Origin of the sequence: Variovorax atrisoli (assembly GCF_014195185.1) — a bacterium.
In the GTDB taxonomy this organism is placed as follows: domain Bacteria; phylum Pseudomonadota; class Gammaproteobacteria; order Burkholderiales; family Burkholderiaceae_C; genus Variovorax; species Variovorax atrisoli.
The window spans coordinates 1006466-1048127 of sequence record NZ_JACIBG010000001.1; the positions used below are offsets into that span (position 1 = coordinate 1006466).

The 41662-nt window shown below is 69.3% G+C and carries 43 protein-coding genes and 1 riboswitch (1 of these 44 only partly in view); of the genes, 11 read left to right on the forward strand and 32 right to left on the reverse strand.

What is annotated here, in order from left to right:
- Positions 1-597 carry the 5' portion of an alpha/beta hydrolase gene (locus FHY06_RS04790; RefSeq protein ID WP_126181997.1) on the reverse strand. 288 nt of this gene lie to the left of the window's left edge, so 597 of the gene's 885 nt are visible here — the first part of the coding sequence; its start codon is at positions 595-597; its stop codon lies beyond the left edge, outside the window.
- Between the two features lie 203 nt (positions 598-800).
- On the opposite strand from FHY06_RS04790, the gene FHY06_RS04795 reads away from it, so the two are divergent.
- Both FHY06_RS04795 and FHY06_RS04800 read left to right on the forward strand, forming a co-directional pair.
- Positions 801-1715, forward strand: a complete 915-nt coding sequence (locus tag FHY06_RS04795; protein WP_019652385.1) for a LysR family transcriptional regulator — start codon at positions 801-803, stop codon at positions 1713-1715.
- A gap of 206 nt (positions 1716-1921) precedes the next feature.
- Positions 1922-2659 (forward strand): flagellar brake protein, encoded by a 738-nt coding sequence (locus FHY06_RS04800; RefSeq protein ID WP_260310019.1) that lies wholly within the window; start codon positions 1922-1924, stop codon positions 2657-2659.
- A gap of 15 nt (positions 2660-2674) precedes the next feature.
- Here the strand turns inward: FHY06_RS04800 and FHY06_RS04805 are convergent, their stop codons facing one another.
- From FHY06_RS04805 to FHY06_RS04885, 17 genes are all read right to left on the reverse strand, one after another.
- On the reverse strand, positions 2675-3139 hold the full coding sequence (locus tag FHY06_RS04805; protein ID WP_184603630.1) for an OsmC family protein: 465 nt from the start codon (positions 3137-3139) through the stop codon (positions 2675-2677).
- A 53-nt stretch (positions 3140-3192) separates the two neighbouring features.
- Positions 3193-3777: a GNAT family N-acetyltransferase gene (locus tag FHY06_RS04810; RefSeq protein WP_260310020.1), complete on the reverse strand. Its 585-nt coding sequence runs from the start codon at positions 3775-3777 to the stop codon at positions 3193-3195.
- 7 nt (positions 3778-3784) lie between these two features.
- Entirely contained in the window at positions 3785-4513 is a 729-nt protein-coding gene (locus tag FHY06_RS04815) for an LrgB family protein (RefSeq protein WP_184603633.1), read from the reverse strand.
- Positions 4514-4867, reverse strand: a complete 354-nt coding sequence (locus FHY06_RS04820; protein WP_126182000.1) for a CidA/LrgA family protein — start codon at positions 4865-4867, stop codon at positions 4514-4516.
- A gap of 48 nt (positions 4868-4915) precedes the next feature.
- Positions 4916-5932: an aminotransferase class I/II-fold pyridoxal phosphate-dependent enzyme gene (locus FHY06_RS04825; RefSeq protein WP_132751153.1), complete on the reverse strand. Its 1017-nt coding sequence runs from the start codon at positions 5930-5932 to the stop codon at positions 4916-4918.
- A complete protein-coding gene (gene cbiB, locus FHY06_RS04830; RefSeq protein WP_184603635.1) occupies positions 5929-6897 on the reverse strand; it encodes an adenosylcobinamide-phosphate synthase CbiB in 969 nt (322 codons plus the stop codon). The genes FHY06_RS04825 and cbiB overlap by 4 nt, the downstream gene beginning before the upstream one ends.
- 21 nt (positions 6898-6918) lie before the next feature.
- The gene (gene cobN / locus FHY06_RS04835) at positions 6919-10932 is read right to left on the reverse strand and encodes a cobaltochelatase subunit CobN (protein WP_184603637.1); all 4014 of its coding nucleotides are present in this window, start codon (positions 10930-10932) and stop codon (positions 6919-6921) included.
- Positions 10929-11285 (reverse strand): DUF2149 domain-containing protein, encoded by a 357-nt coding sequence (locus tag FHY06_RS04840; RefSeq protein ID WP_019652376.1) that lies wholly within the window; start codon positions 11283-11285, stop codon positions 10929-10931. Before FHY06_RS04840 ends, cobN begins: the two co-directional genes overlap by 4 nt.
- The gene (locus FHY06_RS04845) at positions 11282-11755 is read right to left on the reverse strand and encodes a MotA/TolQ/ExbB proton channel family protein (protein WP_019652375.1); all 474 of its coding nucleotides are present in this window, start codon (positions 11753-11755) and stop codon (positions 11282-11284) included. Before FHY06_RS04845 ends, FHY06_RS04840 begins: the two co-directional genes overlap by 4 nt.
- Entirely contained in the window at positions 11755-12444 is a 690-nt protein-coding gene (bluB, locus tag FHY06_RS04850; RefSeq protein ID WP_184603639.1) for a 5,6-dimethylbenzimidazole synthase, read from the reverse strand. The genes FHY06_RS04845 and bluB overlap by 1 nt, the downstream gene beginning before the upstream one ends.
- Positions 12445-12525: 81 nt before the next feature.
- Positions 12526-13095: a cob(I)yrinic acid a,c-diamide adenosyltransferase gene (gene cobO / locus FHY06_RS04855; RefSeq protein ID WP_019652373.1), complete on the reverse strand. Its 570-nt coding sequence runs from the start codon at positions 13093-13095 to the stop codon at positions 12526-12528.
- Between the two features lie 66 nt (positions 13096-13161).
- A complete protein-coding gene (locus tag FHY06_RS04860; RefSeq protein ID WP_019652372.1) occupies positions 13162-13950 on the reverse strand; it encodes an ABC transporter ATP-binding protein in 789 nt (262 codons plus the stop codon).
- Complete coding sequence (locus tag FHY06_RS04865) at positions 13947-14975, reverse strand: FecCD family ABC transporter permease (protein ID WP_145758586.1); 1029 nt, start codon at positions 14973-14975, stop codon at positions 13947-13949. The genes FHY06_RS04860 and FHY06_RS04865 overlap by 4 nt, the downstream gene beginning before the upstream one ends.
- Positions 14972-15847 carry an ABC transporter substrate-binding protein gene (locus FHY06_RS04870; RefSeq protein ID WP_184603641.1) on the reverse strand — a complete coding sequence of 292 codons (876 nt, stop codon included), beginning with the start codon at positions 15845-15847 and terminating at the stop codon, positions 14972-14974. Before FHY06_RS04870 ends, FHY06_RS04865 begins: the two co-directional genes overlap by 4 nt.
- Complete coding sequence (locus FHY06_RS04875) at positions 15844-16443, reverse strand: bifunctional adenosylcobinamide kinase/adenosylcobinamide-phosphate guanylyltransferase (protein WP_019652369.1); 600 nt, start codon at positions 16441-16443, stop codon at positions 15844-15846. Before FHY06_RS04875 ends, FHY06_RS04870 begins: the two co-directional genes overlap by 4 nt.
- Positions 16421-17848 carry a cobyrinic acid a,c-diamide synthase CobB gene (locus FHY06_RS04880; protein WP_184603643.1) on the reverse strand — a complete coding sequence of 476 codons (1428 nt, stop codon included), beginning with the start codon at positions 17846-17848 and terminating at the stop codon, positions 16421-16423. Before FHY06_RS04880 ends, FHY06_RS04875 begins: the two co-directional genes overlap by 23 nt.
- The gene (locus FHY06_RS04885) at positions 17833-19749 is read right to left on the reverse strand and encodes a TonB-dependent receptor domain-containing protein (RefSeq protein ID WP_145758589.1); all 1917 of its coding nucleotides are present in this window, start codon (positions 19747-19749) and stop codon (positions 17833-17835) included. Before FHY06_RS04885 ends, FHY06_RS04880 begins: the two co-directional genes overlap by 16 nt.
- Before the next feature lie 98 nt (positions 19750-19847).
- A riboswitch (cobalamin riboswitch) is annotated at positions 19848-20101 on the reverse strand.
- Positions 20102-20156: 55 nt separating this feature from the next.
- Here FHY06_RS04885 and FHY06_RS04890 point away from each other — a divergent pair.
- The 4 genes from FHY06_RS04890 (at position 20157) to FHY06_RS04905 (ending at position 23646) form a co-directional block, all read left to right on the forward strand.
- Entirely contained in the window at positions 20157-21878 is a 1722-nt protein-coding gene (locus FHY06_RS04890; RefSeq protein WP_184603645.1) for a ClcB-like voltage-gated chloride channel protein, read from the forward strand.
- A gap of 114 nt (positions 21879-21992) precedes the next feature.
- A complete protein-coding gene (locus tag FHY06_RS04895; protein ID WP_019652365.1) occupies positions 21993-22217 on the forward strand; it encodes a hypothetical protein in 225 nt (74 codons plus the stop codon).
- Entirely contained in the window at positions 22214-22537 is a 324-nt protein-coding gene (locus FHY06_RS04900; protein ID WP_184603647.1) for a cell division protein ZapA, read from the forward strand. The genes FHY06_RS04895 and FHY06_RS04900 overlap by 4 nt, the downstream gene beginning before the upstream one ends.
- 281 nt (positions 22538-22818) lie before the next feature.
- A complete protein-coding gene (locus FHY06_RS04905) occupies positions 22819-23646 on the forward strand; it encodes a sulfite exporter TauE/SafE family protein (RefSeq protein WP_126182011.1) in 828 nt (275 codons plus the stop codon).
- A 28-nt stretch (positions 23647-23674) separates the two neighbouring features.
- Here FHY06_RS04905 and FHY06_RS04910 read toward each other — a convergent pair whose 3' ends face one another.
- Positions 23675-24637: an AraC-like ligand-binding domain-containing protein gene (locus tag FHY06_RS04910; protein WP_184603650.1), complete on the reverse strand. Its 963-nt coding sequence runs from the start codon at positions 24635-24637 to the stop codon at positions 23675-23677.
- 183 nt (positions 24638-24820) lie between these two features.
- Here FHY06_RS04910 and FHY06_RS04915 point away from each other — a divergent pair, with 183 nt between their 5' ends.
- A complete protein-coding gene (locus FHY06_RS04915; RefSeq protein WP_184603652.1) occupies positions 24821-25831 on the forward strand; it encodes a carbon-nitrogen hydrolase family protein in 1011 nt (336 codons plus the stop codon).
- Positions 25832-25848: 17 nt separating this feature from the next.
- Positions 25849-26922 (forward strand): phenylacetaldoxime dehydratase family protein, encoded by a 1074-nt coding sequence (locus FHY06_RS04920; protein ID WP_184603654.1) that lies wholly within the window; start codon positions 25849-25851, stop codon positions 26920-26922.
- Between the two features lie 22 nt (positions 26923-26944).
- On the opposite strand, the gene FHY06_RS04925 is transcribed toward FHY06_RS04920, so the two are convergent.
- From FHY06_RS04925 to FHY06_RS04960, 8 genes are all read right to left on the reverse strand, one after another.
- Complete coding sequence (locus tag FHY06_RS04925) at positions 26945-28483, reverse strand: malonate--CoA ligase (protein ID WP_019652359.1); 1539 nt, start codon at positions 28481-28483, stop codon at positions 26945-26947.
- A 23-nt stretch (positions 28484-28506) separates the two neighbouring features.
- Positions 28507-29289, reverse strand: a complete 783-nt coding sequence (locus FHY06_RS04930; protein WP_019652358.1) for an enoyl-CoA hydratase/isomerase family protein — start codon at positions 29287-29289, stop codon at positions 28507-28509.
- A complete protein-coding gene (locus FHY06_RS04935; protein ID WP_184603657.1) occupies positions 29286-30272 on the reverse strand; it encodes a Bug family tripartite tricarboxylate transporter substrate binding protein in 987 nt (328 codons plus the stop codon). The genes FHY06_RS04930 and FHY06_RS04935 overlap by 4 nt, the downstream gene beginning before the upstream one ends.
- Before the next feature lie 133 nt (positions 30273-30405).
- Positions 30406-31872 (reverse strand): malonyl-CoA decarboxylase, encoded by a 1467-nt coding sequence (locus tag FHY06_RS04940; RefSeq protein ID WP_184603660.1) that lies wholly within the window; start codon positions 31870-31872, stop codon positions 30406-30408.
- Between the two features lie 28 nt (positions 31873-31900).
- A complete protein-coding gene (locus FHY06_RS04945; RefSeq protein ID WP_019652355.1) occupies positions 31901-32569 on the reverse strand; it encodes a GntR family transcriptional regulator in 669 nt (222 codons plus the stop codon).
- A 139-nt stretch (positions 32570-32708) separates the two neighbouring features.
- Positions 32709-33542: a prolipoprotein diacylglyceryl transferase gene (gene lgt, locus FHY06_RS04950; RefSeq protein WP_019652354.1), complete on the reverse strand. Its 834-nt coding sequence runs from the start codon at positions 33540-33542 to the stop codon at positions 32709-32711.
- A 57-nt stretch (positions 33543-33599) separates the two neighbouring features.
- Positions 33600-33869, reverse strand: coding sequence for a hypothetical protein (locus FHY06_RS04955; RefSeq protein WP_126468437.1), 270 nt, complete (start codon positions 33867-33869; stop codon positions 33600-33602).
- A gap of 32 nt (positions 33870-33901) precedes the next feature.
- Positions 33902-34675 (reverse strand): SDR family oxidoreductase, encoded by a 774-nt coding sequence (locus tag FHY06_RS04960; RefSeq protein ID WP_132798032.1) that lies wholly within the window; start codon positions 34673-34675, stop codon positions 33902-33904.
- A gap of 144 nt (positions 34676-34819) precedes the next feature.
- Here FHY06_RS04960 and FHY06_RS04965 point away from each other — a divergent pair, with 144 nt between their 5' ends.
- The gene (locus tag FHY06_RS04965; RefSeq protein ID WP_184603663.1) at positions 34820-35761 is read left to right on the forward strand and encodes a LysR family transcriptional regulator; all 942 of its coding nucleotides are present in this window, start codon (positions 34820-34822) and stop codon (positions 35759-35761) included.
- An 18-nt stretch (positions 35762-35779) separates the two neighbouring features.
- On the opposite strand, the gene FHY06_RS04970 is transcribed toward FHY06_RS04965, so the two are convergent.
- Positions 35780-36340, reverse strand: a complete 561-nt coding sequence (locus FHY06_RS04970) for a hypothetical protein (RefSeq protein WP_184603664.1) — start codon at positions 36338-36340, stop codon at positions 35780-35782.
- The gene (locus tag FHY06_RS04975; RefSeq protein ID WP_184603666.1) at positions 36337-37305 is read right to left on the reverse strand and encodes a LysR family transcriptional regulator; all 969 of its coding nucleotides are present in this window, start codon (positions 37303-37305) and stop codon (positions 36337-36339) included. The genes FHY06_RS04970 and FHY06_RS04975 overlap by 4 nt, the downstream gene beginning before the upstream one ends.
- A gap of 100 nt (positions 37306-37405) precedes the next feature.
- Between FHY06_RS04975 and ilvD the strand changes: the two genes are divergently transcribed.
- Positions 37406-39100 carry a dihydroxy-acid dehydratase gene (gene ilvD / locus FHY06_RS04980; RefSeq protein WP_019652348.1) on the forward strand — a complete coding sequence of 565 codons (1695 nt, stop codon included), beginning with the start codon at positions 37406-37408 and terminating at the stop codon, positions 39098-39100.
- 107 nt (positions 39101-39207) lie between these two features.
- Here the strand turns inward: ilvD and FHY06_RS04985 are convergent, their stop codons facing one another.
- Together FHY06_RS04985 and FHY06_RS04990 are read right to left on the reverse strand one after the other, a co-directional pair.
- Positions 39208-40038 carry a DUF3592 domain-containing protein gene (locus FHY06_RS04985; RefSeq protein WP_184603668.1) on the reverse strand — a complete coding sequence of 277 codons (831 nt, stop codon included), beginning with the start codon at positions 40036-40038 and terminating at the stop codon, positions 39208-39210.
- 57 nt (positions 40039-40095) lie between these two features.
- Positions 40096-40350, reverse strand: coding sequence for a TIGR04438 family Trp-rich protein (locus tag FHY06_RS04990; protein ID WP_184603671.1), 255 nt, complete (start codon positions 40348-40350; stop codon positions 40096-40098).
- A 104-nt stretch (positions 40351-40454) separates the two neighbouring features.
- Between FHY06_RS04990 and FHY06_RS04995 the strand changes: the two genes are divergently transcribed.
- Entirely contained in the window at positions 40455-40769 is a 315-nt protein-coding gene (locus FHY06_RS04995) for a c-type cytochrome (protein WP_019652345.1), read from the forward strand.
- A gap of 24 nt (positions 40770-40793) precedes the next feature.
- Here FHY06_RS04995 and FHY06_RS05000 read toward each other — a convergent pair whose 3' ends face one another.
- Positions 40794-41294: a DUF485 domain-containing protein gene (locus FHY06_RS05000; protein ID WP_126182024.1), complete on the reverse strand. Its 501-nt coding sequence runs from the start codon at positions 41292-41294 to the stop codon at positions 40794-40796.
- Between the last annotated feature and the right edge of the window lie 368 nt (positions 41295-41662).

The window sequence follows — 41662 nt, forward strand, 5'->3', positions numbered from 1 at the left end:
GTAGGGGTGCATGGCGTTCGAGGGGCAGCTCAGGTATTTCTCCCAGCCGCTGGCCCAGCGGCACTCGGTCGCATCGCTGGTGGCATTGCGCAGCGACGCGGTGCCGGCGCAGGGGTCGAGCATGGGCGACAGCAGGATCTGGCCTGCGATCGGCGGATGGGCCCGGTCACGGGCGATCAGCGCCACGGCTGCCGCCAGGTTGCCGCCGGCCTCCTCGCCGGCCAGGTAGACCTGGGAGCCCTTGCCGCCGAGCTTGGTGCGCTGCTTGTAGAGCCATTCGAGGGCCGCATAGCCCACTTCGATGGGTTCCGGGAACGGCGACTGGGGCGCCAGCGGATAGGCCAGCGAGACCACCACCGCGCCCGCGCCGGCCAGTAGCCTTGCCACGTTGCGGCCGTTGTCCAGGCCGCCGCAGACGAAGGTGCCACCGTGGAAATGCAGCACCAGCGGTGCCACCTCGCCCTTGGCGCGCTGGCCGTACACGCGGGCACCGACCGGTTCGCGGCCGGGCAGCTCGATCGACAGATCGGCTTCCACGCCTTGCGCCGCAGCGCGGGCGGCGGCTTCGGCAGAACGGGACGATGGAACGGGTGACATGGGCGACCTCGGGGATTTGGGCGATGGTTGAAATATAAGTCGGCCGATCTGTACATAAACAGGCCGGCCGACCCCACTCTGTTTCCAAACGGACAACAATCAGCACAGCTCAAGGCAACAGGCGGTGCCACCGGAGGGAATTGTCTCCTTGTGTGAGAATCCGCCTCCCCCGGTGTGGGCCGGGTACCCAGAACAGGCATTCGATGGATCAAATCCAGGCCATGCGGATCTTCGTCCGCGTCGTGGAAGCCGGCACCTTCACCCGGGCAGCGGACTCGCTGGCCCTCCCCAAGGGCACGGTCACCAAGCAGATTCAGGCGCTCGAATCGCGCCTGCGCGTGAAGCTGCTCAACCGCACCACGCGCCGCGTCACGGTCACGCCCGACGGCGCGGCCTACTTCGAGCGGGCGGCACGCCTGCTCAACGACTTCGACGACATGGAAGCCAGCATGACGAACGCGCAGGCCAACCCCACGGGGCGGCTGCGCATCGACGTCGGCACATCGGTGGCCAGGCTGCTCATCCTGCCCGCGCTGGCCACCTTCTGCGACCGCTACCCCGACATCCAGGTCGACCTGGGCGTGAGCGACCGCACGGTCGACCTCATCAGCGACAACGTCGACTGCGTGATCCGCGCGGGCGAGCTCAGCGACCAGTCGCTGGTGGCGCGGCGCATCGGCACGCTCGACTTCGTCACCGTGGCCTCGCCGGCCTACGTGAAGCGCTACGGCATTCCGCAGCACCCGAACGACATCGAGAAGCGCCACCACGTGGTCAGCTACTTCTCGGGCACCACGCGGCGCGTGTACCCGCACGAGTTCAAGAAGGGCGACGAGGTGATCGAGCTCAACGGCCCCTATCGGGTGTCCGTGAACGAGAGCAACGCGCACATCACCGCGGTGCTGGGCGGCTTCGGCATCTCGCAGTGCATCACCTTCATGGCCGAGCCGCTGCTCGAGAGCGGCGAGCTGGTGCAGATCCTGCCCGACTGGCACCGCGACCCGCTGCCGATCCACGTGGTGTACCCGCCCAACCGCCACCTGAGCGCCAAGGTGCGCGCCTTCGTGGACTGGGCCGCCGAGCTTTTCGCGAAGAACCCGAGGCTGCAGCGCCGCTGACCACGGGGCCGCAGCAGCTGCGGCCGACAATTCGCCGTGCCGCCCTAAATTCCCGGCGGCAAATGCCGTTAACCAGTTCGGCCGGATGCCGAAAAGCCGTCCCGATTCCGCCCGCATGCGTACCGCGGCCCGATCAGCGGCGTCCGCAGGCAGGCCCCCGGAGCGGCGGTGCAATGCGCGCGCCGGACAACACACACCACAAGCTCATGGATACAGAACAGTCGAATGCAGCCGAGCACACCAGCGGATTCGCCCGCCGCACGCCGGTAGAGATCGGCGTGCACCTGCGCAACCTCGCCAGCCGCCGCGACAACCTCACGGTGCAGTACGCGGGCGGCCACCTGGTGACGCAGCTGCTCGACGTGGACACCCGCTCCCGCGTCTTCACCTTCGACTGGGGCGCCTCGCCCGAGCAGAACCAGAGCCTGCTGGCGGCGCCGCGCTGCCACTTCGAAGCCCAGCAGGACGGCGTGCGCATAGAGTTCTCCATCGCCTCGCCGCGCGAGACCCGCTACGAGGGCCTGCCGGCGTTCGAGGCCGACTTTCCGGAGATGCTGGTCTACCTGCAGCGGCGCGAGTACTTCCGCGTGGATGCGCCGATCGCCGATTCGTACACCTGCTCCGGCACCCTGCCCCAGGGCGAGGCGTTCTCCTTCGAGGTACAGGACCTGTCGCTGGGCGGCGTCGGCCTTCGCACCCGCGACGAACGCGCAGCCGCGCTGCCGGTAGGCACCTTCCTGAGGGACTGCGAACTGTCGCTGGGCGCGCTGGGGCGCCTCACGCTCGACCTGGAGCTGGTGTCGCTGCGCCCCGGCCTGCAACCCAACGGCACGCCGCGCTACCAGCTGGGCTTCCGCTTCCTGGCGCTGCCACCGGGCGCGGAAAGCGCGCTGCAGCGCCTCGTCACCCGGCTCGAGATGAAAAGCCGCTCGCTGGTCGGCTGACCCCGTGCGGCCGGGTCAGAACACCGGCTCGCAGCGCACCTCGGTCTTCACCGAGTTGGCGATGAAGCATTCCTCGTGCGCCCGGTGGTGCATCTGCTCGACCTGCTCGCGCGTGGGCAGGTTCTCGCCGGAGAAGCTCACCTGCGGGCGCAGCGTGACCACCGTCATCGCCATCTTTCCTTCGGTGTTCTTCTCCATCACGCCGACGGCCGCGTCGAAGTAGCGGTCGACCACGAAGCGGCGCTTCACCGCCATCGTGAGGAACCACAGCATGTGGCAGTTCGACAGCGAGGCCACGAACATCTCCTCGGGGTCGACGGCCGATACGTCGGACATCGGCAGCGGCACCACGTGCGGCGAGGAAGACGCAGCCACTTCGGCGCCGCCGTCGAAGCGCAGCGAATGCCGCCGGCTGTAGGTGTTCGACAGGAAGTCCTGCTCGCCGCGCAGCCAGAGGACTTCCGCTGTGTACTGGGCCATGTGATTCTTCTCCGGCTCGGTTTGCGGGAGTGCGATTCTGCGCCAGGGGCGGCTCAGGCAAGCGCGATGCGGTAGCGCAGCTTCGCCACGCTTCCCTGGCTCGGCTGGGTGACGAAGGTCTCGACCAGCTCGCCGCCATTGGCCACGATCACCTTCTGCGAGGCGAAGTTGTCGGGGCTGGTCGTGATCTCCACGCGCCGGAGGCCTTCCCGCGCCGCGAGCCTGAGCATCTCGCCGAGCGCGCGTGTGGCGTAGCCCCTGCGCTGCTTCCAGGGCACCACGCTGTAGCCGATGTGACCCAGGCAGTAGAGCGGCAATGCGTCGGTGCCCGGCTGCCAGCGCAGGTCGATGCTGCCGCAGAACTCGCCGTCCCACATCCAGCACTTGTAGCCCGGCAGCCGCCGCACCTTGGAGCCGTCGGGCAAGACGATGCGTCCGCCCTTCGCCTCGCGGTCCACCAGGCTCGCGAGGAAGCGGTCGGCATCGGCCTCGATGGCGGCGCGCTCCTCGGCGCCCGACTCCGGCCGCGTCTCGTCGCGCGACCAGCCGCGGTTGAGCGCCGCGACGTAGCCTGGCAGGCGGGCCCGGGAGGGCCACACCAGCTCCATCGGACGCGGCTCGACGGCTGTCTTGCCCATGGGTTCGCTAGGCCCCCATCAGCTTGACGATCAGCGGCACCAGCAGCGCGGTCGCGATGCCGTTGAGCCCCATCGCCAGCGCCGAGAACGCGCCGGCCGTCTCGTTCACCTGGATGGCGCGCGCCGTGCCGATGCCGTGCGCCGCCATGCCGACCGCGAAGCCACGCACCGCCGGCTCCCTGATGCGGAGCAGGTTCAGCAGGCCGGTGGCCATGATCGCGCCCGAGATGCCCGCCACGGCCGCGGCCACCGCCGCCAGCGAAGGCAGCCCGCCGATTTTCTCGGCCACGCCCATCGCGATGGGCATGGTGGCCGACTTGGGCGCGAGCGACATCATCAGCTCTTGCGAGCCGCCCAGCACCCAGGCGATGCCCACGGCCGAGACGATGGCCGCGACCGAACCCACGATGAGCGCCACGCCGATCGGCAGCCACAGCCGGCGCAGCCTCTCGAGCTGCCCGTACAGCGGCACGGCCAGCGCCACCGTGGCCGGGCCGATCAGGAAGTGCACGAACTTCGCGCCCTCGAAATAGGTGTCGTAGGGCGTGCGCGTGAGCAGCAGCACCGTGACGATGACGATCACCGAGATCAGCACCGGGTTGACCATCGGGTTGCGTCCGCTGCGCGTGTGCAGCCACAGCGCGCCCAGGTACGCCAGCAGCGTGAGCGACAGCCACAGCAGCGGCGACTGGGCGAGGAACACCCAGATCTCGAAGAGCTTCGCGGGCGCCGTCATTTACCGGGCGTCCTTGCCGGTGATGCGGATCATCCAGCGGAAGGTGAGCGCGGTGACCGTCATGGTGAAGGCCGCTCCCACGATGCCGGCCGCGAGGAACGGCAGCCACTCGCGCCCCACCCGCTCGAAATGCAGCATCACGCCAGTGACGGCCGGAATGAACAGCAGCATCAGGTTGCGCAGCAGATGGCCCGAGGTGTCGCTCAGCACCTGCGGCACGCTGCCGCGCACCAGCAGGCCGATGAACAGGAAGACCATGCCGATCAGCGGACCGGGAACGGGCAGCCCCAGCCACTGCACGAGCAGTTCGCCGGCAAGCTGGCAGAGGAAAAGCGTGGTGATGGCGTAGAGCATCTGTTTCTTCCGTACTTGGGTTTCTGGCTGGTCCGGGCGTTCAGGCGTTCAGGCGGCGCCTGTCCAGGCCTGCTTCAGCGCCTGCTGGCTGGCCGGCGGCAGCACGCCCATGCGCACATGGCCCGGCAGGCCGAAGGAGGCGCAGTCGCGCAGCTTGATGCCAGACGCGCGCAGGCGCTCGAGCATGCCGGCGAAATCGTCTGCACCCGGCCTGGCGACGTGGAAGTTCGCCTCGCTCGGCCAGACCTGCCAGCCGATCTCCCGGCACAGGGCCGTCTGCGAATTCTTCCATTCGCGCAGGGTGGCGAGGCTGTCGCGCAGCCACTGCTGCACACCGGGCTGCGTCCAGGCCGAGAGCATCGCCACGCCCTCCGCGCCCACCGGCCACGAGGCCGCGAGGCGAACCAGCGCTTGCACCGCGTCCTGCGCATCCACCGGGGCGATCGCATAGGCCGCGCGCACGCCGGTCATGCCGAGCGCCTTGTTGGGCGACCACATCTGCCAGACGCGATCCAGCTGACGCTGGTTGAGCGCGAGGCGGCCTTCCAGTCGCAGAGGCTCGTAGGCGCGGTCGAGCACGCAGGGCACGCCTTCGGGCAGCGCGTCGACGGTTTCGCCGATGCCCGGCTGCACCTGCCCGAGCGGCGTGGAGGGTTCGCAGCACCAGGCCAGCAATGGCCGTCGCGCCGCAGCCGGCGCACGCACCGCCTGCAACCCGAGCGCCCGGGCACTTGCGGCGTAGTCGCCATAAGACATGGCTGGCAGCACGACCTCGCCATGCCCGCCACGGTCTTCGAGCGCTACCCAGGTCGTGATGCGCCGGATGAATTCGCTGGCCCCGGCCGCGAGCACGATGCGCCAAGCCTGCACGCCATGCATGGCCGCAAGCTGCTCGCGCAGCGCCGTGTAAGCCGGATCGGGATAGCGGGACAGGTCGGCGGCACGCACCCGCTCCAGCGCCTCGGGGCACGGGCCGCATGCGTTCGCGTTGGTGGAGAAGTCGTGCGCGGGCGCGCCGAGCGCGTCCGGGCCGCCGTGGGTGAACAGGGAATCGGCGTCGGTCATGGCATGAAGAGCAGCACCGCGGCCGCGATCAGGAGGACAGCGCCGGCCAGCAGCAGCACGCCGCGCTGGCCGAGCTGCGCGGCGCGGCCGGTGTCGGCCGGCGTCGGCGCGGCGCCTTCGGCATTCAGCGCGTACACGCCGGGCTTCGCCAGCCGCACGCCCAAGAGCAGCGCCATCGCGGCCATCGGCCAGCCGCTGTTGGGCGACGGCGTGCGGCGCGCCTCGAACGCCAGCCCGCCGGGCCAGCGCCATGCCGCCAGCGCGAGCAGCGCCACGGTGATGCGCGCGGGAATCCACGAGAGCACGTCGTCGGCACGCGCGGCCCATTTGCCGAACCAGGTCCAGTCGCGGCCGCTGCGCTCGCCGCGATAGCCCCACATCGCATCGGCGGTGTTGGCGAAGCGGTAGAGCGCCGCGCCCGGCAGCCCGAGCAGCACGAACCAGAAGACGGGCGCCACCAGCGAGTCGTTGAGGTTCTCGGCGAGCGACTCGATGGCGCTCTCGCGCACCTCGCGCTCGCTCAGCCGCTCGACGTCACGGCTGACGAGGCGCGCCAGTTGCATGCGCCCGGCATCGAGCGAAACGCCCAGTGCCGCCTCGACAGCGAGCACCTCGTCGCGCAGCATGCGCCAGGCGAAGAGCGGCTTGAGCAGCAGGCCCAGCGCCAGCGCCACCGCCCAGGCCGGCAGATGCAGCATCGCCAGCGTCTGCAGGCCCATCGCGATGCCCCAGACGCACATCGCCCCCACGCACCACACCAGCGCGCCGCAGAAGAACATCGACAGATCGACCGCCTTCGCCTGATGCATGCGCGGCGCGATGCGCGACCCCATGCCCAGATAGCGACCCATCCACACCACCGGATGCAGCGCCGCGGGCGGCTCGCCCAGCCAGCGATCGACGGCCAGCGCGATCCATAGCGCGGCGGCGAAGGCGATGGCGTATTCGGAACTCGGCAAGGGCATGGAAGCCGCCATTCTCGCGAATCAGGCGGCCGCCCTGCCCCGGCGCCATTGCGTCGTCGCGCCGAACGCAAGAAGCAGCGCGGCGCCCAGCGCCATCCAGAGCCGCAGGACGATGGCTTCGCCGGCCTTGGGCGGTGGTGCTTCCGCCGATGTCGGCTCGAGCTTCAGGCCGCTGACGGGCTGCGGGCCGTCCGGAGCGGGAGCAGATTCAGGGGCCGGTGCAGGCGCCTGCACCACCGCGGGCGCGACCGCCGGAGCCGGCATGGGCGAAGAAGCCGGAGCCGGCGACAGCTCCGCCTGCACGAAGCGCTGCACGCCCGCATTGCGCTCGCGCAGCCCCGTCGCCCGCACCGCCTGCGCATAGGCCTGCGCCAGCTCGCGCCGCGTGGCGGCATCGGGCTTCCAGTAGTCCAGCCGCACCGCGTCGAGCATGCGCTCCAGGGTCTGCGCGAAGGCCGCGCGGTTGTCGCCTTCCAGCCATTCGCGCGTGCCCAGCCCGTAGCGGTCGCGCACGTACACGTCGTGCAGCGACTGCCACTGGTCCTGCCGGACCGCCTGCGGCGCGGTGACCTGCCAGCCCCAGAGGAACTGCGCGGTCTTCAGCACCTGCAGCGTGCCGCTGTAGCCCTCGGCCTTCTGCGCCTCGATCCACTGCGGGTGCAGGTAGCGCGTCTGCATCTCGCGCGCGATGGCCCCGGCCGCCGTGTCGGTGCGCACCTCGGTGCCGTCGCGCAGGTTCTGCACGTACAGGGCCGGGTCCTTGCCGGTGAGATGCCGCACCGCCTGCGCGATGCCGCCGAGGTACTGGAACGGATCGTCATTGGTCATCACGCCGTACAGGTTGGAGCTGCGCGCCATCAGCGCCGCGTCCACCTGCGCGAGATTGCCGGCATACGCGCCCGGACGCGCTGCGCCGTCGAGGCCCTTGCCGTAGGCGTGGCCCATGCGATCCATGTAGAGCTGCGCCATCTGCGCGTCGCCGCCGCCGCGCTGCTGGTTCTTCCATACGTCGCTCGCGAGCGCGGCTTCCTCCAGCCCGGCGCCGTAGCTGCCCTGCTCGTTCGAGAACACGCGCGCCGTCGACCAGCGCTGCGCCTCGTCCGCCGCGATGCCTTCCGAGCGAAGCCTGCGCGCCATCGCCTCGCTGTTGCGCGCCACCGCATTGCCGGGCTCCCGCAGCGCCGACACCTGCTGCACCGCTTCGTCGAGCCAGCGCATCACGGCCGGGAACTGGTCGCGGTAGGAGCCGGTGACGCTGACCAGCACATCGATGCGCGGCCGCTTCAGCTGCGACGCGGGAATGACCTCGATGCCCGCCATGCGCCCGCCCTCGTCCCAGCGAGGCTTCACGCCCATCGCGTAGAAGGCCTGGCTCTCCAGCACGCCCTGGTGGCGCGAGGCCTCGCCGGCCCAGAGGGTGAAGGCGATCTTCCCGGGCGGCTTGCCGGCATGCGTCTTCGTGTGCTGCGCGATCCAGGCATCCATGGCGGCGACGCCGGTCTCCCAGGCCGCGCGCGTGGGCACGCGGCTCGGGTCGAAACCGTAGAGGTTGCGCCCGGTGGGCAGGCTGTCGGGGTTGCGCACCGGGTCGCCGCCATAGCTCGACTTGAGGTAGCGGCCGTCGAGCGCAGTCAGCAGGCCCTCGATTTCCTCGTTGTGCGTGAGCACCTCGTCGAGCTTTCGCGCGCGCCCGGCCAGCTCCAGCAGCTTCTGCCGGTCGGCGGGCGTCCTGCCCATGGCGCTCGCGGCCTGCGCGTCGACGAGCGCCTGCTCCACCCAGCGCGCGGGCCGCGAGGCGGCGACGCTCTTCGCGTCGATCAGGAAAGCCTCGTCGATGTCCTCGCCGAGTGCTTCGACCAGCGGCTTGCCGAGGATCTGCAGGATGGTCATGCGCCGGCGCTGCGCGTCGGGCGCCTGCCCGAAGGTCGCGAGGCCCAGCGGCTGCGCGGTCTGCGCGAGCTCGTCGAGGTAGGGATGCAGCACGGCGATGAAGCCCGCGAAATCGGCGCGGATGCGCGCGGGCGTCCAGCCCAGGTCGCGGTCGTAGCGGTGCTCGGCGAATTCGGCCGTGAGCTGCTTCTCCAGTGCGGTCTTCACGGCGCCCGGCGATAGCGTCTCCCACTCGTGCATGCGCTCGTGCATCTCCTGCACGCCGGGGCGGAAGCCGGCGGGCGCGAACAGCGGCGTCGAGTGGCTCACCATGGTCGCGCGGCCTCGCCGCTTGGCGGTGGTGGCCTCGCCGAGGTTGTCCATGATGTAGGGATACACGTTGGGCAGGTCGCCGAGCGCGAGCAGCGGATCGTCCTGCACCGAGAGCCCGCGCTCCTTGCCCGCCGACCACTCGACCGTGCCGTGCGTGCCCACGTGCACCACCGCGCTGGCGCCGAAGCGCTGGCGCAGCCAGAGATAGGTCGCAAGGTAGCCGTGGCTCAGCGGAACGGCCGAGCGGTGATAGACCTGCCCGGCCTTGCCCACCACCTGCGTGCCGGGCTCGAAGCGCGGCGGCTGCCGCAGCACGACCACGTTGCCGAAGCGCACGCGCGGGATCACGAAGGACTGCTGGCCCGCCACGGCGCGCAGCATGGTCGACTTCCCGGGCGGGCCCCAGTAGCTTTCGATGCGGCGCTGCGTTTCCTGCGGCAGCGCGCGGAACCATGCGAGATAGTCGGCCAGCGGCAGCGTGTCGGCGAGGTCCCTGTCGAGCAGCGGCTGCAGCTCGTCGCCCTGGCCCGCGGGGTTCGGGTAGTAGGCCCGCATCGTCGCCTGCACCTGGGCGATGAGCGCATCGGTGCCGGGCAGTTCGGTGGCGTAGCCGGCCGACTTCATCGCCGCCAGCATGTTGCTCACGCTGCGCGGCACGTTCAGGAAGGAGGCGCCGAAGTTGGCCTCGCCCGGCGGGTAGTTGTAGACCAGCATCGCCACGTGCCGCTCGGCCGGCGGCGTGCGCTGCAACCGCAGCAGCGCGGCGGGCTTCGCGGCCACGGCGTCGATCTGCGCGGGCAGCGGCTGCAGCGTGCCGCTCGCCGCATCGCGTGCGCTCACGAGCATCGGGTCGGTCATGCCAGCCAGCTCGCTCGGGCTGTAGTAGGAGGCGATGTCGGTCTGCGCGAGGCCGTCCCTGCTCCGCGCCCATTGGTCGGCGTCCATCGCCAGCGAGGGCAGCGTCTGCAGCACCGGCACGCCGATGCGCTCCAGCTCGGCCTTGCGCTCGTTGGGGCTGAAGACCAGCGATGCGTTGACGATGGCATCGGCCACCCGGCGTTCGCCGTCGTGCGTCATGCGGAAGAACAGATCCTTCTGCTGGCGCGGGCCGTAGAAGGCATAGGCGCGCAGGCCGCGGGCCTCCAGCGACGCGATGAGCGCATCGAGCCAGGCGGTGTCGTCGCCGGCCAGCGTGGCGCTGTTGACGGCGATGGCGACCGTGCCGCTGCCCGCCAGCATTTCGATGGCTGCCACGTCCGTTTCGACGCGCGGCCAGCCGGGGTGGTAGATGCCGGCGAGCGGAAGCGGTACGGGCTCCGGCAGCCCCTGCATCCCGCCCGGCTGCCGCAACGCCTTCATCGACGCGACCAGGTTGGCCGCGCCCGGAAAGCGCCAGAACTCGCGCAGCCGCTGGGCCCATGGGGCATCGACACCGCGCTGCGCCGCCAGCGGCGCAGCGGCGGTGGTCTGGCCCTTGGCCACCAGAGCGAACTCGCCGACCAGCACATAGGGCACCGTGCTGCGCGACACGGCATCGCCGAACCGCGCGGCGGCGGCCTGCGCCACGCTGACGTGCGGCGCGTCGATCACGAGCAGGCTGGCCCCGTCGATGGCCGCGGCCAGCGCCTCGGGCGAGTCCTGCGACGCCGACAGCACCTGCAGCGGCACCCCCGCCTCGCGCGCCGCTGCCTGCAGCCTCACCACGCGCGCCGGCGACACCAGCGAGGTGCTCAGCACGACGACGCGATTCGTCCCTTGCGGCTGCGCGTGCGCCGGGAGGAGGAATCCCGCCCCGCCGAGGAGGAGCCAGGCGAAAAGAAGAAGCCGGGTCACTTCCCGCCCGAGCCGGCCGGCTCCGCATCGGCCGGCACGTAGACCATCGTCCCGTCCTTCAGCCGCCAGGCGGTGCCGGCCTTCTCGCCATCGCCTTGCCCGGTCGCGCCGCTGGCCTTGAAGCGCGTGATCTTGCGGCCCTCGCGCGTCACGATCTCCATGTTCGGCTGGCCCTCGTTGCGGATGATCGTCACCTTGTCCTGCGCGAAAGGGTTCATCGGGTTGTTGATGACCGCGATCATCAGCATGCCGATCACCACCATGAACACGTCGATCAGGTTGATGGTGGAGAGCACCGGGTCGTCGTCGTCGCTGTCCAGGCTGCTCAATATCGAGAACTGGCGCCGGCTCATGAGAGGCGGTCCCGTGCATCGAGCACCGTCACCAGCTCGCGCATCAGCCAGCGGCGGCGCACGGTGTAGACCACGAAGGTGATCGAGGCGGAGGCCAGCGCCACGATCACGCTCGCGAAGGCCGGCGCCAGGCTCTGCGCCACGCCCTGCGATTCGCCCGAGGCCACGGCCACCAGCGCCGGGCCCATCGGGATCATGGTGGCGATCAGCCCCAGCATCGGCGCCACGCGGCTGCACAGCCGCACGCCCTCGAGCTGCTTGAGCACCACCAGCTCCATCTGCTCCTGGCTCGCGGCGGCATGGCGTTGCAGCACCAGCGCGCGCAATGGATCGCGGCGGCGCTGCAGATACTCGATGGCGAACGCGCCAAGGCAGTAAACCGCATAGACGAAAGAAAGCAGCACGCCCAGCGTCACCGGCCAGAGAAACAGGCGCGCAAGCTCGAAGAGAACGGTGTCGAAGGCCAGCATCAGGTCGGCTCCGTGGAGGAAGAAGGTTTGTCGAACAGGTCCGAAGGCAGGCCCCAGCTTTCATCGAACACAAGCGACGCGAGCGGTTCGCGCTTCGCCCAGCGTTCGCGCTGCAGCATGGGCTCTTCATAGAACTGGTGCACGGGACCCAGGCACAGCAAGGCGATGGGCTCGGCGCCTTCGGGCAGGCCCAGAAGCACCGACACCTCGGCCGGATCGAACAGCGACACCCAGCCCATGCCCAGCCCTTCGGCGCGCGACGCGAGCCAGAGGTTCTGGATGGCACAGGAGGCCGAGGCCAGGTCCATTTGCGGCAGCGTGCGGCGGCCGAACACGTGCTTCTCACGGCCGTCGGCCAGCGTCACCGCCAGCAGCTCGGCCGCGTCGAGCAGGCCCTGCACCTTCAGGCGCATGAATTCGTCCTCGCGCTCGCCAAGGGCGCGGGCCGTCAGCACGCGTTCCTGCTCGACGACGCGGTGCAGTTGCTGCCGCAGCGCCTCGCCACGGATGCGGATGAATCGCCACGGCTGCATGAAGCCCACGCTGGGCGCGTGGTGTGCTGCTTCCAACAGCCTTCGCAATACGTCGGGCTCCACCTGGCCGCCTGCGAAATGGCGCATGTCACGGCGTTCGTGGATGGCGCGGTAGACCGCCTCTTTGTCTTTTTTGGTGAAAGCCGGGGTAGTCACGCTGCTCTTTCGGGGTGGGTGCACAGGCCACCGGGTACTCCCCTGCGCGAATGTGCCCCGTCGGCGTGAGCGCGCCCCATGTCAATCCTCGATGCCGCGCTGCGCGGGAATGCCGGCCTTGAAGGCGTGCTTGACCAGCGTCATCTCGGTCACCGTGTCGGCCAGCTCGATGATCTCCGGCGGGCAGCGCCGGCCGGTGAGCGCCACGTGCACGTGCTTCGGCCGCGCGCGCAGGGTTTCGAGCACGCCTTCGAGCGGCAGCCAGCCGTAGATCAGCGGATAGGTGATCTCGTCGAGCACCACGAGGAAGAACTCGCCCGAGAGGATCGCCGCCTTCGCCTTCTCCCAGCCGTCACGTGCGAGCTGGCCCGAGCGCTCCAGGTCCTGGCTCTTCCAGCTGAAGCCGTCGCCCAGCCCTTCGATGGGAATGCCGATCTGCTCGAACATGCGGTGCTCGCCGAAGCGCGCGGTCGGCACCTTCATGAACTGGTAGATCTTCACGGCCTTGCCGCGGCCGTGGGCGCGCAAGGCCAGACCGAATGCGGCCGTGCTCTTGCCCTTGCCGTCGCCGGTGTTGACGATGACGATGCCGCGGCGTTCGCCTTCCGGCTTCTCGTAGGGCTTTTCGCTGGGTGGGGTCTCAATTTGCATTTGTCGGTCTTTCAAGGCTGGCGAATGCGGGTTGCCGGACGCAGAGGGCGCGTTCGATCCCGCATCTCATAGGGGCAGCGCGATCCACTGCTCAGCCACGCGGTGCACGCGGATGCGATGGTCGAAGACCTGCTCCAGCGCGGCATGGGTGGCCGGGTCGTCGCAGGTGCCGTGGTGCACGACGCGGCCCTGGTCCATCACCACCATTTCGTCGGCGGCCAGGGCCATCGGCAGTTCGTGCAGCACGCTGACCACCGTGCGGCCCTCGGCGACGAGGGTGCGGACGATCTTCATCCAGTCGGCCTGGTGGGGCGGGTCGAGGTTGGCGAGGGGTTCGTCCATGAGCAGCGCCTCGGCTTCGACGGCGAGCGCCCGGGCGAGCAGCACGCGCTGGCGTTCGCCGCCGGAGAGCTGGCCCAGCGGGCGGTCGCGCCAGTCCCAGGCCTGGGTGCTGCGCAGTGCGCGCTCGACGGCCTCGCGGTCGGCGGCGCCTGGCGTGGCGAGCCAGCGCTGGTGCGGCAGGCGGCCGAGCATGGCGACGTCGTAGACCATCAGGTCGTCGGCGCTGCCCTCGCCCGTGCCACTCTGGCCCAGCCACGAAAGGCGGCGGGCGCGCACGCGGGCGGGCACCCTGTCCTGCGCCTCGCCGAAGAGCCGCACTTCGCCGCGATGAGCAAGCAGCCCCGCCAGCGCCTTCAGCAGCGTCGACTTGCCCGCGCCGTTCGGGCCGACGATGCTGGTCCAGCGCGCGGCCCGCAGCTTCAGGTCGATGCCGTGCAGCACCTCGCTGGCGCCGAGCGTGGCGCTCAGGCGGTGCGCTTCCAGCGCCGCGTCGATGTCGTTGCTGCGGCTCATGCCACCCCGCTCCGCGCGCTGCGCCTGTGCATCAGCCACAGCAGGTAGCTGCCGCCCAGCACGGCCGTGAGCACGCCCACGGGCAGTTCCTGCGGCGCGATCAGCCAGCGCGCGAGCAGGTCGGCCGCCATCAGCAGCAACCCGCCCATCAGCGCCGACAGCACGATCAGCCTCGCATGCGTGGTCTTGACGGCCGAGCGCACCAGGTGCGGCGCCGCCAGGCCGACGAAGGCGATGAGCCCGGTCTGCGCCACGGCCGCACCGGTGGCCAGCGCCAGCACCACCACCAGCGCCGCGCGCATCGCCCCCAGCGGGAGGCCCAGGCTGCGCGCGGTGGCTTCGCCCAGCGCCAGCCCGTCGAGCACCGGTGCCAGCGCCCAGCCCGCGAGCAGGCAGGCCGTGCCGACCATCGCCATCACCGCGCAGGCGCTCCAGCCGACGAGGCCGGTGCTGCCGAGGATGAAGCCCTGGATCGCCTGGAGGATGTCCGCCGATGCGATGGTGATGAGGTCCTTCGCCGCACCGAGCACCACGCCGACGATCACGCCCGCCAGCAGCAGCCGCAGCGTCTGCTGCACGCCGCGCGCCAGCATCAGCGTGAGCATCACTGCGAGCACCGCGCCCAGGAAGGCGGCGCCGGTGAGCCCGAGCCGCATCACCCACTGCATGCTCGCGGCCGAGCCGCCGAACATCAGCAGCGCCACCGCCACGCCGAGCGAGGCGCCGGAGGCGCTGCCCAGCAGGTACGGGTCGGCCAGCGGATTGCGAAAGAGCCCCTGCGCCACCGCGCCGGCCAGCCCCAGCAGCGCGCCCGCCAGCCAGGCGCCGAGCGTGCGCGGCAGGCGGATGTCCCACACGATCTGCAGCGCCACCGGGTCGTGGCGTGCGGCGAACAGGCTCTCGAAGCCAGTGCTGCCGATGCCCAGGCCCAGCAGCATCAGCGCCGCGCCCAGCACCAGCAGGCCGGCGCCGAGCAGCAGTACGCGGCGCAGATGGGCCGTGTGCCTGGCAGCAGCCGCATTCATCGCTTGCCGCCCTTTTCAACGATGCACTGCGCCATCAGCCGTGCCGCCTCGTCCATGCGCGGGCCGGGCCGCACGAGCACGTCGGACTGCTCGGCGCTGAAGCGGCAGATGCGGCCTTCGCGCACCGCGCGGATGCCAGCCCAGCCGGGCCGCTGCTCCAGCCCCTGCGCGCTGCGCACACTGACCATGATGAGGTCGGGGTTCGCGCGCACCACGTACTCGGGGTTGAGCTTGGGGAACGGGCCCAGCGATGCGGGCACGATGTTCTTCATGCCCAGCCGCGAGAGCGTCTCGCCGATGAAGGACGACTCGCCCGCCGCATACGGCGCGCTGTTGACCTCGAAGTACACGCGCATGCCCTTCGCCCCCGCGGGCACCGACTGCGCGGCGGCCGACACGCTGGCGTCGATCACGCGCCAGACCTTCGCTGCCTCATGCGTGCCCAGCACCTGGTCGAGCTTGTCGAGCACGCGGCGCACGTCGGTGTGGCTCTTGGGTTCGAGCACCAGCACCTTCATGCCCAGTGCCTCCAGCCGCTGCGTGACGCGCGAGGACTTGGCCAGCAGCACCGCATCGGGCTTGAGCGCGACGATGGCCTCCACGTTCGGATCGATGCCGCCGCCGAGCTGCGGCAGTGCCTTCACCTGTTCGGGCGAATTGGAGTAGCGGTCCACGCCCACCAGCCGGTTGCAGGCCCCGAGCGCGCAGACCGACTCGGTGAGCGAAGGCAGCAGCGTGACGATGCGTTGCGGCGGCTGCGGCAGGCTCACCGACACGCCGCGCTCGTCGACCACGTCGAGCGCATGCGCGGCCAGCGCCACCAGGACGAGGCCGATCGCCGCGAGCGGATTGCGGATTTTCTTCATGCTCATGCGGCGGGCGCCTTCAGGCTCAGCGGCAGGCCGGCCGCCATGAGCGTGACGCGTCCGCATGCGGCGGCCACGTCCTGGTTGAGCCGGCCCAGGGCGTCGACGAAGGCGCGCGTCTCGCGGCCAATCGGTATCACGCCCAGGCCGATCTCGTTGCCGACCAGCACCACCGGGCCCGGCGCATCGCGCAACGCAACCAGCAGCATCGCGATGTGCGTCGCGGGGGTGCGCGTCACGGGGCGGGCGTCTTCGATGGGCATCGGCATCAGCAGGTTGGTCAGCCACATCGTGAGGCAGTCGACCACCACCAGCGTCTCGGGCGTGCTCTGCGTGACGATGGCGCGCGCGAGCTCGACCGGCTCCTCGATGGTCCGCATGCCGGGCACGCGCTCGGCGCGGTCGGCCTGGTGGCGCACGATGCGCTCCTGCATCTCGTCGTCGTAGGCCTGGGCGGTCGCGATCAGCACGGCGCGGCGGGCACGGGCACCGGCCGCGAGCCAGTCGACGGCGCGCTGCTCGGCGCGGCGCGACTTGCCGCTCTTCTGGCCGCCGAGGATGAACTCGTGCACCACGGCTTCAGGCTTGGTCGAATGCAGCATGGCTCTCCAACTCGATGGGCATGGCGCCGAAAAGGCGCGCGGTGGCTTGCGGACTGGAGGCGAACCACGCATGGAAATAGCTCGCGCGCACCGGGCCATGCAGGTACAGCGCCTCCCCGGCCCGCGCGCCCACGGCCTGCGCGGCACCGGGACGGGCGGTGCGCGCGGCCGGCACGAGCGGTGTCTCGCAGCTCGAATAGTGGAAGGTGTGTCCGCGCAGGACGTGGCCATCGAGCGAGAGCTGCTGGGGCCCCAGGCCCGAAAGCCGCTTCTGCATGGTCACCCGACCAGGCAGCAGGCCCCAGAGGCGGTGCACTTCACCACCGTCTTCCTGAAGAGCCAGTTCGTCGAACAGCGCCATCATCCCGCCGCACTCGGCCCACACCGGCTTGCCGGCGGCGACGTGCGCAGCGAGCGATTCGCGCAGCGCCGTGCGGGCCGACAGCGCCGGAGCATGCAGCTCCGGGTAGCCGCCGGGCAGCCAGACGGCGTCGCACCGCGGCAAGGCGTCGCCTGCGAGCGGCGAGAAGAAGCTCAGCTCGGCACCGAGCGCCCCGAGCACATCGAGGTTTGCCGGATAGATGAACGAGAACGCTGCATCGCGTGCGATCGCGATGGTGCGGCCCGCGAGCAATGGCGGCACGGCTCGTGCCTCGTCGGATGCAAGGGCCTCGAAGCGCACCTGCGGCAGCTCGCCGACGGGCATGCGGCCCAGCGGCGCGTCGGCCAGCACGTCGGCGGCCGCATCGAGCCGCGACATCGCATCGCCCAGCTCCGTGGCGGCCACCAGGCCCAGGTGCCGTTCCGGCAGCGTGAAGCGGGCGTCGCGCGGCAAGGCGCCCAGCCATTGCGAAGGGTCGCGCAGCGCCTCCTGCAGCATGGCGCCGTGCCGTTCGCTGGCCACCCGGTTCGCCAGCACGCCGGCCCAAGGCAGCCCGTCGCGGAAGTTCTGCAGCCCGTAGGCCAGCGCGCCGAAGGTGCCGGCCATGGCCTGCGCGTCGATCACCGCCAGCACCGGCACGCCGAAGCGCTGCGCAAGGTCGGCGGCGCTGGGATTGCCGTCGAAGAGACCCATCACGCCCTCGATGACCAGCAGGTCGCTCTCGACGGCCGCCTCGTGCAGGCGCGCGCGGCAGTCGGCCTCGCCCGTCATCCAGAGGTCGAGGGAATGCACAGGTGCGCCGGTGGCGAGCGCCAGCCAGTGGGGATCGAGGAAGTCGGGCCCGCACTTGAAGGCGCGGACTCGCCGGCCCTGGCGCGCGTGCAGCCGGGCCAGCGCGGCCGCGACCGTTGTCTTTCCCTGCCCCGAGGCCGGGGCGGCCACCAGCACGGCGGCGCAGGAGGCCGCCGCGGCACCGGCGGCGCCGCCCGGCTGGAGTGCTTGGCTGCTTAGTGAGGCGTCCACTTGAGACCGACGTAGGCGGTACGGCCGGCATTGGCGTACAGCCGCGCGAACTGGTAGTCCTTGTTGCCCACATTGTCGACGCGCGCGACGAGGTTGATGTCGCGCGTGAGCTGGGTGGTGGCCGACAGGTTCAGCACGGTGTAGCCGCCGAGCTTCACGCTGTTGGCGGCGTCGTCGTAGCGGCGGCTGGAGGTCTGCACCTCCGCGCCCAGCGTCCAGCCCGCGATGCGCCAGTCGGCGCCCAGGGTGGCGTGGCGCTGCGCGCGGCGCGCGAGCAGGTTGTGGGTGGCGAGGTCGCGCGGATCCTGGAAGTCGAGGGAGCCGCGTAGCGTGACGTCGCCGATGCGGTGGCTGCCCGAGAGCGTGACGCCCTGGTAGCGAGCGCGGGCGGTGCTGGAGTAGCAGCCGAACGACGAAGCACAGCCCTTGGCCGAGCCGTCGAAAACGATCAGGTTCTGCACGCGGTTGGCGTATGCCACCACGCCCAGCTGGGTCGCGCCCTCGGTGTACTGCAGGCCCAGCTCGAGGTTGCGGCTCGATTCGGGCTTGAGCGTGGCCAGGCCGTATTCGCTGAAGCGCTGGTACAGCGTGGGCACGCGGAAGGCGGTGCCTGCCGAGGCCGTGAAGCGCAGCGACGGCGTGATGGCGTAGCCGTAGGCCGCGCTGCCGGTGGTCTTGCCGCCGAATTCGCTGTCCTTGTCGTGGCGCACGTGCAGTTGCAGCGAGTGCGGGCCCTGCACGAAGCCGTAGCCGAGCGAGATCGCGTCCTGCGAGCGGTCGCGCGCGAGCAGCTTCGAGGTGGTGGTGGGCGCGTTCTCCAGGGCGTCCTCGCGGCGCTCCAGCGTGGCGGTGACGAGGTGCGGGCCGAAGCGGAATTCGTTCTGGAAGAGGTAGCCGCGCAGGCGGGTCTCGGTACGGTAGAACGACGGCTGGGTCTTGTAGACCTGCTGCGAGTCGGTCACCTGCACGCGGGTGCTGTAGACGTCGTTCCACTTGGCCGACCAGCTCAGGCCGGCGGTCTGCAGCTTGTTGCTCGAAATGTCGTTGGCGAACAGGAACGGCAGCTTGGTCCTGTAGGACACAGTTGCGTCGTAGCCGGCCTTGATGTCGCTGGAAAGCAGCGTGGCCTCGATGCGCTGGTCGGGCGTGATCTGGAAGCCCAGCTTCGCGTTGCCCGAAGTACTGTTGTAGCCGTCGCGGTCGGGGCTGGTGAAGCCGTCCTTGGTCACGTTGCGCTTGCTCACGGGCTGCACGTTGTAGCCCTTGCTCTCTTCATGCGCCACGCCGAAGGAGTAGTCGAAGAGGCCTGACTTGCCGCTCACGCCGCCTTCGATCCTGCGCAGCCCCTTGCTGCCGAAGCCGATGCCGGCGTAGGGCGACACGCCCTCTTCTCCTCGCCTGGTGAAGAGCTGGATCACGCCGCCCACGGCGTCGGAGCCGTAGACCGCGGCGGCCGGCCCGCGCAGCACCTCGATGCGGTCGATCTGCGACAGCGGAATGCCTTCCCAGCCGGCGCCGCCGGTCGATTGCGAATCGATGCGCACGCCGTCGAGGTAGACGGCGGTGAAGCGCGTCTCGGCGCCGCGGATGAAGAGGCTGGTGGTGTTGCCCACGCCGCCGGAGCGCGAGATCTCGATGCCGGGCAGGCGCGAAAGCAGGTCGGCCACGCCGGTCGCACCGCTGCGCTCGATGGTCTCGCTGTCGACGACGGAGACGTCTCCCACGAGCTCCGACAACGCCTGAGGCGTGCGGTTGGCCGTGACCACCGTCTCGCGCAGGGTGGAAGCCTCCTGCGCATGGGCCATGCCGCCGAAGGCGGAAACCAGCGCCAGCGGCAGGCAGGCGTGGCGGAAGCGGCGCGCAGGAGCGCTACCGCGGAAAGAGCAAACACGGGAAATCATGAATCAAGCGAACGAACGTCAATACCCCTGGCCGGCCTCCCCGCCGGCGCCTGGGCGCAATGGCCGCGCATGCGTTCGTCATTCGATCCTCGACGCATGCGGCAGCCGCCTCGTTGGCCGGTATCCGGGCTGGCAGAACGACGCCTTGCCGCCTTCCCAGGCGCCTGTTTCAGGGCGCCCAGTGGCTCGATGGAAAGGTGTTGGCGCCTTGCGGCGCCGTCTGCTTGACCGTTGCGGGGGCAGCGCAGGCGGCTTCGGCCTTGTTCCGGTGCGAACCGGGGCTTCCACTCCTGCTTCCCGTTGAACTGCGCCGTGCGAACCACGGCGCGAGCACCAACGGGCGGAATTCTATGTCCTGCCATGCACCTCTTAAGTCGAAAGTTGCGGCCCCGCTACCATCGACGACCATGATGCGGCCCGCCTCGATCTTCCTGAACCTGCGTTCGGCGCTGCAGCGGCTCTTCGGTGTCTCGGGCTGGCAGTCGATGCTTCTGTGGTCGATCGTGGCCGGACTGCTCGGCACGCTGGCGACCGAACTCTTCCGCGCCGCGCTCCTCGCCTTCGAGCACCTGGTGCTCGGCCCCGGCCAGGGGCTGGTCGCCATGGCGAAGCAGCTGCCATGGTGGGCGCGCATCGCCTGCCCCACCCTGGGCGGGCTGGTGGCGGGGCTGCTGCTGGTGCTCGCCAGGCGCGTGGCTTCGCGCAGCGCCACGTCGGACTACATGGAAGCCATCGTGCTCGGCGACGGGCGCATTCCGGTGGCGCAGACGCTGGCGCGCAGCGCGTCGTCGCTGATGAGCATCGGCACTGGCGGCTCGATCGGGCGGGAGGGCTCGATGGTGCAGCTGGCGGCGCTGGCCTCCTCGCTGCTCGGGCGGGTGTTCCGCTTTCCGGCCGAACGGCTGCGGCTGCTGGTGGCCTGCGGCGCGGCGGCCGGCCTCACGGCCGCCTACAACGCGCCCATCGCGGGCGCCTTCTTCGTCGCGGAGATCGTCCTGGGCTCCATCGCGATGGAGAGCGTGGGTCCGATCATCATCGCGTCGGTGGTGGCCAACGTCGCGATGCGGGCGCTGCCGGGCTACCAGCCGCCTTACAAGATGCCGCCGTTCCCGGAGATCCACGGCACCGAGGTCGTGCTGTTCTGCGTGCTCGGCGTGCTGCTGGGCTTCGCGGCGGTGGGCTTCCTGCGCGCGCTGCAGGGCAGCCGGGCGCTGTTCTCGCGGCTGCCGCTCGCGCTGCCGTGGAGGCTGGCGCTGGGCGGGCTCGTCATGGGTGCGGTGTCGGTGCCGATGCCGGAGGTCTGGGGCAACGGCTACAGCGTGGTGAATTCGGTGCTGCACACGCCATGGGCATGGACGCTGATCGCGCTGGTGCTGCTCGCCAAGGCGGTCGCGACGATGGCGACGGCCGGTTCGGGCGCCGTGGGCGGCGTGTTCACGCCGGCGCTCTTCTTCGGCTGCATGATCGGCGCGCTCTTCGGCCAGGGCGTGCAGGCGCTGTGGCCGGCGGCGAGCTCGGCGCCGTTCGCCTATGCCATCGTCGGCATGGGCGCTTTCCTGGCGGGCGCCACGCAGGCACCGCTGATGGCGATATTGATGATCTTCGAGATGACGCTGAGCTACCAGGTCATGCTGCCGCTGATGGCTGCGAGCGTCATCGCGTACTTCGTGGCGCGCTCGGCCAACGCGGGCTCGATGTACGAGATCACGCTGCATCGCAACGCCCAGCGCGACGACCAGATGCGCCTGCGCGGGCTGCACATGCGCGACCTGGTGCAGCCGGCCGAGACCGTGGTCGGCCCGCAGGCGGACCGCGAGGCGATGAGCAGGCTCTTCCTGCAGTACCCCGTCAAGTACCTGTACGTGGTGGACGCGGACAACCGCTACCTCGGGGTGGTGCCGCTCTCGTCGCTCGGTACCGCGCCGCAGGAGACGACGGCAGGCGCCCTGCTCTCGCAGGCGATCCAGCCGGTCACTGCCGATACCGGTCTCGGCGAGGCGCTGCAGCGCTTCCTCGACCACCTGGGCGAGCGGCTTCCGCTGATCGAGAGCGCCGCCAACCCGGTGTTGCTGGGCGTGGTCGCCAAGAGCGCGCTGCTTGCCACCTACGTGCGGCTGAGCGAGGCCTGAAGCGACTCGCGAGGGGTTTGATCGGCGGGCGGCAAAGCCGCAGAATCCGGGCACGCCGGGCGCCGCGTCCGGCCTCGGCAGGACCGCCTCCCCGGGAAACTACAATCGCCAACCATGCCCGCCTCCAGCCCCATCGACCAGATCGCCGAGCGCGTCGAACGACTGCTCGTGCGTCACGAAGAGGTGCAGCGCACCAACGCGCTGCTGCAGGAACAGGTCGATGCGCTCACGCGCGAACGCGACGCACTGAAGTCGCGGCTCGTCGCGGCCCGCACCCGCCTCGACGCCCTGCTCGAACGGCTGCCGGCTGAACCACCTTCCGAAGACTCCCCCGCATGAAGCAGATTGAAGTACAGATCATGGGACAGAGCTATCTGCTCGGCTGTCCCGACGGAGGCGAGGCGCAGCTGCGCGAAGCCGTCGAACGCGTGGATGCCGCCATGTGCAAGATCCGCGATGCGGGAAAGGTCAAGGCCCGCGACCGCATCGCGGTACTGGCCTCGCTGAACCTGGCGTTCGACCTCGCCGCGCAACAGGCAGCCGCCAGCGCGCCCGCCGCACCGGCGGCGCCAGCCGATACCACAGACACCGACCCGAAGGCCGCCCACCTCATTCAAAGACTCGATCAGGCCCTGGCGGGCGATGGACATTTGCTCTGAGCGGGTTCCGCCGGCAGGGTTGCAGCGGTAAAATCCGAACTGTCTGCGGTGCGCGTTGGGCTTTATACGTCCTTGTTCCAATGCTCTACGGAGCCGGGCTTGGTAAATCGCTCGACGGGTGTGATCATCTCGCGTCAGATGAACCCGAAGTCCTGCTGCCCTCGCCCACCTGAACCCCGGTTCAGGATGCGAGTCCGGCGCCCACTTGCAGACACCTAATTCCGCTACGGCCCCCTGCATACGCTGCTCGGGGCCGTTGCTTTTTGCGATACAGAATCTCCGTGAACGTCTCCAGCCTGCTCGATCCCCTCCTCATCGTCGAACTCGCCGCCCTCGGGCTCGGCACCGGTTTCCTCGCAGGCCTGCTGGGCATCGGCGGCGGCATGCTGATGGTGCCGTTCATCACGATCATCATGGGCCACCGCGGCGTGCCGGCCGACCTCTCGGTGAAGATGGCCATCGCGACCTCGATGGCGACCATCATCTTCACCTCGGTGTCGAGCGTGCGCGCGCACCACAAGCGCGGCGCGGTGCGCTGGGAGATCGTGCGGCGCCTCGCGCCCGGCATCGTCATCGGCAGCCTGGTGGGCAGTCTCGGCGTGTTCGCGCTGCTCAAGGGCACGGCGCTGGCGATCTTCTTCGCGCTCTTCGTGGGCTTCTCGGCCACGCAGATGTTCCTCGACAAGAAGCCCGCGCCCACGCGGCAGATGCCGGGCACTGGCGGCCAGCTCGCCGCGGGCGGTGCCATCGGCTTCATCTCGGGCCTGGTGGGTGCCGGCGGCGGCTTCATCAGCGTGCCGTTCATGACGTGGTGCAACGTGTCGATCCACAACGCGGTGGCGACCAGCGCGGCGCTGGGCTTCCCGATCGCGGTGGCGAACGTGCTGGGCTATGCGGTCAGCGGGCAGTCGGTGCAGGGCCTGCCGGCCGGCTCCTTCGGCTACATCTGGCTGCCCGCGCTCGCGGTGATCGCGCTGTGCAGCGTGCTGACGGCGCCCCTGGGCGCGAAGGCCGCGCACAGCCTGCCGGTGAAGAAGCTCAAGCGCGTGTTCGCGAGCATCCTCTACCTGCTGGCGGCCTACATGCTCTGGAAGGGCCTGCACGGCTGATCGATGCTCCGGCGGCCTCCTGCCGAGGCTACTGGATCCGCTGCTGCCGCCATTCGCGCGGCGAGCAGCCGAAACGCTCCTTGAACGCGCGGCTGAAATGCGCCGCGTCGTTGAATCCCCTGCCGTAGGCGATGTCGGCCACCGGCCGGCCCGCGAGGCGCGGCTCCAGCAGGTCGCGGCTGCAGGCCTCCAGCCGGCGCTCCCAGATGTATTGCGACGGCGTGAGCGGCTCGCTCCTGAACACGCGGTGGATGTGGCTGACCGACACGCCCAGCTCCGCGGCCAGCGTGCTCACCGAAAGCGAAGGCTCCGCAAGCTGCTCGTCGATGCGCCGCTTGACCCGCGCGAGGTGGTACGCCGTGAGGTTGCTCAGCGAGGGCGCGCTCGCCGCAGGCAGCGTCTGCAGTCCGGCCACCAGGATGTTCTGAACGCCGTTGGCCACCGCGAGGGCCGAGGCCGGCTGCAGCGTGTCGATGTCCTCGCGCAGCGTGCGGATCATTCCCAGCAGCAGGTGCCCGGCGCCCTCGCGGCCCGAAACGGTGGTGGCCGTGAGCGCCTGCGTATCGCGCAGCTCGCTGCGCAGGCGCTCGCCGGGCAGCTTGAGCACGATCTGCTCGAATGATTCGTCGAACAGCAGCTGGTAGGGCCGCGTGCTGTCGTACAGCGCGAAGTCGCCGGCCGACAGCACCGCGTCGCGCCCGTCCTGCCGCACCACGCCCCGGCCGCGCGCCTGGATGCTCACGAGGAAGTAGTCGTCGCTCGAATGCGAGATGTGTCCCGGCGTGCGCATCACCTTCTGCGGGCTCGAGGTGACGACCGACACGTCGAGCCCCGGCAGCGTGTGCTGGCGGATGCTGCCCTCGAAATCGCCCGAATCGCCCTCGCGCGCCGGGTCGCAGCCCAGCTGCACGTAGACGTTGCAGATCATGTCGGTCCAGTAGGCGAGCCGCTGGTCGCGCGGGACGGCGTCGGTACTGAGCAGCTGGGTCATCGGGATTCCTCGGAAGGCCTCAGGGGCAGCGAACGGATGCAACGCTGGAACAAGAACGCCGCCAAACCGGGTCAAGGCGTTCAGGCGGCGCGAATCTACGCTTCAAGCAACCCGCATGCCACAGCGCAAACCCGGTGCCTGCGGTCCACGCCCCGTTACTTCGATTGCATCTGGAGAACTTTCATGCCGACCACCGTCCATCCCAAGCTGCGCGTTGCCGCAGTGCAGGCCGCCCCCGTGTTCCTCGACCTCGACGGCACCATCGAGAAGACCATCGACCTCATGGCGCAGGCCGCGAAACAGGGGGTGAAGCTCATCGCCTTTCCCGAGACCTGGGTGCCCGGCTACCCGTGGTGGATCTGGCTCGATTCGCCGGCCTGGGGCATGCAGTTCGTGCAGCGCTACCACGACAACTCGCTGGTCGTCGGCTCGGCCGAGTTCGAGCGCGTCGCGCAGGCGGCGCGCAGGCTCGGCATCTGGGTGTCGCTCGGCTACAGCGAGAAGGCGGCCGGCAGCCTCTACATCGCGCAGGCGCTCATCGACGACCAGGGCCGCACCGTGCAGACGCGGCGCAAGCTCAAGCCCACGCACGTGGAGCGCACGGTGTTCGGCGAGGGCGACGGCTCCGACCTCGCCGTGGTCGAGACACCACTGGGCAACATCGGCTCGCTCTCGTGCTGGGAGCATCTGCAGCCGCTGAGCAAGTACGCGATGTATTCGCAGACCGAGCAGATCCACTGCGGCGCATGGCCGAGCTTCTCGCTGTACCGCGGCGCGGCCTACGCGCTGGGGCCCGAGGTCAACAACGCCGCGAGCCAGGTCTACGCCGCCGAGGGCCAGTGCTTCGTGATCGCGCCCTGCGCCACCGTGTCGAAGGCCATGAGCGAGCTGATGTGCACCGACGCCGGCAAGCAGCAGATGCTGCGCATCGGCGGCGGCTACGCGCGCATCTACGCGCCCGACGGTTCGCCGCTGGGCACCCCGCTGGCGGAAGACGAGGAAGGCCTGGTCGTCGCCGACATCGACCTCGGCATGATCTCGCTCGCCAAGGCCGCCGCCGACCCCAGCGGCCACTACTCGCGGCCCGACGTCACGCAACTGCTGCTCAACAAGACGCGCCGCGAGCCTGTCGTGGTGCAGCATGCGACGTCGCCTGAGCCCGAAGCCGGCATGCCCGAGCCCGTCGCGGCCTGAACCCTCGGAGGCAAGCCATGGAATCCGCCATCGACGCGCACCTGAGGTGCCCCCGCACGCGCCACCGTCGCGTGGAAGACGACTACGTGCCGCCCTACCCCGTGTGGTCTGCCCGCGCCCCGGTATCGGTGAAGCAGGTCGTGATGGGCTACTTCGGCGTGCAGTCGCGAGGCCCCGAGATGCAGGGCCGCGCCTGCGCGGCGCTGATGAAGATCGCGCGCGACTTCGCCCTGCCCGACGGCCCCGGCCATCACGACCTCACGCACTACGTCGACGCGCAGGGCTTCGACAACATGATCGCCATCGCCTACTGGAGCGACCTCGCCGCCTACGCACGCTGGTGCGCGACGCCGGCCATCGACGCCTGGTGGCGCTCCGACGAGCGCCTCAGGGAAGGCCTCGGCTACTTCCGCGAGATCGCCTCGCCCCGCGTCGAGCACTTCGAGACCATGTTCAACACGCCCGACCGCTTCGAGGGCGTCGGCGTGGTGATGGGCGGCGTCAGCGGCGAGCTGCAGGAGCACGGCTACTGGGGTTCGATGCGCGACCGCATTCCGCTGTCGCAGACCGATGCGATGGCGCCCTCGGGCGTGCGGGCGGTGATCGCGGGCGCACCGGCTCCGGGGCAGCGCGTGCGCATCGCAGGGCACGAGAACATCGCGATGATCCGCTCCGGCCAGGAGTGGACCGACACCACCGGGCAGGAACGCAGGCTCTATCTCGAGGACATGGAGCCCGTGCTGCGCGAGGGCATGGACTTCCTGCGCGACCAGGGCCTGCCCATCGGCTGCTACAGCAACCGCTACATGAGCCACCTCGACGCACTGGGCGCACCGCTGCAGAAGTCCTTCGGGCTGAGCTACTGGCGCTCGCTGACCGACATGGAGCGCTGGGCCGAGTCGCATCCCACGCACGTCGCGATCTTCGGCAGCTTCATGCGCTATGTACAGGCGCTGAACTTCCGGCTGCAGCTGCGCGTGTACCACGAGGTGTCGGTGCTCAAGGCCGACGAGCAGAGCTACGAGTACGTCAACTGCCACGCGGGCAGCGGGCTGATGAACGGACTCGAGCCAGCGACCGCCGGGGCCTGACCCGACGGCTCAGGCCGCGGGCTCAGGCTGCGAACAGCCCCTTGTGCTCGGTACGCAGCAGCGCCTTCTGCACCTTGCCCATGGCGTTGCGCGGCAGCTCGGGCACCACGAAGCAGCGCTTGGGGATCTTGAAGTTGGCAAGCTTCGACTTGAGCTCCGCCACGATGGCATCGCCGTCGAGCGCCGCGCCCGCCTTCGGGATGACGATGGCCACGCCCACCTCGCCGAAGTCGGGGTGCGGCACGCCGACGACGGCGCTTTCGGCCACGCCCGCCATCTCGTTGATGTAGCCCTCGATCTCGGCCGGATACACGTTGTAGCCGCCGCTGATGATCAGGTCCTTGCTGCGCCCGACGATGGTGATGTAGCCCCGGCCGTCGATCTTGCCCACGTCGCCGGTCTTGAAGAAGCCGTCGGCGGTGAACTCCTCCTTCGTCTTCTCGGGCATGCGCCAGTAGCCCGCGAACACGTTGGGGCCGCTGACCTCGATGTTGCCGATCTCGTCGGTGGTGCAGTCGCGGCCGCCGTCGTCGCGCACGCGCAGCTGCACGCCAGGCAGCGCGAAGCCCACGGTGCCGCCGCGGCGCTCGCCCTGCTCCGGCCGGTAGGGGTTGGAGGTGAGCATGACCGTCTCGCTCATGCCGTAGCGCTCCAGGATGGTGTGGCCGGTGCGCTCGCGCCATTCGTCGAAGGTCTCGATGAGCAGCGGCGCCGAGCCCGCGATGAACAGGCGCATGTTGCGCACCGCCTCGCGCGTGAGCCCCGGCTCGGCCAGCAGGCGCACGTACAGCGTGGGCACGCCCATGAACACGGTGGCCTCGGGCAGCTTCTGCACGACGCGCTTCGGATCGAACTTCGCGAACCACAGGATCTTGCTGCCGTTGAGCAGCGCGCCGTGCAGCGCGACGAACAGGCCGTGCACGTGGAAGATGGGCAGCGCGTGGATCAGCACATCGCCTTCGGTCCAGCCCCAGTAGTCCTTCAGCACCTCGGCGTTCGACAGCAGGTTGCCGTGCGTGAGCATCGCGCCCTTGCTGCGGCCGGTGGTGCCGCTGGTGTAGAGGATGGCTGCCATGTCGTCGGCCTTGCGCTGCGCGGGCACGTGCTGGTCGCTGCACTGCGCGGCCACGTCGAGCAGCGTGCCGGTGCGGTCGTCGTCCAGCGTGAAGACGTGCTTCGTGCCCGCCGCGGTGGCGATGGGCGCGACCCACGAGGCGTTGCGGCTGGTACACACCACCACGGCCGGCTCGGCGTTGCCGATGAAGTATTCGATCTCTGCGCTCTGGTAGGCGGTGTTCAGAGGCAGGAACACGTAGCCCGCGCGCAGCGTGGCGAGGTACAGCAGCATCGCCTCGACCGACTTCTCGACCTGCACCGCGATGCGCGCGCCCTTCTCCAGCTTCAGAGCGTCGAGCAGGTTGGCGATCATGGCGCTGGCGCGTTCGAGGTCGCGCCAGGAATAGAACAGGCCGCTGTCGGTTTCGACGGCGATGCCGTCGAGGTCGGCGGGGAATGCCGCGCGCAGGGCGGCGAACAGATTGGCGTTGGCGGACTTCTTCATTCGGACGATTGCTTGGCTTGGCTTCAGAAATTCGGGGTGCGCTTGGCAAGGAAAGCGGCGATGCCCTCGCGGTGTTCCGCGGAATCGGCGTAATCGTAGGCGGTGGCCAGCAGGCCGTGGGCCGAAGGTGCGCCGGCGCGCAGCACGGCGAAGGTGGCCTTGTGCAGGCGCGCGGCCTGCGGGGAGAGCGCGGCGATGCGCTCGGCGTGCGACTGGGCAGCGAGCGGAACTTCGTTGTCGGGCAGCACCTGCAGCAGAAAGCCTGCGTCGTACAGGCGCTGCGCACCATGCACGCCGGCGGCCAGCAGCATGTCGCGCGCGAGCACGTCGCCGATGGCGCCATGCACCAGCGCCGCTTCGCGCGGCGCCATCGGGAAACCGAGCTTGGCGATGGGCGCACCGAATTTCGCGGACGCGCCGGCCAGGCGGATGTCGCAGCAGCTCGCGATCTCGATGCCCGCGCCCATGCAGGCGCCCTCGATCTGCGCGACCAGCGGCAGCGGGCAGTCGAGCATCGCCTGCAGGGCGGCCCAGACCTCGTTCTCGTGGAACTCGCGCAGGCTGGGCTCGCTGAAGCGGAACGACGGGTACTCGGAAATGTCTCCACCCGCGCAGAAGGCCCCGCCCTCGCCGCGCACGATCACGCAGCGCAGTGCGCTGTCGCCGTCGCTGCGCAGGCCGTCGAACACTGCGCGCAGTTCGCGCCACATGGCGCGCGTCATGGCGTTGAGGCGCCCCGCGTTCGACAGCGTGACGACCGCGATGGCGCCGTCGCGGCGCAGGGAGATGGCGCTTCCAGTCGTCATTCGAGCTTGGCGCCCGAGGCCTTCACCACCGCGGCCCAGCGCTTGATCTCGGCATTGACGAAGCTGCCGTAGGCGGTGGTGGTGAGGTTCGGGATCTCGGAACCGTTCTGGGCCCAGATGCCCTTCAGGTCGTCGGTGGCCAGCGACTTCTTCATGTCGTCGATGGCGCGCGTCTGCGTGTCGGCCGGCGTGCCCTTGGGCGCCCACAGGCCGTACCAGGTGGTCACGGTGTACTCGGGCAGGCCCACCTCGGCGGCGCATGGCACGTCGGGGAAGGCCGGGTTGCGCTTGGTGCCGGCCACCATCAGCGCCTTGATCCGGCCGCTCTTGATGTGCTGCGCCGAGGAGCCCAGGCCGTCGAACATCAGGTCGACGTTGCCCGAGATCAGGTCCGACAGCGCCGGGCCAGCGCCGCGGTACGGAATGTGCGTGATGAAGGTGCTGGTCTGGATCTTGAAGAGCTCGCCCGCCAGGTGGTGCGAGGTGCCGGAGCCGGCGGAACCGTAGTTGAACTTGCCGGGGTTGCGCTTCGCCAGCGCGATGAATTCCTGGATCGTGTTGGCCTGCACCCGCTTCGGGTTGATGACCACCACCTGCGGCACGTTGGCCAGCAGCATCAGCGGCACGAAGTCTTTCTCGATGTCGTAGTCGAGCCTCGGGTAGATGGACGGCGCGATCGCGTGGTGTACCGCGCCCATGAAGAGCGTGTAACCGTCGGCCGGCGCCTTGGCGGCGATGCTGGCGCCCAGCGTGCCCCCTGCCCCGCCGCGGTTGTCGATGACCAGCGTCTGGCCCGCGACGCGCGAGAACTGCCCCGACAGCGGCCGCGCGAAGGCGTCCGTGCCGCCGCCGGCCGGGAACGGCACGATCATCGTCACGGGCTTGGTCGGCCAGCCCTGCTGGGCGCGCGCGGCACCGCACAGAACGGCCGCACCGGCGGCGGCCACGCGCAGTACGTCGCGGCGCTGAAAGCTTTGGTTCATTTGTCTCATCTCCTGTGTGTCGTTGTGGATCTTGCCGCCCCGTGCGGCTGCCGGCCTTTTTGCGCACCGGCTCTTTGCTCTGCTTCGACTTCCTCTACTTCTCTACGTCCTCTGCTTCCTCTTTCGGCGGACCTCAGCCTTTCTTGAAATACAGGCTTTCCACGTCTCCCGATACTGCCACCCTGCCCTCGGCGAGCCAGGCGCGGTGCTTGTCCAGGCGCTTGAGGTCATAGAGGTAGTTGACCATGAGTCCGTAGGACTGCTTTTGCCCCTTGGGCGAAGGATCGCCCGCCCAGTTCAGGCGCTCGACGCGCGCGCCGTTGCCCAGGTGGAAGCGCGCCACCGGATCGGCCGGCGTGCCGTCGACCAGCGCGCGCCCGAGGTATTCGGCCGCCGCCTGCATCAGCCACTGGCGCAGCGGCGACTTGGCGTCGAAGCTGGCGGCGCCATCCGCCGCGGCGAGCAGCCGTTCGGCCGTGGGAGGCAGCGAGCCGACGAGGCGGCCCAGCTCGGCCTCGCGCTTCTCGTCCAGGCGCGGCAGCAGGTCGGCTGCGTTCTTCGCGAGCCAGGTGCGGAAGCCCGGAATGGGCGAGAGCGTGGCGAAGGTCTTCAGCCGCGGCAGCTCTTCCTGCAGCGTCTCGACCACGCGCTTGATGAGCGAGTCGCCGAAGCTCACGCCGCGCAGGCCGTTCTGCGTGTTGCTGATCGAATAGAAGATGGCCGTGGTGGCCCGGGCGGCGGGCACCGGCACCGCCGTTTCGTCGAGCAGCGGCGTGATGCCGTCGCTGATGCGGTCGACCAGCGCCACCTCGACGAAGATCAGCGGCTCGTTGGGCAGGCGCGGATGGAAGAAGCCGTAGCAGCGGCGATCGCTGTCGTCGAGCCGGTTCTTCACGTCGGACCAGCTCTTGATGTCGTGCACCGCCTCGTAGCGGATGAGCTTCTCGATCAGCGACGCCGGCGAATCCCAGTCGATGCGGCGCAGCTCGAGGAAGGCGACGTCGAACCAGGTGGAGAAGAGCTGCTCCAGCTCCGCGTCGAGCGCGAGCAGGCGCTTGTCGGCCTTCAGGCACGGCAGCAGGTCGGCGCGCAGGTCCACCAGGAAGCGCATGCCCTCGGGCTCGACCGCGAAACGCTGCAGCAGGCGCATGCGGGGCGACACCAGCGCGCGGCGCAGGCGCAGCTCGGCCTGGCCCTCGTCGGGCGTGCCGACGGCTGCCTGGTGTTGGTCGCGCGCCGCCTTGAGCTTCTGCGCATCGGCGGCGAAATGCTCGCTCATGAGTGCCCAATAGTCGCGGCGCTCGTCGGCCGTGGCGGCGCGGTAGGCGTCGGCAATGGCATGCGCGCGGCGGCCGCCCTCGACCTCGCTCACGCGCGGGTCGATCACGGCCTGCAGGTCGGCCAGCACACGGCGCAGCGCGCGCGGCGACAGGGCCTCGTCGGCCTTGCGCAGGGTGGCCTGCAGGCGTTCGGCGGTCGTGCGGACGCTGGGCTTGGGCGCATTGCGCGGAGCGCTCTTTGCCGCGCCCTCGGGCGCCACGGGCACTTTGGATTTCTCGCCAGAACGCAGCCGCGCCTGGAACCATTCGGTCGCACTCATCGGGGCACTCCAATGCTTGGAAGGATCGTCACGACATCACCCTGGACTTCTGCTGGCGCGCGACCTCGCGCAGCGCCTCGCGCTGGCGGGTCAGGTGCGTGCGCATGGCGGCGTCGGCGCCTTCGCTGTCGCGCGCCTTCAGCGCCGCGAACACGGCCAGGTGCTCCGACAGGCTCTGCTCGAGCCGCCCCGGCGCATGCAGCTGCTGCAGCCGGGCGAGCTTGAGAATCTTGCGCAGGTCGCCGATGACCTGGGCCAGCCACCTGTTGTCGGCCAGCTTGATGATCGCCTCGTGGATGATGTGATTGGTGGCGTAGTAGTCGTTGATGCGCTTGGCCCTGGCATGCCGCACGAGACGCTCGTGCAGCGCGTCGAGCTCCTGCAGCTCGGCGTCGCTGGCGTTGCGGGCCGCCTCGTAGGCGCAGCGGCCTTCGAGCAGCGCGATGACCGGGAAGATCTCGTCGAGGTCGCGCTCGGTCACCTCGTTGACGAAGCAGCCGCGGCGCGGCTCGTGGCGCAGCAGGCCCTCGGCCGTGAGCACCTTGAGCGCTTCGCGCAACGGCGTGCGCGAGATGGAGAGCCGCTCGCACAGGGCGATCTCGTCGACGAAGCTGCCGGGGGCCAGCGAGCCGTCGAAGATCTGCTCGCGCAGCGTGGCGGCGACTTCGTCGTGCAGGGAGTTGGGGACCAGGCGCATGGATCAGGGCCGCATAATTTCCTGTAATTACGCGTAATTCTGAGCCCGCCAACCGGCCGGCGCAAGTGCCGCGCGTCGAATGAGCGGCGGGTAGTTACCCTTAAGACAAAGGGCCCCGAGGGGCCCTTTTCGTGGAAGCTCAGGCGCGCGCGGCGGTGGCCGTCTTGCTGCCGGTGCGGCCGAACCACAACCACAGCCCGATGCCCGCGATGATCATCGGGATGCTCAGCCACTGCCCCTGGCTCAGGTTGAGCGCCCGCAGGCCGAGGAAGTCGTCGGGTTCGCGGAAGAACTCGGCCACGAAGCGCAGCACGCCGTAGCCGATGAGGAACACCGAGGCCACCTGCCCCTGCTTGCGCTCCTTGCGCGCGTAGAGCCACATCACGACGAAGAGCAGCAGCCCCTCCAGCAGGAACTGGTAGACCTGCGAGGGATGGCGCGGCAGCATCGATCCGCTCTGCGGAAACACCATGCCCCATGGCAGGTCGGGGCTGCTGAATCGGCCCCACAGCTCGCCGTTGATGAAGTTGCCCACGCGGCCGGCCGCGAGGCCCGTCGGCACGCAGGGCGAGACGAAGTCCATCACCTGCCAGAACGGCCGCTTGCGCGAGTGCGAGAACCACACCATCGCACCGATCACGCCGAGCAGCCCGCCGTGGAAGCTCATGCCGCCCTGCCACACGTAGAGGATCTCGAGCGGATGCGTGAGATAGAACTCGGGCTTGTAGAAAAGGCAATAGCCGAGCCGCCCGCCGACGATGACGCCCATCACGCCGAGGAAAAGAATGTCCTCGATGTCCCTGCGCTGCCACACGCCGGCATCCACCAGACGGCGGAAAGGCTCGTGCCGCAGCCGGCGCGTGCCGAGGAAATAGAACAGCGCGAAGGCGGCCAGATAGGTCAGGCCGTACCAATGGATGGCCACCGGCCCGATTTGCAGGGCGATGGGGTCGATATGCGGATACATGAGCATCCGCGGATTGTGCCCCGGCCGGATGTCGGGGCCGAGGCGGGGCTTTTCAGACGGGAATCAGCGCCCGAACTTCCACCACACGAGCCCCGCGACCACGGCCGGCACCGCGAAAATGAGCAGGAAGATCGGCAGTTCCTCCGCCACCGAATAGCCGGCCTTGATCACGCCCACGGCCATGTTGATGCCCGCGCCTACGAACCACGCCGGAATGAACCACCTGGCCGCCACGGCCAGCGCCGCCGAAGAGCCGTCGCCCAGCAGGCGCCCGGCCAGCAGGAACACCGCCAGCAGCACGAAGCCGCCGCCCATCACCATGATCGTGTGCATGTCGCTCGTCCTCCTAGCGGCATCTTGCCCGATCAGCGCGTGGTGTAGCCGCCGTTGGCGAAGATCGTCTGGCCGGTGATCCACCAGCCCTCGGTGACGAGGAAGCGCACGATGGGTGCGATGTCCTCGATGTCGGTCAGGCCCTTCTTCGAGAACTTGCTGAGCGCGGCGGCGCTGCTGTGGTACTCCACGGCCTCCTTGCTCTCCTGGCCGTAGAAGAACGGCGTGTCCATGGGGCCGGGGCCGATGGCGTTGACCGAGATGCCGCGTTCGCCGAATTCCTTCGATGCGGCGCGCGTGTAGTGCTCCACCGCGGCCTTCGAGCCCGGGTAGATCGCATAGAACGGCGTGTAGGCCGCCAGCAGCGAACTCACCAGCGTGACGATGCTGCCGCCATCGGCCAGCGTGCGGCCGGCCTGCTGGATGAAGAAGAAGGCGGCCTTGGCATTGGCGTCGAAGCTCTTGTCGTAGTCGGCCTCGGTGACGTCGAGGATCGGCTTCTTGATGACCACGCCGGCGGTGTTGATCGCGATGTCGACCTGGCCGAAGTGCTTCACCGCCTTGTCGAACAGGCCGACGCAGTTGTCGACCACCGAGAGGTCGCCCTGCACCAGCAGCGTGTCGGCGCCCTTGGCCTTGAGTTCGGCCGCGGTCTTCTCGGCATCGCCGCGCGAGGCGTCGCTGTTGTAGTGGATGGCGATGCCCCGGGCGCCGCCATCGACCAGCTGGTGGCCGATGAGGGCGCCGAGGTTCTTGCCGCCGCCGGCGATGACGGCGACCTTGTTCTTGAGCGTACGTGCGGACATGGAATGACCTCCTTGGTTGAAGCTCGGATGTGTGACTGGAGCGGCCAGTCTATTGATCGCTTCCGCACAGATAAATAGCTCATTGAAGGCTAGACTGTTCAGAATTTCACGAACAATCCGATTCCTTTCCGCCTCTCCCTCTCAATGGACCGCATCGAGCTTCTCCAGGTCTTCGTGCGCGTGGCCGAAACCGGCAGCTTCACGCGCGCGGCCGACCGTCTGGGCCTTCCGCGCGCCAGCGTCACCACCGCCGTGCAGCAGCTCGAAACCCGCCTCGGAACCCGCCTGCTCCACCGCACCACACGCCGCGTGGGCCTCACGCCCGACGGCGAGGCGACGCTGGAGCGGGCTCGCGCGCTGGTGGCAGACATGGACGACATGGAGCAGCAGTTCCTCCCTGCGCGCGGCCAGGTGAGCGGCCGCCTGAAGGTCGACGTGCCCAGCCGCATCGCGCGGTTGCTGATCGCTCCGGCTCTGCCGGACTTCTTCGAGCGGCATCCGGCCATCGAGCTCGAGCTCGGCTCGACCGACCGCGCCGTGGATCTCGTGCTCGAGGGCATCGACTGCGCGCTGCGCGTGGGCCCGCTGACCAGCAGCAGCCTGGTGGCAAGGCCGCTGGGGCACTTCGCGCTGATCAACTGCGCGAGCCCGGCCTACCTGGAGCGGCACGGTACGCCGCGCTCGCCTGCCGACCTGCCGGAACACCTGGCCGTCAACTACGCCTCGCCGACCAGCGGTCGCGCCGCGCCCTGGGAATGGCTCAGCGATGGCGAGATCGCGACGCTGCGCATGCGCAGCCAGGTGGCTGCGAACAATGCCGAGACCTACATCGCCTGCGCACTGGCTGGCCTGGGCCTGATCCAGATCCCGGCCTACGACGTGCGCGAGCACCTCGCGGCCGGCGAACTCGTCGAGGTGTTGCCCGACGCACGCGCCGAGCCGCTGCCGGTGCAATTGGTGTACCCGCACCGGCGCAACCTGTCGCGGCGCATGCAGGCCTTCGCGGGGTGGCTCGAAACGGTGCTGGCGGATGCGCTCGACAAGCCTGCGCCGCCTGCGCCGGGCCGGCCGCGAAAGGCGCGTTGACCGATCAATGCGACCGGCTCAGGACTTCGGCTGGGCCGCGCGTCCGTAGGGTGCGCTGCGGATGAACCTGAACTCGCCGTCGCGCAGTTCGTAGAACTCGACCACGTCCTTGCCGCTGCTGTTCGAGCTGTCGATGTCGCCCGCCTGAACCAGCAGCCGGCTCGACAGCCTGTAGATCAGTTCCTGGCCGTCTTCCTTCTCGTACTGCGGCTTCAGCGGATACACGCTCATCAGCGCGAACGGCATGCTGATGGCACGGCCGGTGCTCGCATCGATCACCGCGCCCACGTTGCAGCCGCCCGTGCCGCAGCCCCATCGCGTGACGATGTAGCGGCCGGCGAAGCTGGGCTTTCCGGTGGCGATCGCCTCGCGCAGCCGGGTGCGGTAGCTGCGGGCGAAATCGCTGTCGAGCACGAGCGGATGGTTCTTGCCGGTGTAGGGGGCATCGGCCGGGTAGTCCTTGAACTGGGGCACTGTGGGCGGCGTCTGCGCCATGGCCGTCGACGCGCACAGCGCAGCGGCCGCCATGGCGGACCGCAGGCAACGGGCCAATCGGCTCTGTCTCTGTCTCTTCGTCATCGTTCGACCTCCTCTTTTCGATGCTCCGGACCGCCGCCGCGCTCGCGCACGAAGTCGACGAAGCGCGCAAGCGCCGGATCGACGGCCCCCTCGGGCCATACCAGGCTGGTCTCGCAGCCGGGCAGCTCCGGCGGACTGCGGCGTCGCGCGGCCGGCGCGAACTCCTCGGCGCGACGGTACACCACGCCCGCGCGGCGGAACTGCGTGACGCTCTCGGGCACCCAGGCCACGCCGATGCCGCCCGAGACGAGGTTCACGATGGTCTGCATCTGTATGGCCTCCTGCCCGAGCTGCGGCGTGCGGCCGGCCGCGTGGTACAGGTCGAAGATGGCGTCGTGCAGCGAAGGCACGATGCGGCGCGGAAAGATCACCAGCGGCTCGGCCAACACGTCGGCCAGCAGCAGCTTGCCGGTACGCGCGAGCGGGTGGCGCTCGGGCAGCGCCAGCACCAGAGGCTCCTGCGACACGGCGAGGCGCGCAAGGCCCGGCGGCGCGGCACCGGGCGAATGCAGCATCAGGCCGGCGTCGATCTCTCCGCGTGCGAAGGCTTCGAGCTGCACGTCGCCCGTAGCCTCGACCAGCTCCAGCGCCACCTCGGGGCACAGGGCGCGGAATTCGCGTACCCAGGCAGGCAGTTGCTCGAAGCCCACCGTCGAGACGAAGCCGATGCGCACGCGCCCCACCTGCCCCGCGGCCGCGGCGCGCGCGCGTGCGGGAAGCGCTGCGGCGCGCGCCAGCAGCTCGCGCACGTCGGGCAGCAACGCCTCGCCGGCGGGCGTGAGCGCCACGCGCCGGCGGGTGCGGTCGAACAGCACCACGCCCAGCGTCTTCTCGAGCTGGGCGATGGCCTGCGTGACCGGCGGCTGCGTCATGTGCAGCCGCTGCGCGGCGCGGCCGAAGTGCAGTTCCTCGGCCACGGCGACGAACTGGCGCCAGGCGCGCAGGTCGATGAGTGCTTCATTCATATGCCGAGCATATCAATCGATGATTGAAAATGGATTGGAAGCAATCAATTAGAAGTCCGATACTTGGGCTCCCCGATCTCCCCACGACAGAAGAGACACCATGGACACCAAGCCAATCCAGATCAACCGCCGCAGCGCCAACATCGTCGAAGGCAAGAGCCGCGCCCCCAACCGCTCGATGTTCTACGCCATGGGCTACGAGGAAGGCGACTTCAAGAAGCCGATGGTCGGCGTCGCCAACGGCCACAGCACCATCACGCCCTGCAACTCGGGCCTGCAGAAGCTGGCCGACGCGGCCATCGCAGGCATCGAGGAAGCCGGCGGCAACGCGCAGGTGTTCGGCACACCCACCATCTCCGACGGCATGGCCATGGGCACCGAGGGCATGAAGTACTCGCTGGTCAGCCGCGAAGTCATCTCCGACTGCATCGAGACCTGCGTGGGCGGCCAGTGGATGGACGGCGTGCTGGTGGTCGGTGGCTGCGACAAGAACATGCCCGGCGGCATGATGGGCATGCTGCGCGCCAACGTGCCCGCCATCTACGTCTACGGCGGCACCATCCTCCCGGGCAGGTACAAGGGCCAGGACCTCAACATCGTCAGCGTGTTCGAGGCCGTGGGCCAGAACGCCGCCGGCAACATGAGCGACGAGGACCTGAAGGAAATCGAGAAGCGCGCCATTCCCGGCACCGGCTCGTGCGGCGGCATGTACACCGCCAACACCATGTCGAGCGCCTTCGAGGCGCTGGGCATGTCGCTGCCCTACTCCTCGACCATGGCCAACCCGCACGACGAGAAGCAGAACTCGGCCAAGGAATCGGCCAAGGTGCTGATCGAGGCGATCAAGAAGGACCTGAAGCCGCGCGACATCGTCACCAAGAAGGCCATCGAGAACGCCGTGGCCGTCATCATGGCCACCGGCGGCTCGACCAACGCGGTGCTGCACTTCCTGGCCATCGCGCACGCCGCGGGCGTGGACTGGTCCATCGACGACTTCGAGCGCATGCGCAAGAAGGTCCCGGTGATCTGCGACCTGAAGCCCTCGGGCAAGTACCTCGCGGTCGACCTTCACCAGGCCGGCGGCATCCCGCAGGTGATGAAGGTGCTGCTGAACGCGGGCCTGCTGCACGGCGACTGCATCACCATCAGCGGCCAGACTATCGCCGAGGTGCTGAAGGACGTGCCGGACGTGCCGCGCGCCGACCAGGACGTGATCCGCACCATCGACAACCCGATGTACGACGAAGGCCACCTCGCGATCCTGAAGGGCAACCTCTCGCCCGAAGGCGCGGTCGCGAAGATCACCGGCCTGAAGAACCCCGTCATCACCGGCCCGGCGCGCGTGTTCGACGACGAGCAGTCGGCGCTCAAGGCGATCCTCGACGGCAAGATCAAGGCCGGCGACGTGATGGTGCTGCGCTACCTCGGCCCCAAGGGCGGCCCGGGCATGCCCGAGATGCTGGCGCCGACCGGCGCGCTGATCGGCGCTGGCCTCGGCGAGAGCGTGGGCCTCATCACCGACGGCCGCTTCTCCGGCGGCACCTGGGGCATGGTCGTGGGCCACGTGGCGCCCGAAGCGGCTGCCGGCGGCACCATCGCCTTCGTGAACGAGGGCGACTCGATCACCATCGACGCGCACCAGCTCAAGCTCGAGCTGAACGTGCCCGAAGCCGAGATCGCCAAGCGCCGAGAAGGCTGGAAGGCGCCGGCTCCGCGCTACACGCGCGGCGTGCAGGCGAAGTTCGCGTTCAACGCATCGAGCGCAAGCTCGGGCGCGGTGCTCGACAAGTTCTGACCCCTGCATGAAACACCGGGGAACCGGCTTTGCTGGGCCTCGGTGTCGCCGCCCAGAGGGAATTGGCGAAGTGACGCGAAGTGCACGGAGCCTGGGGACGACCCCATCTAAGCCATCATCCAGGCACCGTAGCCGAAGGCGATGAAGCCGAGTCCCACGATCGCGAGGATGCTGCGCGACTGGAAATCCATCGCCGGCGGCAGGCTCTGCACGAGAAAGTGCAGGATCGCGCCGACGCCGATGGTCGTGAAACCCGCGCCGAACTGCTTCATCGGGCTCGGATCGGGCCACAGGAACACGAGCGCGAAGCCGGCCAGGAAGACGAGGTTGGCGAGCACGGTACCGCGCGTGCGCCAGCGCTTCTGGCCGGGCGTGGCTTCGCGCGGCTGCGGCCGGGTGTAGATGCCCTGCTTCTCGCGCGCTTCAGTGCGCGCCATGCCGATGAAGAACAGGCCGAACATCGCGGGAAAGGCTCCGAAGATGCCCAGCCCCCAGACGCCGCCCCACATGTTCTGGAAATCGGCCACCAGCGCCTGCGCGGGGTCGGCCACGCGGTAGCGCACTTCGACCGGGTCGCCCCATTCCTTGTCCGCCAGGCCGCCGCCAAGGCCTTTTACGCGGCGTTTCTGGCCATCGGGCGTGACGTATTCGACGACCGGCGCGCGCGACACCGTGACGCGGCCCTTGCTGTCCTTGCTCTGCTCGTCGACGAACTCCACCAGGCTGCCCTGCACGCTGGCAGTGCCGGCGATCGACTGGTAGCGGCTCCAGCCGAGCGAAGCAGCACCGTAAAGGCCCGCGCAGCCGATGAGCAAGGCGCCCACCCCTACACCCCAGAAGAAGTTCCTGAGCCACCCCACGAGCCCGCCGATGGCCGGGCCGAGCACCAGCGAAAGTCCGAAGACGATCAGCGCGCGGGTGGTGGCTTCCTCGTCCATGGCACGCCTGCGTGATGCATTCGGTGCGAAGACCCGGGCCGGGACGAGAGAGGCCGCTCAACGGCGCGGGCGCTGCCCGTTCGTGGTCTTGATGCCCATGTTGTTCTTCTGCCGGTCGATGCGCTCCTGCTTGCGGCGGTTTTCGCGCTCGACGATCTTGCGCTTGGTGTAGCCCGACGAATCGGCCCAGGCCCACCACGCGATGGCCATTGCGAACGGCGACAGCACGATCCACCAGCTCCAGGTGGCGACCATGCCGATCTCGAAATACTTGAGGGCCAGAGCAAGCAGGCCCAATCCCAGAAACCACATCGCGAATCCCTCGGGGTTGTATTGGCAACGCATCCGGTGCCGTGCACGGCACTACCTACAATCGCGTTGAGACGAATGTAACTCAGCCCCTAACAATTACACCCATGAAAAGAGTCTTCCTGCCGGCAGTCCTGGGCCTCGGCCTCACCGTGCTCGCCGCGCCTGCCTTCGCCGATCTGGCGCTGGCCACGTCGAAGAACTGCATGAGCTGCCATGCGGTCGAGCGCAAGGTGCTCGGCCCCTCGTTCAAGGACGTGGCTGCCAAGTACAAGGACGACAAGGGTGCCGTCGACACCCTCGCCAACAAGATCATGAAGGGCGGCTCCGGCGTGTGGGGCCCGGTGCCCATGCCGGCGAACAACCAGGTCAGCGAGGCCGACGCGAAGAAGCTCGCTGCCTGGGTGCTGTCGACGAAGTAAGCCCGCCCCCGGGCATCGGCCGCGTCAGATCTGCGGGTTGATGTCCACCGGCACCGGCCGGCGCTCGATGCGGTCCTCTAGCTGGCCGATGTGCGCGGCCAGGGTGTTGTCGGTCTGGTCCGAGCGCAGGCGGATCGCCGTTTCGAGCTGCTCGAGCCGCGCGAGGATCGCCGACTGGCGCTCTGCGTTCTGCGCCATGTGCTTGTTTTCCTGCGCCTCCAGGAAGTTGCGCAGTTCGGTGAAGCGCGAGGCTTCCGCCTTGTCGGCCAGCTCGCGCTGGGCCTGCATTTCCTTGGTGTGGCGCTTGGTGTCGATCAGCACCGAGCTGTGCAGGTACAGCACGTAGACGAGGAAGAAGGCCGCCAGCACCGCGGTCAGCCCCAGCATGATCAGGCCCAGCGGGGCCGATACGGTCATGAAGCCCAGCCACACCTCGGTGGGCGTGGACAGCGTGCCCCAGTTGAGCGCGGCAAGCGCCACGATGAGCAGCACGACGACGAAAAGAAAAGCGGATCTCACGCCCATTGCAGGCCTCCTTCGGAAAGATCGAACACATCTGGGACCCGCGCGCTTCGAGGCGCACGGTGATCCGATGGTTTTACCTCAGCGAAGAGCCGTGTTCGGCGCAAATGGCCGCATAAACGGCCATGTCCTACAGCACTACTGCTCAGTTCGTCTGCGACAACTGCTCCAGGATCGCAGGGTTCTGCCGGCACATCACATCGCTGCGCGATATGAGTGCCGTCTTCACCTGCTCACGTGCTTCGCACGCACCAGCCTGCGGCCGGATCCCGGATCAGTTCGTCTGCGACAACTGCTCCAGGATCGCAGGGTTCTGCCGGCACATCACATCGCTGCGCGATATGAGTGCCGTCTTCACCTGCTCACGTGCT

Excerpts from the sequence above, each read along its gene's own strand:
- FHY06_RS04795 (WP_019652385.1), top strand. The coding sequence starts at position 801 with ATGGATCAAATCCAGGCCATGCGGATCTTCGTCCGCGTCGTGGAAGCC.
- FHY06_RS04800 (WP_260310019.1), top strand. The coding sequence starts at position 1,922 with ATGGATACAGAACAGTCGAATGCAGCCGAGCACACCAGCGGATTCGCC.
- FHY06_RS04805 (WP_184603630.1), bottom strand. The coding sequence starts at position 3,139 with ATGGCCCAGTACACAGCGGAAGTCCTCTGGCTGCGCGGCGAGCAGGAC.
- FHY06_RS04810 (WP_260310020.1), bottom strand. The coding sequence starts at position 3,777 with ATGGGCAAGACAGCCGTCGAGCCGCGTCCGATGGAGCTGGTGTGGCCC.
- FHY06_RS04815 (WP_184603633.1), bottom strand. The coding sequence starts at position 4,513 with ATGACGGCGCCCGCGAAGCTCTTCGAGATCTGGGTGTTCCTCGCCCAG.
- FHY06_RS04820 (WP_126182000.1), bottom strand. The coding sequence starts at position 4,867 with ATGCTCTACGCCATCACCACGCTTTTCCTCTGCCAGCTTGCCGGCGAA.
- FHY06_RS04825 (WP_132751153.1), bottom strand. The coding sequence starts at position 5,932 with ATGACCGACGCCGATTCCCTGTTCACCCACGGCGGCCCGGACGCGCTC.
- cbiB (WP_184603635.1), bottom strand. The coding sequence starts at position 6,897 with ATGCCCTTGCCGAGTTCCGAATACGCCATCGCCTTCGCCGCCGCGCTA.
- FHY06_RS04840 (WP_019652376.1), bottom strand. The coding sequence starts at position 11,285 with ATGAGCCGGCGCCAGTTCTCGATATTGAGCAGCCTGGACAGCGACGAC.
- FHY06_RS04845 (WP_019652375.1), bottom strand. The coding sequence starts at position 11,755 with ATGCTGGCCTTCGACACCGTTCTCTTCGAGCTTGCGCGCCTGTTTCTC.
- cobO (WP_019652373.1), bottom strand. The coding sequence starts at position 13,095 with ATGCAAATTGAGACCCCACCCAGCGAAAAGCCCTACGAGAAGCCGGAA.
- FHY06_RS04860 (WP_019652372.1), bottom strand. The coding sequence starts at position 13,950 with ATGAGCCGCAGCAACGACATCGACGCGGCGCTGGAAGCGCACCGCCTG.
- FHY06_RS04865 (WP_145758586.1), bottom strand. The coding sequence starts at position 14,975 with ATGAATGCGGCTGCTGCCAGGCACACGGCCCATCTGCGCCGCGTACTG.
- FHY06_RS04870 (WP_184603641.1), bottom strand. The coding sequence starts at position 15,847 with ATGAGCATGAAGAAAATCCGCAATCCGCTCGCGGCGATCGGCCTCGTC.
- FHY06_RS04875 (WP_019652369.1), bottom strand. The coding sequence starts at position 16,443 with ATGCTGCATTCGACCAAGCCTGAAGCCGTGGTGCACGAGTTCATCCTC.
- FHY06_RS04885 (WP_145758589.1), bottom strand. The coding sequence starts at position 19,749 with ATGATTTCCCGTGTTTGCTCTTTCCGCGGTAGCGCTCCTGCGCGCCGC.
- FHY06_RS04890 (WP_184603645.1), top strand. The coding sequence starts at position 20,157 with ATGATGCGGCCCGCCTCGATCTTCCTGAACCTGCGTTCGGCGCTGCAG.
- FHY06_RS04895 (WP_019652365.1), top strand. The coding sequence starts at position 21,993 with ATGCCCGCCTCCAGCCCCATCGACCAGATCGCCGAGCGCGTCGAACGA.
- FHY06_RS04900 (WP_184603647.1), top strand. The coding sequence starts at position 22,214 with ATGAAGCAGATTGAAGTACAGATCATGGGACAGAGCTATCTGCTCGGC.
- FHY06_RS04910 (WP_184603650.1), bottom strand. The coding sequence starts at position 24,637 with ATGACCCAGCTGCTCAGTACCGACGCCGTCCCGCGCGACCAGCGGCTC.
- FHY06_RS04915 (WP_184603652.1), top strand. The coding sequence starts at position 24,821 with ATGCCGACCACCGTCCATCCCAAGCTGCGCGTTGCCGCAGTGCAGGCC.
- FHY06_RS04920 (WP_184603654.1), top strand. The coding sequence starts at position 25,849 with ATGGAATCCGCCATCGACGCGCACCTGAGGTGCCCCCGCACGCGCCAC.
- FHY06_RS04925 (WP_019652359.1), bottom strand. The coding sequence starts at position 28,483 with ATGAAGAAGTCCGCCAACGCCAATCTGTTCGCCGCCCTGCGCGCGGCA.
- FHY06_RS04930 (WP_019652358.1), bottom strand. The coding sequence starts at position 29,289 with ATGACGACTGGAAGCGCCATCTCCCTGCGCCGCGACGGCGCCATCGCG.
- FHY06_RS04935 (WP_184603657.1), bottom strand. The coding sequence starts at position 30,272 with ATGAACCAAAGCTTTCAGCGCCGCGACGTACTGCGCGTGGCCGCCGCC.
- FHY06_RS04940 (WP_184603660.1), bottom strand. The coding sequence starts at position 31,872 with ATGAGTGCGACCGAATGGTTCCAGGCGCGGCTGCGTTCTGGCGAGAAA.
- FHY06_RS04945 (WP_019652355.1), bottom strand. The coding sequence starts at position 32,569 with ATGCGCCTGGTCCCCAACTCCCTGCACGACGAAGTCGCCGCCACGCTG.
- lgt (WP_019652354.1), bottom strand. The coding sequence starts at position 33,542 with ATGCTCATGTATCCGCATATCGACCCCATCGCCCTGCAAATCGGGCCG.
- FHY06_RS04955 (WP_126468437.1), bottom strand. The coding sequence starts at position 33,869 with ATGCACACGATCATGGTGATGGGCGGCGGCTTCGTGCTGCTGGCGGTG.
- FHY06_RS04960 (WP_132798032.1), bottom strand. The coding sequence starts at position 34,675 with ATGTCCGCACGTACGCTCAAGAACAAGGTCGCCGTCATCGCCGGCGGC.
- FHY06_RS04965 (WP_184603663.1), top strand. The coding sequence starts at position 34,820 with ATGGACCGCATCGAGCTTCTCCAGGTCTTCGTGCGCGTGGCCGAAACC.
- FHY06_RS04970 (WP_184603664.1), bottom strand. The coding sequence starts at position 36,340 with ATGACGAAGAGACAGAGACAGAGCCGATTGGCCCGTTGCCTGCGGTCC.
- FHY06_RS04975 (WP_184603666.1), bottom strand. The coding sequence starts at position 37,305 with ATGAATGAAGCACTCATCGACCTGCGCGCCTGGCGCCAGTTCGTCGCC.
- ilvD (WP_019652348.1), top strand. The coding sequence starts at position 37,406 with ATGGACACCAAGCCAATCCAGATCAACCGCCGCAGCGCCAACATCGTC.
- FHY06_RS04985 (WP_184603668.1), bottom strand. The coding sequence starts at position 40,038 with ATGGACGAGGAAGCCACCACCCGCGCGCTGATCGTCTTCGGACTTTCG.
- FHY06_RS04990 (WP_184603671.1), bottom strand. The coding sequence starts at position 40,350 with ATGTGGTTTCTGGGATTGGGCCTGCTTGCTCTGGCCCTCAAGTATTTC.
- FHY06_RS04995 (WP_019652345.1), top strand. The coding sequence starts at position 40,455 with ATGAAAAGAGTCTTCCTGCCGGCAGTCCTGGGCCTCGGCCTCACCGTG.
- FHY06_RS05000 (WP_126182024.1), bottom strand. The coding sequence starts at position 41,294 with ATGGGCGTGAGATCCGCTTTTCTTTTCGTCGTCGTGCTGCTCATCGTG.